The organism is Flavobacterium sp. CYK-55 (assembly GCF_018413465.1).
GTDB lineage: Bacteria > Bacteroidota > Bacteroidia > Flavobacteriales > Flavobacteriaceae > Flavobacterium.
Genome location: NZ_JAHCDK010000004.1, coordinates 115,344 through 173,014, shown reverse-complemented (window position 1 = coordinate 173,014; position 57,671 = coordinate 115,344). Strand labels below are relative to the sequence as shown.

At 40.0% G+C, this 57,671-nt stretch carries 41 protein-coding genes (2 of these 41 cut by a window edge); 24 read left to right on the top strand and 17 right to left on the bottom strand.

The genetic code is table 11. The features are described 5' to 3' along the window. The 3 genes from KIH23_RS07230 to KIH23_RS07220 form a co-directional block, all read right to left on the bottom strand. Positions 1–635: the 5' portion of a DUF4062 domain-containing protein gene (locus tag KIH23_RS07230; protein ID WP_213212511.1), read on the bottom strand. It extends 568 nt beyond the left edge of the window; 635 of the gene's 1,203 nt are visible here — the first part of the coding sequence; the start codon lies at positions 633–635; its stop codon lies off the left edge, out of view. A 799-nt stretch (positions 636–1,434) separates the two neighbouring features. After that, on the bottom strand, positions 1,435–2,055 hold the full coding sequence (locus KIH23_RS07225) for a hypothetical protein (RefSeq protein WP_213212510.1): 621 nt from the start codon (positions 2,053–2,055) through the stop codon (positions 1,435–1,437). A gap of 163 nt (positions 2,056–2,218) precedes the next feature. Then, positions 2,219–3,505 (bottom strand): serine hydrolase, encoded by a 1,287-nt coding sequence (locus tag KIH23_RS07220; protein WP_213212508.1) that lies wholly within the window; start codon positions 3,503–3,505, stop codon positions 2,219–2,221. A 141-nt stretch (positions 3,506–3,646) separates the two neighbouring features. On the opposite strand from KIH23_RS07220, the gene KIH23_RS07215 reads away from it, so the two are divergent. The 11 genes from KIH23_RS07215 to KIH23_RS07165 all read left to right on the top strand — a co-directional run bounded on the left by KIH23_RS07215 (position 3,647) and on the right by KIH23_RS07165 (position 20,343). Next, a complete protein-coding gene (locus tag KIH23_RS07215) occupies positions 3,647–4,966 on the top strand; it encodes an MFS transporter (protein ID WP_213212506.1) in 1,320 nt (439 codons plus the stop codon). A 49-nt stretch (positions 4,967–5,015) separates the two neighbouring features. Beyond that, positions 5,016–6,179 (top strand): fibronectin type III domain-containing protein, encoded by a 1,164-nt coding sequence (locus KIH23_RS07210; protein WP_213212504.1) that lies wholly within the window; start codon positions 5,016–5,018, stop codon positions 6,177–6,179. 148 nt (positions 6,180–6,327) lie between these two features. Continuing rightward, positions 6,328–6,876 (top strand): DUF6252 family protein, encoded by a 549-nt coding sequence (locus tag KIH23_RS07205; RefSeq protein ID WP_213212503.1) that lies wholly within the window; start codon positions 6,328–6,330, stop codon positions 6,874–6,876. 239 nt (positions 6,877–7,115) lie between these two features. Beyond that, positions 7,116–9,566, top strand: coding sequence for an endopeptidase La (lon, locus tag KIH23_RS07200; protein ID WP_213212501.1), 2,451 nt, complete (start codon positions 7,116–7,118; stop codon positions 9,564–9,566). 91 nt (positions 9,567–9,657) lie between these two features. After that, complete coding sequence (gene porQ, locus KIH23_RS07195) at positions 9,658–10,683, top strand: type IX secretion system protein PorQ (RefSeq protein WP_213212498.1); 1,026 nt, start codon at positions 9,658–9,660, stop codon at positions 10,681–10,683. Positions 10,684–10,724: 41 nt separating this feature from the next. Further along, positions 10,725–11,411 (top strand): (d)CMP kinase, encoded by a 687-nt coding sequence (cmk, locus tag KIH23_RS07190; protein ID WP_213212496.1) that lies wholly within the window; start codon positions 10,725–10,727, stop codon positions 11,409–11,411. Between the two features lie 119 nt (positions 11,412–11,530). Continuing rightward, on the top strand, positions 11,531–12,784 hold the full coding sequence (locus KIH23_RS07185; protein WP_213212494.1) for a nucleoside permease: 1,254 nt from the start codon (positions 11,531–11,533) through the stop codon (positions 12,782–12,784). A gap of 53 nt (positions 12,785–12,837) precedes the next feature. Then, complete coding sequence (locus KIH23_RS07180; protein ID WP_213212492.1) at positions 12,838–15,144, top strand: T9SS type A sorting domain-containing protein; 2,307 nt, start codon at positions 12,838–12,840, stop codon at positions 15,142–15,144. Positions 15,145–15,154: 10 nt separating this feature from the next. Continuing rightward, positions 15,155–15,595: a VOC family protein gene (locus tag KIH23_RS07175; protein ID WP_213212490.1), complete on the top strand. Its 441-nt coding sequence runs from the start codon at positions 15,155–15,157 to the stop codon at positions 15,593–15,595. A gap of 486 nt (positions 15,596–16,081) precedes the next feature. Next, positions 16,082–17,854, top strand: coding sequence for a 30S ribosomal protein S1 (rpsA, locus tag KIH23_RS07170; RefSeq protein WP_213212488.1), 1,773 nt, complete (start codon positions 16,082–16,084; stop codon positions 17,852–17,854). A 140-nt stretch (positions 17,855–17,994) separates the two neighbouring features. Further along, positions 17,995–20,343 (top strand): T9SS type A sorting domain-containing protein, encoded by a 2,349-nt coding sequence (locus tag KIH23_RS07165; RefSeq protein WP_213212486.1) that lies wholly within the window; start codon positions 17,995–17,997, stop codon positions 20,341–20,343. A 42-nt stretch (positions 20,344–20,385) separates the two neighbouring features. On the opposite strand, the gene KIH23_RS07160 is transcribed toward KIH23_RS07165, so the two are convergent. After that, entirely contained in the window at positions 20,386–21,090 is a 705-nt protein-coding gene (locus KIH23_RS07160; protein WP_213212484.1) for a LytR/AlgR family response regulator transcription factor, read from the bottom strand. Beyond that, a complete protein-coding gene (locus tag KIH23_RS07155; RefSeq protein ID WP_213212483.1) occupies positions 21,077–22,120 on the bottom strand; it encodes a sensor histidine kinase in 1,044 nt (347 codons plus the stop codon). The genes KIH23_RS07160 and KIH23_RS07155 overlap by 14 nt, the downstream gene beginning before the upstream one ends. A gap of 223 nt (positions 22,121–22,343) precedes the next feature. On the opposite strand from KIH23_RS07155, the gene KIH23_RS07150 reads away from it, so the two are divergent. Beyond that, on the top strand, positions 22,344–24,107 hold the full coding sequence (locus KIH23_RS07150) for an FG-GAP-like repeat-containing protein (protein ID WP_213212481.1): 1,764 nt from the start codon (positions 22,344–22,346) through the stop codon (positions 24,105–24,107). A 47-nt stretch (positions 24,108–24,154) separates the two neighbouring features. Here KIH23_RS07150 and purB read toward each other — a convergent pair whose 3' ends face one another. Both purB and KIH23_RS07140 read right to left on the bottom strand, forming a co-directional pair. Beyond that, the gene (gene purB / locus KIH23_RS07145; protein WP_213212479.1) at positions 24,155–25,501 is read right to left on the bottom strand and encodes an adenylosuccinate lyase; all 1,347 of its coding nucleotides are present in this window, start codon (positions 25,499–25,501) and stop codon (positions 24,155–24,157) included. A 57-nt stretch (positions 25,502–25,558) separates the two neighbouring features. After that, positions 25,559–26,251 carry an SIR2 family NAD-dependent protein deacylase gene (locus KIH23_RS07140; protein ID WP_213212476.1) on the bottom strand — a complete coding sequence of 231 codons (693 nt, stop codon included), beginning with the start codon at positions 26,249–26,251 and terminating at the stop codon, positions 25,559–25,561. A gap of 710 nt (positions 26,252–26,961) precedes the next feature. On the opposite strand from KIH23_RS07140, the gene KIH23_RS07135 reads away from it, so the two are divergent. Further along, positions 26,962–27,630, top strand: a complete 669-nt coding sequence (locus KIH23_RS07135; protein ID WP_213212475.1) for a TrmH family RNA methyltransferase — start codon at positions 26,962–26,964, stop codon at positions 27,628–27,630. A 2-nt stretch (positions 27,631–27,632) separates the two neighbouring features. On the opposite strand, the gene KIH23_RS07130 is transcribed toward KIH23_RS07135, so the two are convergent. The 3 genes from KIH23_RS07130 to KIH23_RS07120 form a co-directional block, all read right to left on the bottom strand. Continuing rightward, positions 27,633–28,403: a carboxypeptidase-like regulatory domain-containing protein gene (locus tag KIH23_RS07130; protein ID WP_213212473.1), complete on the bottom strand. Its 771-nt coding sequence runs from the start codon at positions 28,401–28,403 to the stop codon at positions 27,633–27,635. 88 nt (positions 28,404–28,491) lie between these two features. Next, a complete protein-coding gene (locus KIH23_RS07125) occupies positions 28,492–30,402 on the bottom strand; it encodes a DEAD/DEAH box helicase (RefSeq protein WP_213212471.1) in 1,911 nt (636 codons plus the stop codon). Between the two features lie 85 nt (positions 30,403–30,487). Next, entirely contained in the window at positions 30,488–31,084 is a 597-nt protein-coding gene (locus tag KIH23_RS07120) for a non-canonical purine NTP diphosphatase (protein WP_213212469.1), read from the bottom strand. Positions 31,085–31,237: 153 nt separating this feature from the next. Between KIH23_RS07120 and KIH23_RS07115 the strand changes: the two genes are divergently transcribed. Then, positions 31,238–33,610 carry a hybrid sensor histidine kinase/response regulator gene (locus KIH23_RS07115; RefSeq protein WP_213212467.1) on the top strand — a complete coding sequence of 791 codons (2,373 nt, stop codon included), beginning with the start codon at positions 31,238–31,240 and terminating at the stop codon, positions 33,608–33,610. A gap of 51 nt (positions 33,611–33,661) precedes the next feature. Here the strand turns inward: KIH23_RS07115 and KIH23_RS07110 are convergent, their stop codons facing one another. Then, positions 33,662–34,597, bottom strand: coding sequence for a T9SS type A sorting domain-containing protein (locus KIH23_RS07110; protein ID WP_213212465.1), 936 nt, complete (start codon positions 34,595–34,597; stop codon positions 33,662–33,664). A 360-nt stretch (positions 34,598–34,957) separates the two neighbouring features. On the opposite strand from KIH23_RS07110, the gene KIH23_RS07105 reads away from it, so the two are divergent. Beyond that, positions 34,958–41,569: a beta strand repeat-containing protein gene (locus tag KIH23_RS07105; protein WP_213212464.1), complete on the top strand. Its 6,612-nt coding sequence runs from the start codon at positions 34,958–34,960 to the stop codon at positions 41,567–41,569. A 144-nt stretch (positions 41,570–41,713) separates the two neighbouring features. Then, positions 41,714–42,973: an aminotransferase class I/II-fold pyridoxal phosphate-dependent enzyme gene (locus KIH23_RS07100; protein ID WP_213212462.1), complete on the top strand. Its 1,260-nt coding sequence runs from the start codon at positions 41,714–41,716 to the stop codon at positions 42,971–42,973. 54 nt (positions 42,974–43,027) lie between these two features. On the opposite strand, the gene KIH23_RS07095 is transcribed toward KIH23_RS07100, so the two are convergent. Then, complete coding sequence (locus KIH23_RS07095) at positions 43,028–44,146, bottom strand: GTP cyclohydrolase (protein WP_213212460.1); 1,119 nt, start codon at positions 44,144–44,146, stop codon at positions 43,028–43,030. Positions 44,147–44,148: 2 nt separating this feature from the next. Further along, positions 44,149–45,150, bottom strand: coding sequence for a transporter (locus KIH23_RS07090; protein WP_213212458.1), 1,002 nt, complete (start codon positions 45,148–45,150; stop codon positions 44,149–44,151). A gap of 120 nt (positions 45,151–45,270) precedes the next feature. Between KIH23_RS07090 and KIH23_RS07085 the strand changes: the two genes are divergently transcribed. The 4 genes from KIH23_RS07085 to KIH23_RS07070 all read left to right on the top strand — a co-directional run bounded on the left by KIH23_RS07085 (position 45,271) and on the right by KIH23_RS07070 (position 50,835). Further along, positions 45,271–45,540, top strand: coding sequence for a DUF4834 family protein (locus KIH23_RS07085; RefSeq protein ID WP_213212456.1), 270 nt, complete (start codon positions 45,271–45,273; stop codon positions 45,538–45,540). Between the two features lie 84 nt (positions 45,541–45,624). Beyond that, positions 45,625–48,069, top strand: coding sequence for a YfhO family protein (locus tag KIH23_RS07080; protein WP_213212455.1), 2,445 nt, complete (start codon positions 45,625–45,627; stop codon positions 48,067–48,069). Positions 48,070–48,078: 9 nt separating this feature from the next. Further along, on the top strand, positions 48,079–49,353 hold the full coding sequence (locus KIH23_RS07075) for a glycosyltransferase (RefSeq protein ID WP_213212453.1): 1,275 nt from the start codon (positions 48,079–48,081) through the stop codon (positions 49,351–49,353). Positions 49,354–49,365: 12 nt separating this feature from the next. Continuing rightward, on the top strand, positions 49,366–50,835 hold the full coding sequence (locus KIH23_RS07070; protein WP_213212451.1) for a lipopolysaccharide biosynthesis protein: 1,470 nt from the start codon (positions 49,366–49,368) through the stop codon (positions 50,833–50,835). Between the two features lie 61 nt (positions 50,836–50,896). On the opposite strand, the gene KIH23_RS07065 is transcribed toward KIH23_RS07070, so the two are convergent. Continuing rightward, entirely contained in the window at positions 50,897–51,433 is a 537-nt protein-coding gene (locus tag KIH23_RS07065; RefSeq protein ID WP_213212449.1) for a hypothetical protein, read from the bottom strand. A gap of 221 nt (positions 51,434–51,654) precedes the next feature. On the opposite strand from KIH23_RS07065, the gene KIH23_RS07060 reads away from it, so the two are divergent. Next, positions 51,655–52,125 carry a hypothetical protein gene (locus KIH23_RS07060; protein ID WP_213212447.1) on the top strand — a complete coding sequence of 157 codons (471 nt, stop codon included), beginning with the start codon at positions 51,655–51,657 and terminating at the stop codon, positions 52,123–52,125. Here KIH23_RS07060 and uvrA read toward each other — a convergent pair. Then, positions 52,122–54,911, bottom strand: coding sequence for an excinuclease ABC subunit UvrA (gene uvrA / locus KIH23_RS07055; protein WP_213212445.1), 2,790 nt, complete (start codon positions 54,909–54,911; stop codon positions 52,122–52,124). The genes KIH23_RS07060 and uvrA overlap by 4 nt on opposite strands. A 297-nt stretch (positions 54,912–55,208) precedes the next feature. Here uvrA and KIH23_RS07050 point away from each other — a divergent pair, with 297 nt between their 5' ends. Continuing rightward, positions 55,209–55,793, top strand: coding sequence for an RNA polymerase sigma factor (locus tag KIH23_RS07050; protein ID WP_213212443.1), 585 nt, complete (start codon positions 55,209–55,211; stop codon positions 55,791–55,793). 52 nt (positions 55,794–55,845) lie between these two features. After that, complete coding sequence (locus KIH23_RS07045; protein ID WP_213212442.1) at positions 55,846–55,989, top strand: hypothetical protein; 144 nt, start codon at positions 55,846–55,848, stop codon at positions 55,987–55,989. Between the two features lie 37 nt (positions 55,990–56,026). Here KIH23_RS07045 and KIH23_RS07040 read toward each other — a convergent pair whose 3' ends face one another. After that, positions 56,027–56,662: an endonuclease III domain-containing protein gene (locus tag KIH23_RS07040; RefSeq protein ID WP_213212440.1), complete on the bottom strand. Its 636-nt coding sequence runs from the start codon at positions 56,660–56,662 to the stop codon at positions 56,027–56,029. 97 nt (positions 56,663–56,759) lie between these two features. On the opposite strand from KIH23_RS07040, the gene bcp reads away from it, so the two are divergent. Further along, positions 56,760–57,212 (top strand): thioredoxin-dependent thiol peroxidase, encoded by a 453-nt coding sequence (bcp, locus tag KIH23_RS07035; protein ID WP_213212438.1) that lies wholly within the window; start codon positions 56,760–56,762, stop codon positions 57,210–57,212. A 31-nt stretch (positions 57,213–57,243) separates the two neighbouring features. On the opposite strand, the gene KIH23_RS07030 is transcribed toward bcp, so the two are convergent. After that, a protein-coding gene (locus KIH23_RS07030; RefSeq protein ID WP_213212435.1) for a TonB-dependent receptor crosses the window boundary here: on the bottom strand, positions 57,244–57,671 show its 3' portion. It continues 1,036 nt past the right edge of the window; the window shows 428 of its 1,464 coding nt (coding positions 1,037–1,464); its start codon lies beyond the right edge, outside the window; it ends in the stop codon at positions 57,244–57,246.

Sequence of the window (57,671 nt, the reverse complement as noted above, 5' to 3'; positions counted from 1 at the left end):
TCCGTTTCTAAAACTTCTATTTCAACAATTTGCGATTTTTGCGAGGTGCTCTCCAAGTTTGATTCAATTTGATGTGTAGTTTTTGAAATTTTCGTCGAGAGTTCCCTTAATTGGTCAATTCGTTTTGGGATGTGTAGTCTTAAAAATTTTTCTAATTCTTCTCGCTCCGTGAATTCCCAGTAGTAAGTATTTTTTTCGCCAAGTTTGGTTTTGAAATCTCTAACTTTTGACAGTTGTATTACATCAATATCTTCAAGTGATTTTGGTACAGCATTTTTAAAATAAAATAATATTTGAATAGAATTGTTGTCAGCTTTAAACTTTTCGTAGGCAATATTGAATTCTTCTTCCGTTCCGGAACCAAAACCATTGGTTGGAGTGCCGAATTTCATCCACAGAAAGCCGATAAAAATATCATACACAGGAATATCATTATTAATGATATGTTGAATACTAGTTTCACTAATACCAGGTGCTGAATTATTTTCCCAATTTAAAAGTTCTAGATATAAATTATTTGGATTTCCGTATGTTATATTTAATTCTGATATAACATCATTCATTGCAGCGCGCTCTTCAGCCAGATCAGATGGAGAGGCAATAAAGATTCTATATTTATTAATTAATTGTGGCATTTTGATATGTCAGATGTTTGTTCTAGAGTTAATACTAACTTTAAATAATTAAATTATACAAATACCCCCTCCCCCTCAAAAGTCTCCTCTCAAGCGGCAGTTTTAATACAGTAAATAAAGTGGTGAGTGTTGTAAATGTAGTAAAATTTCTTACAGAGGCAAAAAAAAGTGCCTGAGGCGCTGAGCGGCTGAGTGCCTGAGATGGGGGAGTGAGCTACCTCCTGCGTCGGGAGGATGAGACACGGCTGCGCCTATAGACACGCTGCGCTACAGACCGCTTCGCTGTAAGAATTACGAATTATGAATTATGAATTACGAATGGGGCTTCAAACTCAACTTCTAAACCTTTTACACTTTTTAAACCTGTATTGGGTTGTGTGATACACGGCTGTTTCAACTCAACTTCTAAACCTGTTACACTTTTTAAACCAGTAGCGGGTTGTGGGTTACCCGGCTGTTTCAACTAAACTTCTAAACCTTTTACATTTTTTAAACCAGTATTGGGTTGTGGGTTACACGGCTGTTTCAACTCAACTTCTAAACCTTTTACTCTTTTTAAACCTGTAGTAGGGTCCCGGTTATACCAATGTTTCAAAAATCAAAGTTCGTTAATCTTCATTCGTTAATCATTACAGACCGCTGCGCTGTAAGAATTACGAATTATGAATTACGAATTACGAATGGGGCTTCAACTCAACTTCTAAACCTTTTATACTTTTTAAACCTATAGCGGGTTCTCGTTTACACCAATGTTTCAAAAATCAAAAATCAAAAATCAAAAATCAACAATCGTTAATCATCACAGCTCCTTCCTAAACACCCCCGCAGCTTCTTCAACAAACCCCAACTTTTTTAAATAGGTAAAGTAGTTTTTGTTGTTGCCTTCGGCGATCACGGTTTTATAGCCCGCGGCAATGAATTGTTCGCGCAGTTGCACATATACATATTGCCCGTTTTTGAAGTCTTTGTATTCGGGCAAGACCAGGTCAAGTTGTACTTTGAGGATGGTGTCTTGTTCGCGCTGCGCAATAAAGAGTCCGGCTACGGCCATGTTGCGCAGAATAAAAAAGCACAGGGTGTTTTTGTCGGGGTTGTAGTCAAAGCCCGGGCTATAGCCTTGGATGCGCTGGTTGTGAAAGGCCAGAAAGCGTTTGAGGTAGTCACTTTTGGCTTTGATTTCAAGGATTTCAAATACTTCGGTTTTGCGGTAAATCTGCCACAGATAATAGGCGTCTACCAAAACGATGATGCCGTTGAGCACGCCTACCGGTAGGGCGCCAATGAGAAAACCATAGACTGAAAACAGTAAAGCCCCGATAAGGTTGATCCATCTGAATTTAATAATCGAGCTCATCATCATGGAGAGCACAATCACGCCCGAGGCTAGGTAGCCTATCCAAGCCAAAAGAGTTTCGGTCATAAAACGGTTTTTTGAATTTCAGCGGGCAAAAGTACACTAAATTTTGATGTGCTATAGCCACCGGTGGGTAGAATTGCTTTAGCCCTGATGGACGCGGCAGCTTTGGGTGCTGGGGTTCAGCGCCCAAACTACAGCAGACAGCAGGAATAGCTTCTGCTCAAAATTATTCTTTAATCCATTTGAGGCGGGTAGTCTGGCCGTTTTGGTGAATTTTGACGCAGTATAAACCGCGCGCTAAGCCCGAAACATCTATAGTTGAAGCGGTCGTAGTCAGGATTTTTTGCCCAAGGGCTGAATAGATTTCAATGTGGGCATCAGCCGCCAAGTGTGTGATGTTGAGCTCGTTTTGCGCCGGATTCGGATAAAGTGAAGGCTGGGCTTGTTCAGGGTTTTGCAAGGCCAAATTACAATCGAGTAAGTTGATGCGCTGCCAGATTTCATTGCACAACAAAAACGGGACTTCGAGGTCATTTGAGGCGTTACCCATACGCACCACCACCAATCCTTGGCTTGGGGCAATGCTCAAGATTTGTCCGTTTTTGCCAATGGCGGCATACATATCAGCGGGGGCATCGGGGGCATACGAACCCGGGAATACGATTTGCGAAGTGGGCACCATAAAGCTCGATTTTCCGTTGAGCCACCACAAATAACCATACGATAAGTTGAGGTTTTGCGAGGTGTTGATCATTTGGTTGTAGTAGGTGGGGTTGATGAGTTGGGTGCCGTTCCAAGCGCCGCCGCCTTGTATGAGTAGCCCAAAGCGTGCCATACTGCGCACCCGGCTAAAGTAAACATTGTCATAGTCAACTGTGGTCCAAAGGCCGGTCATGCCCGTGGGCGTTTTGAGTTTTTGTTGGGTGTATAGGTTGATGTTGACTCCGGTGGCGTTTTCAAGCACGCTTTCGAGCAAGGTATACGGAGCATTGTGGTAGGCCCAGCGCGTGCCTGCATTGGCCAGATAGTTCAAGCAGGCCGGAGTGGTGCAGTGGTTGTCGGTTACGCCATCATCAAGCCCCGTGGTCATGGTGAGTTGGTGGCGTATGGTGATGTTGTTTTCTTGGGCCAGAGTGCAAGATGTCCAGCCTGTGCCGAGATAGTCAGAGGTTTTGTCTGTAAGGTTGAGGAGGTTTTCTTCTTGGGCTTTGCCTACTAAAAACGAGGTGATGGTTTTGCCGGCCGAGGCCCAATACCACAAGCTGTCTTGGGTAAAGGTTCCGAAGTAGCGTTCGAGCACGATTTTTCCGTCTTTCAAAATCATGAATCCTTTGGTGTTTTGCTGCTCGAGATAATTGTATAAGTTGTCAATGCGCGCTGGGCACCAGCCCAAAGTGGCCGGATCTGTAGTCTGCCAAGCTTGGTTGTTGTCGGTGGGCGGAAAGTATAAAGTTTGAGCTTTGGTGGTGAGCGCAAATGATAGCCAGAACAGTAAAAGGAATATTTTTTTCATGAGGTATTTTTTATCGAGCCTTAAGACGCATGAGTACTCGCTTGGTTTAATACGTTGGGTAAATTTACGGTGAATTTGTTTTGACGCAGATTGAAAGCTATCAAAAAATGAATAAATTCGTCTCGAACTAAAACACTTCTTATGGCGCAATTACCTAAAGGGGATCAAAAACTCCTCAATGCCTGGGCCTTTTATGATTGGGCCAATTCAGTGTATCCGCTGGTGATTTCATCGGCTATTTTTCCGATTTTTTATGAGGCTTTGTTTTCTGACCGAAGCCATTATATTCATGTTTTTGGCACCGAAATCAAAAACTCAGCCTTGATTAGTTTTACCACCGCAGCGGCTTTTATGGTGGTGGCCGTGATGTCGCCTTTGCTGTCGGGCATAGCTGATTATATGGGCAACAAGAAAAACTTTATGCGCTTTTTTTGCTATTTGGGCGCGCTATCGTGTATTGGCTTGAACTGGTTTAGTCTGCAAAATTTATATGTGGGTTTGCTGTTTTATTTTTTGGGGCTCATTGGCTTTTGGGGCAGTTTGGTGTTTTATAATTCGTATTTGCCCGATATTGCTTTTGTAGAACAACAAGACCGCATCAGTGCCAAAGGCTACTCACTGGGTTATGCCGGCAGTGTGCTTTTGCTGATTGTCAATTTGGCCATGGTGATGAAACCTGATTTATTTGGCATTACCGGAACCCCGGGTGAGGCCGCCATGAAGGCCATGCGCTACTCGTTTATAACCGTGGGTATCTGGTGGATTGTTTTTAGCCAATATACTTACTACTATCTGCCCAAAGGCAATAGTCATGCGGGCGAGGTTACGCGCGATGTGATTTTTAACGGTTTTAAAGAACTCAAAAACGTTTGGAAGCAGTTGGGTCAAAACATTCAGCTCAAACGCTATTTGTCCGGTTTTTTTGTCTACAGTATGGCTGTTCAAACCGTGATGCTCATTGCCACTTATTTTGGGGTGCAAGAAATTCAGTGGGAATCAAAAGAGCAAAGCACCATTGGGCTCATTATTTGTATTTTACTGATTCAACTCGTAGCGGTTTTGGGGGCGGTGCTCACCTCACGCGCTTCGGCTAAGTATGGCAATATTCCGACGTTGATTTTCATCAATGGAATTTGGATTTTGTTGTGTATTGGGGCTTATTTTATCACGCTTCCGATGCATTTTTACGTCATGGCCGCTTTGGTGGGTTTGGTTATGGGCGGTATTCAGGCTTTGTCGCGCTCTACCTATTCAAAGCTATTGCCTGAAACCGAAGATACCGCCTCATTTTTTAGTTTTTACGACGTGGCTGAGAAAATCGGCATTGTGATTGGCATGTGTGTGTATGGCATTATTGACCAAATTACCGGTAGCCCGCGTTTTGCGATTGTTTTTCTGTGTGTGTTTTTTATCGTTGGAGTAATTTTGTTGCGCCGTGTTGAATCAGAAACAGATAAATAAGCGTTGTTTGGCTTAAAGAATTATATTTGAAAAATTTTAAAACTCATTCATGAAACGATTTAGTTTATTACTGATTTTAACCCTGTGTTTGGGTGCTTTTTTTAGCGCTTGTGTTACTGAAGATGATACGACCGATCCGGGTTCGCTTAATTTGCAACCAACTGCTTGTGATACGCCTTCATATCTGATTGTGGGCAACATGAACGGAACTTCGGTAACCCTGCAATGGGATGAAACCACCGGAAGTATTTGGGAAGTTCAATTTGGTCCGCAGGGCTTTACGGTGGGTGCCGGAACTTCGGTGTTTTTAAATTTGACCAACCACCAAATCAATGGTCTTGATCCAACGGTTGATTATGAATTTTACATCAGAACCCGTTGCAATAGTGTGCAAAACAGTGAATGGCTGGGGCCTGTGGCTCTGGGCGGACAAGCTGAGTTTTGCACTGAGCCGACCAATGTACAAGTTGAGCGCAATGCGGCTGACAATACTAAAGCGTTTATCAATTGGTCAACTATGGGGGCTTCAAATTGGGATATTCAATACGGAGCTGAAGGATTTGTTTTGGGAACCGGTACCAATTTGAGTTCAAGTGCACCTGAGAAGGTAATCACCGGACTTACCGATGCGGCCTATGACTTTTATGTACGGGCGCATTGCACAGCTACCCAAACCAGTGATTGGGTAGGGCCTATCAATTTATTGGCCGTAGGCGCTTTTGACAACACCACGCTGATGACCGCTAATATTGGCGGGGTTCAGTACAACCAAATGCAGCCTTATATGTATCCGAGTACTCCGGCGGTTATGGTGATTAATCCTGATGCCGGAGCCGGTGAACACCGATATTTGCAAATTCAAGGCGATACCAGTAATGATTTGCTAACCTCGATAGAGTTTAACTTTTACTTGCCTGATAATTTGTGGCAACCGGGTACCTATCCGCTCAATAATTTTAGCGATTGGGTGAGTACCAGCGTAGCGCAACTCACCATTGTTTCTGAACCGCTTGCTTCACCCACAATCATCAAAAGAGTAGTAGAGGGTTCGGGCAATATTGTGGTTTCAGAGTTTAATTTAGAAACCCGCCGCGTTCGCGGTACGTTCTCGTTTAGCTATACCAAGCAAGTACAAGGTTCGGCTGATGTTGAGACCATTCAGGTGGCCAACGGTACTTTTACCTACGCACTAGACGACGATTATTTTGATTAACCACAAACAGGAATAAGTCAAACCTGAATGCGCTTTGTGTTCAGGTTTTTTATTTTTGCTGAGCTGTAGATTTTCGCGAATTAAATTTCGTTTAGTGAATTCAATTAAATACATTTGCTCAGCAGCATTGATAAATAAATTTCAAATTATGAAGGCATTAAAGCTCCTCATCTTAATCGGTTTAATGATACCGTTTGTATTGATTTCATGTGATGACGAACCGGTTGACCCGGCTTTGCTCGTTAAAGACGAAACCAATCAGCCGGTCAATTCAGGAACTATGACTGCTTTGGTAGATGGCGATTTATTTACCGCCGGGTCTATGTCTGGAACCTATAGTGCCTTGCCGGACGGAGCCGGAAACTTGCTTACCATTACCGGTATTAAACCCAACGGACAATATATATTGATACAAATTGCCAACCCGCTTCCGGGCACATACATCGGCAACAACAATACTGCTCCCGAGACCAACATCACCATGTCATACCGCGAGGGACTGAATGCCGATATATTTACCGCTTTTGATTTTATTCAAAACCAGCCCACCGGGATTCTTAAAATTACCAGTTTTAATATGGCTACGCGTAAAGTGTCGGGCACCTTTAATTTTGTAGGACATTTGCCTAGTGCACTTTTTCCGATTGTGCAAGTCAATAGCGGTACTTTTACCGATGTAGGCTTTACACTTCAATAGGGCGTCTGTCATATAACCTGACAAGTTATCCGCCAATTAGGCGGTTTTTTTTTGATAGCACAATTCTTGACGTTGGCTAGTATAAGATTATCGACCAACGACATACGGCCTCAATTTAAGCACGTTTTAATGGTCATACATCGATTTTAATTGAGCAGAAAATAAGCAAGTTATATCTTTGCTCCAGAAATGTTCAACCTATTAGTTTTACCACAGACCACCTACTTTATATCTATTATATGTCACACCACAAATTAGCCAACCTTGACAGTATGTCACTTCAGGAGTTTGATACCGATGCCGAGTTGATTCCGCTTATGACCCCGGAGGATGAAGAAGAGATGTACAACGAAGAACTCCCGAAAACCCTTCCGATACTTCCGCTCAGAAATATGGTTTTGTTTCCGGGTGTTGTGATTCCGATTTCGGCCGGCCGCGATAAATCCATCAAACTCATCAACGATGCCAATGCCGGTGATAAAATTATTGGCGTGGTAGCACAAAAGAATGAAGCCGATGAAGATCCGACCAAAAATGACATTCATAAAATTGGAACCGTAGCAAGAATTCTCAGAGTTTTAAAAATGCCCGATGGTAATGTAACGGTTATTTTGCAAGGCAAGAAGCGCTTTGAGATTGATGCCGTTAATTCTGAGCGTCCGTATATTAATGCCTATGTAAAAGAGGTAGAAGAAAAGCGCCCGAGCGTACACGATACTGAGTTTACCGCCATTATGGATTCAATCAAAGATATGGCCATTCAAATCATCAAAGAAAGCCCAAACATTCCGTCTGAGGCTACCTTTGCGATTAAAAATATTGAGAGCCAATCATTTTTGATCAATTTCGTGTCATCAAACATGAATCTCTCGGTGACTGAAAAGCAAACGCTTTTGGCCATCAATGCGCTTAAAGAACGCGCCCTTGAAACCCTGCGCTACATGAATGTTGAGTTGCAAAAACTCGAACTCAAAAACGATATTCAATCTAAAGTTCGTTTTGATTTAGACCAACAACAACGCGAATATTTCTTGCACCAACAAATGAAAACCATTCAAGAAGAATTGGGTGGAGCCTCGCACGAGCAAGAAATTGAAGAAATGCGCCAGAAAGCCAAGACCAAAAATTGGGATGATAAAACCGCCAAACACTTTGAGAAAGAATTGCTCAAAATGCAGCGTATGAATCCGCAGGCTCCTGATTTTGGCATTCAACGAAATTACTTAGAACTCATTTTAGACTTGCCTTGGGGCAGTTATTCTAAAGACAACTTTGATTTGAAGCGCGCTCAGAAAATTCTTGATCGCGATCATTTTGGTTTAGAAGATGTCAAAAAACGCATCATCGAACATTTGGCTGTGCTCAAGTTGCGCAACGATATGAAATCGCCGATTATTTGTTTGACCGGGCCTCCGGGTGTAGGTAAAACCTCTATCGGACGTTCAATTGCCGAAGCTTTGGGCAGAGAGTATGTACGCATTTCACTGGGTGGTTTGCGCGATGAGGCTGAAATTCGCGGACACCGCAAAACCTATATTGGCGCTATGCCGGGCCGCATCATTCAAAGTTTGAAAAAGGCCGGAACTTCTAATCCGGTGTTTGTTTTGGATGAGATTGACAAACTCTCAAACAGCCACCAAGGCGATCCGTCATCGGCTTTGCTTGAGGTTTTAGATCCGGAGCAAAACAATGCTTTTTATGATAACTTCTTAGAGATGGGGTATGATTTGTCTAAAGTGATGTTTATTGCCACTTCCAACAATATGCAGACCATTCAGCCGGCACTTAAAGACCGTATGGAAGTGATCAAAATGACGGGTTATACCATTGAAGAAAAGGTTGAAATTGCGCGTCAGCATTTGTTGCCCAAACAACTCAAAGAACACGGGCTTACCCCGGCACACATGACTTTGGCTAAAAAGCAATTAGAGAAAATTGTAGAAGGTTATACCCGCGAATCAGGTGTTCGTGGCTTAGAAACCAAGGTGGCTCAAGTGGTGCGCAACATTGCCAAATCAGTGGCCATGGAAGAAGAATACAACAAGAAAGTCACCGACCAAGACATTGTGCGTATTTTGGGTGCCGCCCGATTAGAGCGCGATAAATCTGAAGGTAACGAAGTAGCCGGTGTGGTTACCGGATTGGCTTGGACATCAGTAGGCGGTGATATTTTGTTTATTGAATCATTGCTTTCACCGGGTAAAGGCAGTATGACCCTGACCGGAAACTTAGGTACTGTGATGAAAGAATCGGCTACGATTGCTTTAGAATATATCAAAGCCAACGCTGAATTACTCGGTTTGAGCTCTGAAATGATTGGTAAATACAATGTGCATTTGCATGTACCCGAAGGGGCAACACCCAAAGACGGTCCGAGTGCAGGTATTGCCATGTTGACCTCGTTGGTGTCTTTATACACACAAAAGCGCGTGAAGAAAAATTTAGCCATGACCGGCGAGATTACTTTGCGCGGTAAAGTTTTGCCGGTGGGCGGAATCAAAGAAAAAATCTTGGCGGCCAAACGAGCCAACATCAAAGAAATCATCATGTGTCATGAAAATAAACAAGATGTTGATGAAATCAAAGCCGATTACATTGAAGGTTTGACGTTTCACTATGTGCGTGAAATGAGTGAAGTGCTCAAGTATGCTTTGACCGATCAGAAGGTTAAAAACGCCAAAAAATTATAATCAAAAAACGGCTCACACATCGAGCCGTTTTTTTATGAAAAATAATATCTTCGCAATTGCGTTATCAATACCGCATCAGCAAATTTCCCAGATGATTGGACGTTTACTTTTCTTGGCCTTATTTTTATGCGGTACTGTGGGTTATGCCCAAGTGGGAGGCCAATCAGTATATCAGTTTCTGAATATGGTAACCTCGCCCAGGCAGGCTGCTTTAGGCGGTAAAACCATAACCATTTACGATGCTGATGTCAATCAAGGACACTTTAATCCGGCGGCCATCAATCCGGATATGGACAATCGATTTGCCATTAACTACGGAAGTTATTACGGTGAGGTAACCTACGGAACGGCTGCCTATGCTTATACCTATGACCGACATGTACAGACGTTGCATGCCGGAGTGAATTATGTGAATTACGGCCAGTTTGACGGATACGACGAAACCGGCACACCTACCTCAAGTTTTACCGGAAGCGAGATTGCTTTGTCTATGGGTTATGCATTGAATATTCCGAGCAGTAATTGGCATATAGGAGCCAATGCCAAACTCATCAATTCAACGCTGGAAAGCTACAACTCATTCGGAGCCGCGCTTGATATAGGAAGTATTTATGTTGATGATCAAAACGATATCAATTGGGCTGTTGTTGTGCGCAACCTTGGTACACAAATCAGCACTTATGCCGGAACAAAAGAAAAGTTGCCTACTGAGTTGATGGTTGGGGTTTCGCAAAAGCTGCAAAATGTTCCGCTTAGATGGCATCTCACTTTAGAGAATTTGCAGCAATGGGAGGTTAGTTTCTCCAATCCGGCGCGGGCCAAAAACTCTATAGACGGAAGCTCAGAGCCCGAAAAAGTATCTTTTTTTAACAATGCTTTGCGTCACGTGATTATTGGTGCCGAGTTGTTTCCGGATAGAGGTTTTAATGTGCGCGTGAGTTATAACTTTCGTCGTGGAGAAGAACTCAGATTGCTTGAGCAACGCAATTTTTCGGGTATATCGGTTGGGCTCGGACTCAAAATGGGCCGTCTTAAATTTGATTATTCGTATTCGCGATATACCTTGGCGGCCAATACTAGTTTGTTTGGTTTGACTATAGATTTTAACGAACAATAGATAGAATTTTAATGAATCAGGCGCAGGCTTGAAATATTGATATGAAAAAAATGACCATTGCCATTGACGGATTTTCATCTACCGGTAAAAGCACTTTAGCCAAACAAATTGCCCGCGCCTTGGGTTATGTGTATGTGGATACCGGAGCGATGTATCGCGCGGTGACTTATTACGCTATGCAAAATGGGTTTATTGATGCCCAGCATTTTGACCAAGCCGGTTTGATGGCTCGTTTGCCAGAAGTTCAGTTGGGTTTTGAGTTCAACGCTGATCTGGGTTTTGCCGAGATGTATTTGAACGGTGTAAATGTTGAAACTGAAATCCGTACGCTTGAAGTTTCAGGTTTTGTGAGCAAAATTGCTGAGGTTTCGGCCGTTCGCGCCAAATTGGTCGAGCAACAACAGGCCATGGGTAAAGACAAAGGTATTGTGATGGATGGTCGCGATATAGGCACGGTGGTTTTTCCGGAGGCCGAACTTAAAATATTCATGACCGCCAGCCCTGAGACCCGAGCACAACGCCGCTATGATGAGCTCAAAGGCAAAGGGCAAAGTGTATCTTATGACGAAGTGCTCAAAAACGTACAAGAGCGAGATTATATCGACACACATCGTGAGGATTCGCCTTTAGTGAAGGCTGATGACGCGGTAGAGATTGATAATTCACACCTGACGCGTGAGGAGCAATTTGACGCCGTGATGGATTTGGTGAATCACTACCTTAATTAACCCAACCCACACAGGAGCAACTTTGTTTGTGCCCTCGATTCCGAAATCGTTGTAAATTTTGGTATATGTCAATTAAAATGTTAGTTTTACCCAACTATCAATAACCAAAACTATTATTTATGAATATTAAGTTCAAGCTCACCATCATGAGTTTCCTGCAATTTTTTGTGTGGGGCGCATGGCTCATTACGGTGGCCAATTATTGGTTCGGAACCAAACAATGGAGCGGCGCTGAATTTGGCGCTATTTTTTCGACTTTAGGTATTTCTTCGATTGTCATGCCGGCGCTTACGGGCATCATTGCCGATAAGTGGATCAATGCCGAAAAACTCTACGGTTTACTGCATATTTTGAGTGGTTTGGCTTTGTTGTATATTCCGCAGGTGAATGATCCGATTACTTTTTACTGGGTGATTTTTGCGGCCATGTTGTGCTATATGCCCACCATTTCGCTATCTAACTCGGTAGCTTATAATATTTTGAAGAACAACAATTTTGATGTGGTCAAGGTGTTTCCGCCCATTCGCGTTTGGGGAACTGTTGGTTTTATCGTGGCTATGTGGATCACCAATTTGTCGGGCAATAAGGCTTCGGCCAATATGTTTTACTTTTCAGCGATTGCCGCATTTGTGTTGGGTATTTATTCATTTACCTTACCTAAATGTCCGCCGCAAAAACTCATTTCAGAAAACGCTTCGCTATCAGAAAAACTCGGGCTTACGGCTTTTAAACTGTTCGGAACTTACAAAATGGCTTTGTTCTTTTTGTTCTCGATGTTTCTCGGAGCGGCTTTGCAACTCACCAATATGTATGGCGATGTGTATTTGTCTGAGTTTGCCAGCGTGCCTGAATATGCCGATTCATTCGTGGTGAAATATTCAACGATCATCATGTCGATTTCACAAATTTCAGAGACATTGTTCATCTTGGCGATTCCGTTTTTCTTGAAAAAATTCGGGATCAAACAAGTGATGCTTATATCGATGTTGGCGTGGGTATTGCGTTTTGGTTTGTTCGCGTTCGGAAACCCTGAAGGTGGTTTGTGGATGATTATTATGTCTTGCATTGTGTATGGAATGGCGTTTGATTTCTTTAATATTTCAGGTTCATTATTCGTTGAAACAACTACTGATTCAAAAATTCGTTCCTCAGCACAAGGTTTGTTTATGATGATGTCCAACGGATTTGGTGCGTTCTTTGGCGGATTGGTGAGCGGAATCATCATTGATACGTTCTTTACCCACGACGGAAAACGCGATTGGCACAACATCTGGCTCACTTTTGCCGCTTATGCGCTGGTGATTGCCGTATTGTTTGCGGTGATGTTTAAACACAAACACGAGCCTGAAGAAATAGGCGAGGTAAGTCATTAAAATACAAGCCCTTTCTGTTGAGAGGGCTTTTTCAATAAAAAAATGAAAAAGAAATGAATCAAAAATTGCTGATTGCTTTATTGTTTTTGTCTGTATTGGGGATCAAGGCACAAACAGTTAATTTTTCTGATCCTGTATTTAAAAATAAAATTAAAGCTTGGGGCACTGTTCGAGATAGTAATGGCAGTCCTTTTGTTTTAGACGCTGATGGTGATGGTGAAGTACAAGTTTCAGAAGCTTTGAATGTGTATGAAATTTTTGCCGACGGTGCTTCGGGAGGAAACATTTTTGCCAGCGCTCAAGGTATTGAATATTTTACCAATCTGAAGAGGCTTACCATTAAGTACAACAATCAGATTACGGGTCTTGATTTATCGGCTTTGATCCAATTGGAATATTTGAATACTTATTTGTGTAGTAACCTTTCAACACTGAATGTTTCAGGGTTAAGCCAACTAAAAACCCTTGATTGCAGTTCTTGTGCTTTGACACAATTTGCAGTGAATGATTTGACCGCGCTTGAAACTTTAAATTGTGCTACCAATAAGCTGGTTAATTTTAATATTTCAGGGTTGCAACATCTAACAACCATTACTGGTGCTGGTTTGTCTAATGGAGCACCGGCGCCCCGAACACTTACTTTGAGCAATTTGCCTGCGCTGACCAGTTTGACATGTAACGCCAGCGGGCTTAATGAACTCAATCTATCAGGTGTTGACAACCTGACAACTGTTGATTGTAGGTTTAATAATTTTACCGTTTTAGACTTTTCGATGTTGTATAGTGCTGATTTTATTCAGGCGCAGAACAACTATTTATTAGAGTATTTGTTTGTTAAAAACGGACGCAACGAAACCGTTTATTTTGGCAATAATCAATTTGCCAATGCCATGAGGTATGTATGTGCTGATGAAGATCAGCTTAGTGATATACAGTACTCTATCAACATTGGCGGATATAACCAATGTCATACGAGTTCGTATTGTTCTTTTACACCCGGTGGATTAACTTATCATACGATTACCGGGAGTCATGCATATGATACCAACAACAACGGTTGTGACTCGTCAGATACAGCTGTTTTTCCGAATTTTAAAGTTAAATTACAAAGCGGATCAGCATCGAGTTATTATGTGGCAGACAATTCGGGGGCCTATAGTTTTTATCCGCAAGACGGAAGCTATAATTTGATTCCGGTTATTGAACACCCCGGGTATTTTAATATAAGCCCGAACTCTGTAGCCATACAATTTCCGCAACAAAACAGTCCGTTCCATCAAAATTTTTGTGTAACACCCAACGGAATTCATCACGATGTAGAAGCTCAGATTATTCCGCTCAATCCGGCCCGTCCGGGTTTTGATGTTCGGTATGTGATTGTATACCAAAACAAAGGCAATCAGATTGAATCAGGTTCTATTAGTTATGCTTTTAATGATGCGGTTTTAGATTTGCTCAGTGCGAATCCGCCGGTGAACAACCAAGTGATTAATTATCTGAATTGGACTTTTGTTGATTTGCAACCTTTTGAGACCCGACGAATTTTGGTGAATTTTAATTTGAATTCTCCGCTTGAAACGCCGCCGGTGAATTCGGGATTTATACTTGATGCAACTCTAGCAGTCAACACAACACAAAATGATGATACACCTCAAGACAATACTTTTGTTTTGCACCAAACCGTAGTGAATTCATTTGACCCGAATGATAAAACCTGCTTGGAAGGAAACACCATTCCGTTGACTAAAGTGGGTGATTATGTGCATTATTTGATTCGTTTTGAAAACACCGGAACTGCACCGGCCCAGAATATAGTGGTAAAAGATGTCATTGATACCACTAAGTTTGATGTTTCATCTTTGGTTCCGACTACGGGTAGTCATCCGTTTTTTACCAAAATCAGCAACGGCAATCAGGTTGAATTTATTTTTGAGAACATCCAACTTCCGTTTGACGATGCGAATAATGACGGTTATGTAGCATTTAAAATCAAGACCAAGCCGAATTTGGTTTTGGGCAGTACATTCAGCAATAGCGCGAATATCTATTTTGATTACAACTGGCCAATTATAACCAATACAGCCACAACAACCGTATCAAACGCTTTGGCGAACAATGCTTTTGAGGCAAATACTTGGGTTTCGGTTGTGCCCAATCCGGTGCAAGATGTTTTTGAAATTCAAATGAATGAAAATATTCAACTTCAATCTTGGAAGATCTACAACACACTTGGGCAATTGATGAGATCTGATGATTCTGCGCAAAAAAGCATGGATGTTTCTGCTTTAAATACCGGAAATTATTTGATTAAAATAACAACTGATGCCGGAACCATAACCAAAACTTTTATAAAACAATAAACCAATAGCTATGAACTCAATTCATCCTTATTTAATTTTTAACGGAACTTGCGAAAAAGCATTCTTGTTCTATCAATCAGTTTTTGGCGGGGAAATTCCGTACATGGGCAAGTTTAAAGATATGCCGCCCTCAGATGATCCGAATTGTCCGCCGGCTGAAGGTGATGATGCTGAGCGCGTAATGCACGTTTCACTTCCGATTGGTCCGCACACGATTTTGATGGGCAGCGACAGCACGAGTCAAAGCGGTGATGTGGCGTTTGGCAATAATTTTTCGGTGTCGATTAATACCGAAAGCAGGGCAGAAGCCGACCGTCTTTTTAATGGACTTTCAGCCGGAGGAAATGTTATTATGCCCATGACCAACACTTTCTGGGGTGCTTATTTTGGGATGTTTACCGATCAATTTGGCATTGGCTGGATGGTGAATTTTGATGAGCAGCCGAAATAGTACTTTTAAGATTTAAACCGGAAGCCGATATGTTTTAGGATGTATTGGTTTTTTTTGGATTGTAAGATTTTAAGACTATAAGATTTTAGGACTGCCGGATTTCATGATTTAGTCTTACAATCTTACAGTCTTACAGTCTTGTTTCTTTTTACACTGTTCCTATGGGGCTTCAGGTATCTTAAAAAGCTTCATTTTAAACAATTGCCTCAGTTTACACTTCACGCCTAGCCCCGATAGAGCCGATATCCTCGTAGCGCAGCGAAGAGATTAAGGCGAAAGTGGGAAAAGCTTCTAAAAACACACTTCAATAGCAGGCAAATTTCTCTAGCTAAAAGTTTGCATTTCAAAAAAATAGCCTTACTTTTGCGCACCTTTTTGGCGGAGAAGAGTTTACAAAAAGGAATCACGTAAAAAATCATAACAACTTCTGTTGGGTTACTCGCGGTAAAAAACTCAAAGACAGCAGAATACAAATTTATTATCAGCATGGCTGACATTTTAAAATCACAAGCGGAATTTTTGGAAAATTTCAACTGGCACAACTTCCAGGAAGGAATCGATGCAGTAGACGAGAAAAACCTTAAAGAATTTGAAGAATTAGTATCAAAAACTTTTATTGATACGGATCAAGAAGAAGTAGTAGTTGGTGTAGTAGTTCGTATTACGGACCGCGATGTTATCGTGGATATCAACGCTAAATCTGAAGGAGTTATTTCTTTGAATGAGTTCCGTTACAACCCGAACTTGAAAGTTGGGGACAAAGTTGAAGTACTCATCGACGTTCGCGAAGACAAAACCGGACAATTGGTACTTTCACACAGAAAAGCTAGAACCATCAAATCATGGGATCGCGTTATTGCTGCTCATGAAACGGGCGAAATCGTAAACGGTTTTGTAAAATGCAGAACTAAAGGGGGTATGATTGTGGACGTTTTCGGAATTGAGGCGTTCTTACCAGGTTCACAAATTGATGTGAAACCAATCCGCGATTACGATGTGTATGTTAACAAAATGATGGAATTCAAAGTGGTAAAAATCAACCACGAATTCAAAAACGTTGTGGTTTCGCACAAAGCGCTTATTGAAGCTGATATTGAAGTTCAGAAAAAAGAAATCATCGGTCAATTACAAAAAGGTCAAGTACTCGAAGGTGTGGTTAAAAACATCACTTCATACGGAGTATTCATTGATCTTGGTGGCGTAGACGGATTGATCCACATTACAGACTTGTCATGGTCTAGAATTAACCACCCAAGTGAAGTTCTTGAATTAGATCAAAAACTCAATGTGGTAATCCTTGATTTTGATGATGAGAAAACAAGAATCCAATTAGGATTGAAACAACTCAACGCGCACCCTTGGGATGCCTTAGATGCTAACTTGGCGGTGGGTGACAAAGTAAAAGGTAAAGTAGTGGTTATTGCTGACTACGGTGCGTTTATCGAAGTTGCTGAAGGTGTTGAAGGATTGATCCACGTTTCTGAAATGTCATGGTCAACACACTTGCGTTCGGCTCAAGATTTCGTAAAAGTAGGAGATGTTGTTGAAGCTGTTATCTTGACTTTGGACCGTGATGATCGTAAAATGTCATTGGGTATCAAACAATTGACGCAAGATCCTTGGACAGACATTACGGCTAAATATCCTGTAGGTTCTAAACATACAGGTATTGTGCGTAACTTTACCAACTTTGGTGTATTTGTTGAATTAGAAGAAGGAATCGACGGATTGATCTACATTTCTGACCTTTCTTGGACTAAGAAAATCAAACACCCATCTGAGTTTGTAAACGTAGGTGATAAATTGGATGTAGTAGTTCTTGAATTAGACGTTGATGGCCGTAAATTGTCATTGGGTCACAAACAAACTACTGCTAACCCATGGGATAAATATGAAGATTCATTTGCTGTTGGAACCGTTCACAACGGAACTATTGCTGAAATGGTAGACAAAGGTGCTACTGTTGAATTCGGTGATGATATCGTAGCCTTTATTCCTGCGCGTCACCTAGAGAAAGAAGACGGTAAAAAATTGAAAAAAGGTGATGCTGCTGAGTTCAAAGTAATTGAGTTCAACAAAGAATTCAAACGCGTTGTAGCTTCGCACACAGCTATTTTCAGAGAAGAAGAAGAAAAAGCAGTAAAAGCTGCTGCTGAATCAAACAGCTCTTCTAACAATGCTCCGGCTTCAACCCTTGGAGATAACAACGACATTTTGGCTGGTTTGAAAGCCCAAATGGAAGAGAAAGAGAAAAAATAATATTTCCCTTTTTAGATATGAAAGCCTCGCTAGTAGCGGGGCTTTTTTTATGCGAATTCTAGTTGGGCTCAATCAAATTCTAGATGAAGATGGTTTTTAATCATTTTAGTTTAGATTTACAGTAATTAAGTCAGTTTGATATGAAAAAACTTTGCGCACTTTTGATGTTCTTGTTGGCGGTAAGCTCATTTGGACAGATTATTAATATTCCGGATGCACGACTTAAAGCCAAGTTGTTGCAAGCTACTACATGGAATGCAACCGCTTATGATGTAAATGGTCAACCATTGATTATTGATGCCAACGGTAACGGAGAAATAGAGGTTAGTGAAGTGCAAAACATTGACTATTTATCGGTGGGGTCTAATCCTACCGATGTTCAAGATTACATCAGTGACGCAACAGGTTTGGAGATGTTTACAAGTTTGACTTACTTATACATCTCGTACACCAATTTAACAACGCTGAACCTTTCTGGGTTGCCTTTGCTGACAACCTTAATTTGTACTCAATCAAATCTTAGCTCGGTTCATTTGTCTCAAATGCCCAATTTAAAGTCTGTTAGTTTGAATTATAATAGCCTGACGTCATTAAGTGCTGTTGATTTTCAAGGAACCGACCACATTGAATCATTGGGTATTTCAAATAATTTACTCACCGGTACAATTGATTTAACCGGTTTTTCAGCGCTCAAAAATTGTGGTGTTAACACAAATCAAATTGACGGATTAATTGTAAATGGATTGACCCAACTTGAAGAAATCGGCATTGGATACACACAGATTACTTCAATAGATTTAACCACGCTACCCAACTTTAAAAAGTTAAGTGCGAGTCATAGTATGCTCACGAGTTTGGATGTTTCAAACAATCCTTTGTTGACCCATTTGTATCTTGACTTTAATCAAATTACCACACTCGATTTAAGTCACAATCCGGTTTTCTTTTATTTGAATATCAAAAACAATAACCTAACCTCGTTGTTCATCAAGAACGGCCACAATGACACGATTGAATTGAACAACAACCCTTCATTGGCTTATATCTGTGCTGACGAAAGTGAGTTGTTTAATGGAATGTTGTATCATAACGCGCTAACCCAAGTTAATTCGTATTGTTCGTTTGTGCCCGGAGGTACTTATTATGAAATAGCCGGAACTACCCGTTTTGATTTTGACGGAAATGGTTGTGATCAAAGCGATATTGCTTATCCGAATATGAACTTCTCAATTTCAAACGGAACAGTAAGCGGAAACATCATATCAAATACGTTTGGCAATTATAATCTTCCGGTAGTGGCTGGTTCGCATTTGGTTACACCCACATTAGAGAACCCAGCTTATTTTAATATTAATCCTACGAGTGTAACGGTTGGTTTTCCGAGTTCGGCAAGCCCTTTTGAACAAAATTTTTGCCTTACACCCAACGGAGTGCATCCTGACCTCGAAGTACTCATTATTCCGATGATGCTTCCTCGTCCGGGTTTTGATGCGATTTATAAAATCATCTACAAAAACAAAGGCACCCACCCACAATCAGGAACCATTAGTTTTGCGTTTAATGATGCGGTTTTGGATTATGTGATGTCTACTCCGGTTGTATCATTACAAATCATCAATTATCTCAATTGGGATTTCACTGATTTGTTGCCTTTTGAAACCAGAGAGATTTTGGTTTTTTTGAATGCAAACTCACCAACAGAAACTCCGCCGCTCAATGGTGGTGATCATTTGACTTTTACTGCTTCAGCAAGTAGTTTGGCCACTGATGAAACCCCAGTTGACAATACTTTTATCCTAAATCAGACATTAGTAAATTCATTTGACCCGAACGACAAAACCTGTCTTGAAGGCAATACGATTACTCCGGGAATGGTGGGCAAAGAAGTGCATTACCTGATTCGTTTTGAGAATACCGGAACGGCCAATGCGCAAAACATCGTGGTTAAAGATATGATTGATACCGCGAAGTTTGACATCAATTCACTGATTCCACTTAGTGGCAGTCATTCGTTTGTAACCAAAATTTCAGGCGGTAATAAAGTAGAATTTATCTTTGAGAACATCAACCTTCCGTTTGACGATGCCAATAATGACGGTTATGTAGCTTTTAAAATCAAAACCAAACCAACACTGGTTTTAGGAAACACTTTTAGTAATACGGCCAGTATTTATTTTGACTACAACTTTCCGATCATTACCAATACAGCCACTACAACAGTAGCACTTTTAGCGAATGCTGATTTTGCTTTTGAAGATTATTTCAAAATCTATCCCGTTCCTGTGAAAGATGTTCTGAATATTGAAATCAAGAAATCCATTCAAGTTTCATCAATTCAAATCTACAATACGCTCGGCCAATTGGTTTTGACCATTCCGAGCGCGCAGCAAACCAAAACAGTGGATGTTTCAAGTTTGAAAACCGGAAATTATGTGGTGAAGGTGAATTCTGAAAAGGGAAGCTCGAGTGCGAAGCTTGTCAAGCTATAAATCGTTTTTTAATATCATAAAGCCTCGTTTGTTTCGGGGCTTTTATTTTTCTATCAAATGCATCACGAGTTCTTTATAGCTTCGACCAATTGGGATTTGTTTTTGTTTGATTTCAACATCGGTGGCAGTAAAAGCTTCAATTTTGTCTTTGGCCACAATAAATGATCGATGAATGCGAATAAACCGGTCTTTAGGCACTGAATCTTCTATTTGTGTGAGTTGCCACTTCACTTTGACAACTTTATTTTCAGTATAAATTTGACAGTATTCTTTTATACTTTCGATGTGCAAAATCTCATCTAAATAAACCTTTACTTTTTTCTTGCCCACATTTAAAAACAAATAAGCCTTTTCATTTTCCTGAATCAGTGTGGGCGTTGTGATGATTTCATTTAAAGGTTTGAGTTTGTTGACAGCGACCAAAAAACGATTAAATTCTATGGGTTTGAGCAGATAATCAACTACGTTAAACTCATAGCTTTGCACTGCATATTGATGATAAGCGGTTGTAATGATGATTCTCGGTGGGTTTTGAAGTGTTTTGATAAAATCTAAGCCTTTGAGTTTGGGCAAGTGCAGATCTAAAAAAATTAAATCGATTTTCTCTTTTTGCAAAATGTTGAGCGCAAAAAGAGCGTCCGGGCAAACCGCGACCAAATTCAAAAATGCAACTTGCTCCAAATAATCTTTCAAGATTTCGGCTGCCAAAGGCTCGTCTTCCACAATTAAGCAATTATATTTTTTCATCGGCAAGATTAATTTTTAGGGTAACTCGAAACGAGTTGGGTTGTTTGTCTATATCTAATTGATGATTTGGGTACAGAAGCTCTAATTGACGTTTAACATTCTTGAGCCCAATTTTTGATTCATTGTCTGATGCTGATTGATGCTCCATTGAATTTTTGATTTCAAAAAAAAGCAAATCATTTTTTAGTGTCAAACGAATGTCGATGTAGCTTTCAAATCTTGATTCACTGGCTCCGTGTTTAAAAGCGTTCTCTACAAACGGAAGTAATAGCAAGGGTGTAATCCGTTTTTTTGATTGATCTATTTCATGATGAAAAATCACTTGAAGTTTGCTCGAATAGCGCAATTTTTCAAGTTCGATATAATCGTAAATCATTTGGATTTCTTTTTCAATTTCTATTGACGGATGGGTTGTTTCATAGAGCATAAACCGCAAAAGATTTGAAAGTTTCATCACCGCATCAGCCGTTGCGTCAGAATTTTTTCGGGCTAATCCATAAATATTGTTCAGCGTATTGAACAAAAAATGCGGATTGGATTGCGCTTTCAGAAATTGCAATTCAAGCTCGAGTTTCTTTTTGAGTAATTCTTGTTCGGATATTTTTTGACGGAAGCTGTATCTGATGAGTTTAATTGAAACCGCAACACCACTCACAAAAGCCAATATAAAAAACCAATAACCGATACTTTGCAATGAAGTGATGTTTTCTAAAAGGTTGGTTTTTTGTCCTTGAATCCAACCGATGACGATCCATTGATTGAGTGTCATGATGCCCAAAATGGAAGCTATAAATAATACAAATACGCTCAAAGTTGTTTTTAAAACGGACCATCGCTTGAGCAAATATTGGTCGGTGACATAAAATAAAGTATAAACGAGCAAAACTTTGATGGATACAAATACCAATTGAATTTTGACCAATAATAAAAACTGATCCATCATCAAAAGATCTGAATCAATATTCAAAAAACTTTTGTATAGTACATACAAAGTCCAAAAGGCAAAGTGGTTAAGGAATCTTTGGCTCATATTTCAAAAGTATTGAATATTATTTTGTTGAGGCCTCACAACTCGTGAATGACTGTTTCCATATTACGAATAGCACTTTGTTACGCACCAACGGCAATATGGCACATATTCGGGTTGTGTATTCGATGTAAAGGGCTGTCAGTAGTTAGTCGAAAAAACCAAACAAGAATTCAGATAATTTTAATCAATCATCTATTGGTTTAACTTCAAAAACAACTTGGCTATGAAAAAAAAGGATTGCATTTTTAAAATGATAAGCTACTTGATAGTCCTATTGATGGGGCCGTTTTTAGGTATAGGGCAAATATTTACCAAAGTCACCAACGGGGCAATAGTTAGCTCACCAGCTGATTCCAGAAGTGTCAATTGGGTTGATGTGAATAATGATGGTTGGCTTGATCTTTTTATTTCAAACGGTAAGGCTGGCGGACAAAACAACATGCTTTACCTCAATCAGGGCAACGGTAACTTTTTAGCCGTTGATAATGATCCGATAGTTCTTGACAGCAAACCCAGCGATGGAGCCACCTTTGCTGACTGCGATAACGATGGTGACCTCGATGCTTATGTGGTGAATTGGTACAATGAGGACAATCTTTTTTATTTAAACGATGGGTCGGGACATTTTACAGAAGTTATCGGAACTGTTTCAGATACAAATGGCTACTGTGAAACAGCAGCTTGGGGCGATTACGACAATGATGGTCAGCTTGATTTGTATGTCACCAAAAGCGGGCCTTCGGTCGGCACCAGAAGAAATCAATTGTATCACAATGATGGCGGAGCAACGTTCACGAAGATTTTAACGGGCGATATGGTAACCAATTCCTATACATCACGCTGTATCAACTGGACCGATATTGATCTAGATGGTTTGCCGGATATTTTTGTTACCAATGAAGGCACTTCAAACACCAATGAGAACCTATATCACAACGATGGAGCTGGTAATTTCACACGAATTACCACGGGCGATTTGCTCAACGATGGCGGTAAAACCATGAGCAGTAGTTGGGCTGATTATGACAATGACGGAGATCTTGATGTTTATTTAACCAATGACGGCAGCAATAATGTGCTTTTTCGCAATGATGGAAACTTGATTTTTACCAAGATGGCTTCCGATCCGGTTTCGAACACGAATTCCCATTCATTTAGTTCGGCTTGGAGCGATATTGATAATGATGGCGATTTGGATTTGTTTGTGACCAATAGTTACAATCCTACTCCAGAGCTGCTGCACAATTTCCTGTATCTGAACAATGGCGACGGAACTTTTACCCAGAATTTTTCAGAATTACCTGCCACCGATGCTTCGTGGTCGTACGGTTGTGCTTTTGGCGATTACGACAATGACGGATTCGAAGATTTGGCAGTAGCTACTGTAGCTTTTAATGGAGTTGATGCGCCTGATTTTTTATACCACAATACGCCCAACAACAATCATTGGATTACGATAAAGCTTGTCGGAAGGTTCACCAACAAATCAGCTATTGGCACCAGAATCCACATCAAAGCAACCATCAATGGTGTTTCAGTTTGGCAAATGCGCGAAATTTCGGCTCAATCGTCATATTGCGGGCAAAATGATTTACGGGCGCATTTTGGTTTAGGTGATGCCACAACCATTGATGAAATCAAAATTGAATGGCCTTCGAGCATTGAAGAAACCATCTTAAGTGTTGCTGGAAATCAATTCATTACCATCGTTGAAGGGCAGGGAATTTTGGGAGTCAATCAGACAAAACATTCAGATGATTTTTTTCTCTATCCCAATCCGGTTAAATCTGTTTTAAACATCATCTGGGCAGACAAAAGCCCCATTGTTTCCACAGATATTTACAACACTTTAGGCCAATTGGTTTTGACCATTCCGAGCGCGCAGCAAACCAAAACAGTGGATGTTTCAAGTTTGAAAACCGGAAATTATGTAGTGAAAATCAATTCTGAAAAGGGAAGTTCGAGTGCGAAGTTTGTGAAGATCTAAATAAAAAGCCCCGAATCATCGGGGCTTTTTTATTGATATAAGTCTGATTAAATCCCTAAATAATTACTCGGCGTAATGGCCAACAATTCATTTTTAACAGCCGCACTTACTTCAAGTGTTTCAATAAAAGCGTGGATGCTTTCGCGGTTCATGACTTGATGCGTGCGCGTTAAGGCTTTGAGCGCCTCATACGGATTCGGATAACCCTCGCGGCGCAAAATGGTTTGAATGGCCTCAGCTACCACGGCCCAGTTTTTTTCGAGATCGGCTTCGAGTTGCGCTGAGTTTAAAACCAGTTTGTTCAAACCTTTGAGTGTAGCATCAAAAGCAATGAGCGTATGCGCCATCGGAACACCGATGTTTCTGAGCACGGTGCTGTCGGTCAAATCGCGTTGCAAGCGCGAAATGGGCAACTTGGCCGATAAATGTTCGAACAAAGCATTGGCCATGCCCAAATTGCCTTCTGAGTTTTCAAAATCAATCGGATTGACTTTGTGCGGCATAGCCGATGAGCCCACTTCGCCTTCTTTGATTTTTTGTTTGAAATAATCCATCGACACATAGGTCCAAATATCGCGGTCAAGGTCAATGATGATGTTGTTGATTCTTTTGAGCGCATCAAAAAAAGCAGCCAAATGATCGTAATGCTCAATTTGAGTGGTCGGAAATGAATGTTGCAAGCCCAAAGTGGTTTCGACAAAATCACTGCCGAATTTTTTCCAGTTAATGGCCGGATAAGCTACGTGATGCGCATTGAAATTTCCGGTAGCGCCGCCAAATTTAGCCGCAAACGGAACTTCAAACAACAAGCGCAATTGTTCTTCAAGGCGTTCTATAAAAACAGCAATCTCTTTGCCCAAACGCGTGGGCGAAGCCGGTTGCCCGTGGGTTCTGGCCAACATCGGGATGTCGTTCCACTCATCGCTGAGGTCTTTGAGTTTGCCCAAAAGCGCAATGAGCGATTTCATATAGACTTCTTGAAAAGCTTCTTTGACCGATAGCGGAATGGCGGTATTATTGATGTCTTGTGAGGTCAACCCAAAATGAATAAACTCTTTGTACTGGCTTAGCCCGATTTCATCAAATTTAGCTTTGATAAAATACTCCACGGCTTTGACATCGTGGTTGGTGGTTTTCTCGGTTTCTTTGATTTGCAAAGCATCTTGGTCAGAAAAGTTTTCATACCATGAGCGCAAAGTGTCAAACAATTCAGTATTGACTGATACGAGTTGCGGCAAAGGCAAGTTGCAAAGCGAAATAAAATATTCTACTTCTACCAAAACGCGATAACGCATTAGGGCAGCTTCAGAAAAATAAGGTGCTAGTGATTGTGTTTTACCGCGATATCTACCATCAATAGGTGATAAGGCGCTGAGTTCATTGAGCGAGTTCATGTGTGTTGTTTTCAAGGCACAAAGATAAATCTTTACACCCAAACCCCAAACCTAAAATTACGCTAGCAAATGCAAGATTTCAGTCTTCATTTTGGCAACGCCTGTCGTGGCCGGTTCTGAAATCACGGTTACCGGATTGCCCAAATACGGAAGCCGGGCCGGATGCGGATCAATATAATATATCGGAATGTTGCCCCGTGTGTATTCAACCAAGCCAGCCGCCGGATACACTTGTAGCGAGGTGCCAATCACTGCAAAAAAATCGGCTTGTTGGGTGAGCGCTAAAGCTTGTTCTAACGCCGGAACCGCCTCACCAAACCAAACAATATTCGGGCGTAACTGATGTCCGTTGGGGTCGGTATCACCCAGGTTTAAATCGCCGGGCCAAGTCAAAATGTAGTTGGGGTTGCGCACACTGCGCACTTGCAAAAGTTCACCGTGCAAATGCAACACGCGGCTGGAACCGCCCCGTTCGTGTAAATCATCCACATTTTGGGTAATGATGTGCACGTCGAGTTGTTGTTCGAGCTCGGCCAACACCAAATGTCCGGCATTGGGCGATACTTCATGCAATTGCCTACGCCGCTGATTGTAAAAATCTAAAACCAATTCAGGATTGCGCTGCCAACCCTCGGGCGAGGCAACATCCATCACATTGTGGCCTTCCCACAAGCCGTTGCTGTCTCTGAAAGTTTTGAGTCCGCTTTCGGCCGAAATGCCAGCTCCGGTGAGTACGACGAGTTTTTTCATGCCCGAAAATTAAACATTTAATTCATTCCTCTGAAATAGGTTTTGGGCGTGCCCCTGCGGGTCGCGCTTTTCGCAGTGCGCGGCACTTGCTTCAATCGCTCACGCGGCCGTTACCATGAGTGAGCAGTTTTATAAATTAAAGATTTGAATTCAAATAAAATAATCAAACCAGTCACCGCATCTTAAGCCAGTGCGCTAGTCTAACGAAGCAACTCTCAAATCTTATCATCTCTTTTGTCCTAAAGCGCAGCGGTCTGTAGCGAAGCGTGTCTCAAGGCGCAGCCGTGTCTGTAATGATTAACGATTGAAGATTAACGATTAACGACCCGAGCTGTGGGCGAATTGTATGGAGCGCAGCGGAATAAATTTTGAAGTTTTGAATCGTGTCATCGCCTAACAATCACTTCAAAGTTCGTTGTTCGTTGTTGAATATTCGTTGTTTAAAAGTTTTAAGATGTTTAGTTTGAAACACTCTTTTGTCCTAAAGCGCAGCGGTCTGTAGCACAGCGTGTCTCAAGGCGCAGCCGTGTCTGTAGCGCAGCGTGTCTGATTTGCGTGAGGGATGGCAGCAAAAAGCCCGCAGCCGCGGAGCGCAGCGCAGCGGCGAGGACTTGCCGCGAACAGCCCGACGGCGCCGCGCATGATTCGGTTTTGATGTATTTGATTTGCGCCGGCACGCCCAAAAATGTATTTTTACCCAAAATTACCGTATGACCGATACTGATTTTTTGGCGTATTTAGAAGGCTTTCTCACCCAGGAACGCAAGGCGAAGTTTGTGGATGTGCTCACGCGCCGCACGAATCATTTTACGGTAGCCATTCAAGATGTGTATCAGTTGCACAATACCAGCGCGGTGATGCGTAGTTGCGAGGTTTTTGGCGTGCAGCAATTGCATGTGGTTGAAGAAAAATTCGGCAAAAGCATTGACAAAGAAATTGCTATGGGCGCGCAGAAATGGGTTGATGTGAACCGTTATGAAAGCATTGACAGTTGTATTGCTTCGCTTAAAAAGAGCGGTTACCGGATTATTGCGACCACACCGCACCAAGACGATTGCGATTTGGACGATTTTGATATTACCCAGCCCAGCGCTTTGTTTTTTGGCACTGAACGCCACGGACTTTCTGAAGAAGTGTTGGCGCAGGCCGATGGTTTTATTAAAATTCCGATGGCGGGTTTTACCGAGAGTTTGAATATATCAGTTTCGGCAGCGATTATTTTGCAGAACCTTACGAGTCGTTTGCGCAAATCAGATATTTCATGGCAACTGACTGAGGAAGAAATAGTGCAGAAAAGATTGGATTGGGCCAAGCAATCGATTAAAGATATTGAGCGTATTGAGGCGCGTTATTACAGCGATTTGAACGCGCAGAAATAAGATTACTTTTTGCGCAGAACTTTGTATTCTTCATAGCAAGCGCTGATGGCGTCCATGATTTGCAAGTCGTTGGCGCTTTTGATAAAAGCTTCAGAATAGTTGCAGTGTTGTAAAATTTCAGGAATATCTTTTTTGTCAATGCCGAGTAAAGTGGCCACCGTTTCGCGGTCGTATTTTGATTCAAGCAAATTGCGGACGGTTTCGTCTTTTTTGACTTGTTTGAGCCGTTTGAGTTCGTTTGATTTTTTTCCGAACGTATTGTAGAGCAAATCGGCCGGATTCATGACTGAACTAATGACGCGTCCAAAAGCACTGGGTGATTTATCGCCGGCTTCATAGCCTTGTTGCAAGCCCGAAATGCTGTAGCGGTAATTTTCGAGCGATGGAATCAGTTTAGAATCGACTTCAAGATAACCTGTTAAATAATAGGGTTGGATGATGACTTCTTCAAGCGCGATGGCTTTTTCGGTCATTTGAATTTTGGTGGTTTTGTTTTTGATCCAATCGTTGGTGACGCGCACTTTAAGCGATTGAAACCCGATGTATGAAAGCAGTAAAGTGTCGTTGACTGTGGCGTTGATTTCAAAATAACCTTTGGCGTTTGAAACCGTTCCGATGACTTTGTTGAGATTGATGATGTTGACGTTGGCAATCGGAAGTTGGGTGTTGTCATTGGTAATCGTTCCGTTGATGAGGTCATCTTGGGTGAGGCTTTGTGCCCATACGCCAGCGGTTGAAAACCATATAAAAATAAAGACTACAAAATATCTCATAGGTGATTTTGAAAGCCTAAAAGTAGTAAAACCACTAGTGATATTTTGTAGCCTCTTGGACAATTATCAGAAAATTAACAAATGCTGATTAGCTTCTGCGCGATTTCTTTTCGTTGAATTTATTCATAAAGTCATCAGAGCGGCGTGGCTTTTTATCGCTAAAACTGCTTTTGCCCGCTGCTGGTTTGCTGTCTCTTGAACTAGAGAATTTTCCGTCTTTGGCAGACGAGAATTTGCCTTCTTTGCTCGATGAGAATTTCCCGTCACGGCGCTCTGTGCGACGTTCTGGTTTTCCTGAGAAGCTTCCTCTATCGCTTCTATCGCCTCTGTCAAAACGTTTCGGACCGCCAGAGTTGCGTCCGTTGTGGTCGCGTCGGCTTCCACCATCGTTTTTAGAAATCTCTACATTGATGCGACGTCCTTCTAAGGTAATGTTGTTGAGGGTTTCCATGACCAAATCAGTGTGTTCCGGGTTGGTATTGAAAAACGCAAAACCTTCTTTCACATCTACTTTGAATACATCATCACGGCCAACATCAAGCGTGTCGCGCAAGAAATCTTTAAGTGACATCCAATCAAAGTTGTCGCGTGAACCAATGTTGATAAAGTAACGAACGGCACTTCCGCTGTTGCTGAATTCTCTTGGTTCGCGTTCGCCGCGTTTTCCGTCGGCTGCTGCCACAGAAATATCACGTGTTTTTTTGTAGTAATTGATGAATCTGTTGAACTCAACCGATACCATTTTTTTGATCAATTCTTCTTTGCTCAAACCTTCTAAAACGGTATTGATGGCCGGAAGATAGTTGTCAATTTCGTGATCAACCTCGGTGTCTTTGATTTTATTGGCTAAGTGCAAAAGTTGGATTTCGCAAATTTCAATGCCTGATGGAATGGGTTTTTCTTCAAATTTTTGTTTGATGATTTTTTCAATCGCATGAATTTTACGAATCTCAGATTTGGTTACAATCACCATGGATGTTCCCAGTTTTCCGGCGCGTCCGGTTCTTCCGGAGCGGTGGTTGTAGGTTTCGATTTCATCGGGCAATTGATAGTTTACCACGTGGGTAATGTTGTCTACGTCAATACCGCGAGCAGCTACATCGGTGGCTACCAACATCTGAATTTGACGTCCGCGGAACGATTTCATCACTGAATCACGTTGTGCTTGCGATAAATCGCCGTGCAAAGCCGCAGCGTTGTATCCGTCTTCAATGAGTTTTTCAGCTACGGCTTGTGTATCGCGTTTGGTGCGGCAAAACACTACCGAAAAAATATCCGGATTGGCATCGGCCAAACGTTTTAATGCTTCGTAACGATCGCGGGCATTGACCATATAAAATTCGTGTGATACGGTGGCAGTTCCCGAGTTCTTGGCGCCCACGGTGATTTCTTGCGGATCGTGCATGAATTTTTTGGCGATGCGCGCTACTTCTGAAGGCATGGTGGCCGAAAATAACCAAGTTGATTTGTCATCAGGCGTATCAGATAAAATCGAGCAAATGTCTTCATAGAAACCCATGTTGAGCATTTCATCAGCTTCATCTAGTATGCAGTAATTAATGTTTTTGATGTTGACCAATCCGCGATTGATCATGTCTTGCATACGACCCGGGGTCGCTACAATGATTTGTGCACCGCGTTTTACCTCGCGCGCTTGCTCGGTAATGCTGGCTCCACCGTATACAGCCACGGTGTGTAATCCTTTGAGGTATTTTGAATAAAGCTTAATTTCGTTGGTGATTTGCAGACAAAGTTCACGCGTTGGGGACAAGATCAAAGCTTGTGTGTTGCGGTTGTCTGGGTCAATCTTTTGAATAAGCGGAAAACCAAATGCTGCGGTTTTTCCGGTTCCGGTTTGTGCTAAGGCTACCAAATCAGTATCCTGTTCTAAAAGCACCGGAATGGCTTTGTCCTGAACCTCCGACGGAGTTTTAAAGCCTAAGTCGTTAATTGCCTGTAAGATAGGCTCGCTTAGGCCTAGTTGTTCAAATGTATTCATTCTGTGTATTTAAATTGGGCGCAAAGGTAGGCTTTATAATTCAGAATAACTACATAAGGTATGCGTTAATTTCAGTATAAAATTTTTAGGTTGTTGGTTGATTTTCAGTTGTAGTAGATAAAAAGTCAACCAATTGTTGTACGGCTTTTCCTCGGTGGCTCATGGTGGCTTTTTCCTCAAGACTCATTTGGGCAAAAGTGCAATCGCATCCTTCGGGTACAAAAATAGGGTCATAGCCAAAGCCATGTGTTCCTCTTTTTTCATCAATGATTAGTCCGCGTACAATGCCGGTAAACAAATGCTGTTGACCGTTTAGATTTAGGGCAATCACGGTTTTGAATTGAGCACTTCTGTTGGTGTAATGCTTAAGTTCTGAAAGAAGTTTGTTCATATTGTCTTGGGCATTTTTTTGTTCACCGGCATAACGAGCCGAATAAACTCCGGGCGCACCGTCAAGGGCAAAAACCTCAAGTCCGGTATCATCTGAAAAGCAATTAACTTCAAATTTGCGGGCAATATAATCAGATTTGATTTTTGCATTGCCTTCAATGGTGTTGGCAGTTTCGTCGATTTCATCGTGAAAATCAAGGTCGTGTAAACCTAAAAGCTCAATGCTCTTGGGTAGTAAAGCCCGAACTTCTTCGAGTTTGTTGGGATTGTGGGTTGCAAAAACAAGTTTCATCAGAAAAATTTTATAAATAGATTAGATTTTGACAACAAATTTATAATCATTAAAAATAGTACAATATAATTAGGGTTTTAAAAAAAAAAAATGTTCTTGATTCGATGTGTTTTTTATATTCGCATCACCTAAACCCAACAACATCCAATCCAAATGAAATTCATCCACCACCTCAAGAGGTATGTGCTTTTGCTATGTATATTACTCAGTAGTAAAACGTATGCTCAATATCAATTCCGAGACGGAAATCTTCCTAAAAACATTTCGCTCTATCATTACACCACTATTGCCGATGTTGGGCAGCAAGAACTCAAAATTGCGGATGTAGTCAAAAAGTACACGGCACTTTATCCGTCAAAACTCAAAACAGACAATGATGATTTAGGTTTTACCGACCATCATTTTTGGGCAAAGTTTTCATTAGCCAATACAACAAATCGTCCGCTGGAATATTATCTTGAAACTGCACGTCCGATTATTGATTTGGCCGAAATGTATAAGGTGAATTCAGCTACAGGTCAAATTTCAAAATCAATCAGTGGCGATGGGTTACCCTTTTTTGAACGTAGTTTTCAAGATCGAAAAACCATTTTTAAGGTTGAACTTTTACCTCAAGAAAAAGCAGATTTTTACCTGCATTTTAAAAGTGATGGGGAAACTATTAAAATGCCGGTAACCCTCAGAGATGCACAAAGTTTTGTTGAAGAGACAACTATTGAGGAGTGGGTGTTTGGTGTTTTTTACGGAATTCTTTTAACTGCCGCCATTCTCTACCTGTTTTTCTTTGTGGCTATGCGTGAGAAGACCTTCTTTTATTACAGCTTATATGTTATTTTTATTGGGTTGATGCAATTTGCGCTTGATGGTTATTTCTTTAAAGTAATTACACCACAAGGGGGCTGGCTTTCAATGCATGCAGTATTGATTTTTGCTATGACCGCAGGAATTTTATTGGGCAAATACAGTGAGGTGTTTTTAAAAGTAAAAGAGCACAATCGTTTTTTGTATCGCGCTTTTAATGTGGTCTACTCAATGGCCGGATTGCTTATTCTGGTAATTGTTTTTGTTCCTCCTGCTTTTGCTGTTTGTTATCCGTTGGCGAATGTTTTAGGATTATTTGTACTCATCTTGATCATCAGTGCAGTAGCGCATATGTATTGGAACAGTAAACCGGTTGATCCATTTTTTAGTATTGGTATTTTGTTTTTAATCATGGGGTTTGGGGTTTTTATTTTAAATAATTTTGGCCAGCTTCCTAATAATTTCTTTACACAAAATAGTTCAAAATTTGGCACTGGGCTCGAGATTATCTTTCTCTCACTCTCAATGGGGAATTTGATCAGAGAACTCAAAAATGACAAAGATGAGTTCAACCGTTTGGCTTTGATAAGACTTGAAGAGATGAACGATTTGAAATCTTATTTTTTATCCAATATTAGCCACGAATTGCGCACACCGCTAAATGCTATTTTGAATTTGACAGATTCAATTCTAAAAGATTCGGCCGATGAAAAAATCAAACAAAACTGTCAGGTAATCAAATATTCTTCACATAGTTTGTTGAGTTCAGTAAATGATATTCTTGATTTCTCTAAGATTGAAAAAGGAGAGCTTAAATTAGAACGTGTGTTATTTGAGCCGGTAAAAGTTTTAGAACATTTAAAGAATAATGCCGCTATCAGAGCTAAAGATCAAGGCTTAGAATTTGACTTCATTAAAGGCGAAAATATACCCGATCATCTTTTGGGAGATGTTACTCGTTTGGTTCAGATTGTGAACAATGTTTTAAGCAATGCCATCAAATTTACCTCGCATGGTTTTGTTAAATTTGAGCTGGATGCTGAAATAAAATCCAAAAACATAGCTAGTTTGATAATTACAATTTCAGATTCAGGTATTGGTATTTCAAAAGAAAAATTGCATAGTATTTATGAGTCATTTTCGCAGAGTACTATTGACAACAAACGAAAATTTGGTGGCTTAGGGTTGGGGCTTTTTATTGTTAAAAATTTGGTTGATTTAAAGGGCGGAACCATTAAAATTGACAGCTTAGAAAATGTAGGAACACATTGTAAAATAGTTGTAGACTATGACATTGCTGTGGTTGAAAAAGCAACACCGAAAGTTGAGGAAAACCAAATATTTGACTTAGGCGGAAAGAAAATACTCGTAGTTGAAGACAATGCTATAAATCAAATGGTCATTAAAATGATCGTCAAAAAATGGCTCAATACTGAAGTAAAATATGCCAATCATGGCCAGGAAGGTATAGAAATGTTACAAAAGGAATCCTTTGATTTAATTTTAATGGATTTGCAAATGCCGGTTATGGATGGTTACGAAGCAACTATTGCTATTAGAGCTGGGGAAGCTGGTGAAAAATATAAAGACATTCCAATCGTGGCAGTAACAGCAGATGTCATGGAAACCACTAAAATGCGTGTCAAAGAAATCGGGATGAACCATTATTTGTCAAAACCGGTAAAAAATGATATTCTTTACGAGACAGTTGCGGGTTTGGTATAAAAAAAAGGCATCCGTTTGTGGGATGCCTTTTTTTGTATTTAGTTGTTCAAATTATTTTACAATGAGTTTTTGTGTTTGACCATTGGCTGTTTTGATCATGTAAACACCACTGTTAAAATTAGTTGTGTCAAGGCTAGAAGTGTTGTTTGATTTTACAATCATTTTGCCCAGAATATCATACACCTCAATATCAACGGTCTTGTTGAATAAGACAATTTCTTTGTTGGATGGATTTGGAGCTACAGTAAAACTATTGTTATTGGCCTCAAAAACTGTAGTTGCTAAATTGGTTTCGGCAGTAACCGTTACCATATCAAAACGAACTACACCAGTGCCATCATAGGTTGAGGTTGAGGTTGAAGCTAAATAATTCCCGGCAATCGGGTCAAAGGCAGCAACGATTCTTATGGCAGGCATATCGCTGTTGTTCAGGCCAGTTACGCCAGTTAAGTCAACTGTTCTACTGTTGTACCATACATCTCCGGTTCCAGTAGCGGCAGGCGTAAAACTAAAAGTTTGCGCATCAACCCAAACCGGCGAAGCGGCTAGTCGATCAGCAGTGTATTGAACCACATATGTGTTGGCGGCTTTGTTGCTTAAGCGTTGGTCAAATTTAACTTTTATTCCGGCATAATTAGCTGAAACAAAGTTAATCTGAATACCACTGGTTTTGTTACCAGCACCTAATGCAGGAAAATTAGTAATGGCCCAAGCCAAGTTTGGTGGATTAGTGGTTACCGGGTCTGAGCTACCAACTCCGGTTGAGTTTACACCCGCAGCAAAAGGCGTTGCCGAAGTTGTTGCAGTTCCTACCAATCCGATAGTTCCTGAACCTTCTGAAGGTAGCGGATTTGAGCCTCCGCCCGGAACCGAAGCAGCATCTGCTCCGTTAAAATTCCATTTGGCTAAAGTGGTTTGACCCCAAGAATTACAAGTAAACATTAATGCTAGGGCAATCATTTTAAATACAGTGTAATTTGTCTTCATATATTCTATATTAGATTTTTTCTGAAGCAAAATTAGAATTAATATTTGAATCATGGTTGGCTAATCGATGTAATGCAAGAATAATTGTATAAACTACAAAATCATGGTTTTCAAATTGATAAAACCCTTCTTTTTTGTTGAAAAAATCATTTTTCTGTAAAGCAATAATTGTTAATAACACACTGATTTAATAGTAGTCAATTCAATCTGATGCTGCTGTTTTTAATAATTAAATCGATTAAGTGTTTGAAAAAAACGATTAAAGTTTTATTGTGAAATTAGTTAACAATTACTTCACACAAATAGCCAAAAATCAGCTAAATAATATATATTTTTGCTTCAACTCAATTTTAATTTTTTATGAAAAATATGCTACTTTTTAAGAAAGTAAACACCTTAGTGTTTTGGTGTTTTGCTCTTCTGTTGTTGTGTTTGCCTGGTAAAGGTTTTGCACAGTTGCTGTTTTCGGATAATTTTAATTATACGACACCAGGAAATCTGCAGACCACAGCAACACCAAACTGGGCAGTCCACAGCGGAACCAGTAATTATGTTCAATATTCCAATACCGGATTGACTTTTTCTGGTCATGCTGGGTCTGGAGTTGGTGGTTGTGCGACTATCGCTTCTACTGGGGTTGGTGACCACAACACAACCTTTACCTCACAAAATTCTGGGACGGTTTACATGAGTTGCTTGGTTCGTTTTACAGCTGCAGCAGCCGGAAGTGATTATTTTATTCATTTTAATAATGCCACGTTCAATGCTAGAGTTGCTGTTCAGCTCAGTGGAGCTAATATTCGTTTTGGTATCAGTAAAGCCGGAACACCAACGATGGCCGCTACGAACTACAACTTAAACACTACCTATATGTTGGTGGTTAAATATACTTTTATTGCAGGTGCTACTAACGATACTTGTGATTTGTGGGTATTGCCCGCTTTTGCAGGGTCTGAAGCTACAGCTGGTGCGGCTTTACAAAGCACATCAGCAGGAACCGATGCAACTGCTTTGAGTGCTATTGCTATTCGTCAAGGAACTCCTCCGACGGGTTCAATTGATGCTATTCGCGTTGGTAAAACATGGGAAGATGTTGCGCCACCTGCTTCGGTGATTAACGGAGGAACAACTTCAACAGTTGCATTTTCAACTACTTATGGGACAGCTTCTGCGCATCAAACGTTTGCAGTTTCAGGTACATTGTTAACCAACCCTTTGGTAGCAACAGCTCAGACTGGTTTTGAAGTTTCTAGAAATGATGTTGTTTCATACGGATCTACAGCCTCATACACAGCTACTGAAGCTAATGCCGGTGGAATTTCATTTTTGGTGCGTTTAAAAGACAATGCGTCGGCAGGAAGCTATAATGCGCAAAATGCTGTAGTGCTTTCAAGTAGTCCGGCAAACAATGCCAACATTGTAACTTCAAGTTCTGGCAATACAGTTGCACCTTTTGGGTTGACTATTACGGGGCTCACGGCGCAAGACAAAACTTTTGATGGTAATAATATTGCTACTTTAACCGGTACAGCTGTTTTAAACGGAGTTTTGTTTTCAGATGATGTTGTTTTGGGTGGGACCCCTACAGCTACTTTTTCATCAGCAGCCGTAGGTACATGGCCGGTTGCGGTAACAGGTTACAGTATTAGTGGTACTAAAGCTGCAAACTATACCGTAAGTCAGCCAACAGTAGCCAATGCAACTATTAATCCTTCATCATTGGCTGATCAGGTGATAACTTTTCCTGCTCTAGGCAGTGTTCCCTACGGAACGGCAACAGTAGATTTATTGGCAACCTCAGACAATCCCGGAGGTAATCCAATTACTTATGTAAGTTCTAATCCGGCTGTAGCCACAATTTCAGGAAGTACTGCTGTAATTGTTGGTGCAGGTTCAACCACTATAACAGCTTCACAAGCGGGTGATTCAACCCATAATCCTGCTATTGATCAATTGCAAACATTAACAGTAACTCCGTTGGCCATTACCATTACCGGAATATCTGCTTTGGATAAACCCTATGACGGAAATACAACAGCTACTTTAACAGGAACAGCGGTTTTATCTCCTGCTCCGATTAATAGTGATGATGTTACTATTGGAGGGACCCCGGTTGCAAACTTTGCTACAGCCAATGCGGGAACGCAAACGGTAACGGTAACGGGTTATACATTAAATGGTGCACAGGCAGGTAACTATACATTATCTCAACCTGTTATTGCAGATGCAACCATTACGCAGCTTACCCAAACGATAACAACTTTCTTGACGATTCCAACATTGACTAATTTGACCGCTCCGGTTACGTTAACAGGAGTTGCTTCATCAGGTTTAACCGTTACTTTTGAAAGTTCAGATACCAATGTTGCTACTATTTCTGGTAATGTGCTTACGGTTGTTGGGACAGGCATTGTTACCATTACGGCAAAACAAGTAGGTAATACCAATTATGCAGCTGCTCCTGAACTCACCCAAACCAGAACAGTTGAGGCAGCTTTATATTTAAATCAGTTTACAGGAACCACTTCGGCTTGTCCGACACAAGGAAATACACCAGTTGTGGCAGCAAATGTCAATGGCGCAATAGCTGGTCGTTCAACAATGATCTGTTCGGCTTTGAGTAACTTTTTTAGCTCAACAACGTTAAACGTAACCTCTAGTATTAACAATAGTTCTTACGTTGAGTTTTCAGCAACTGCAGCATCAGGTTTTAGTTTTAATTTGACTAAAATGTCATTCATTCGTTCAGGAAGTAATACAGCTCCGAATCAATTAGAAGTACGCTATAGTACTGATGGTTTTGCAACTTCAACTTCCATGAATAATACAGCTTTGACTACCACTTCTGCTACACAATTAACTTGGGATTTTGCAGATTTTAGCACGCCAATTTCTGGAACCATCACCTTTAGAATTTACCCATACGGAACGCAACGCGCTGATTTATCAGCCGGTGCAGCAGCAGCAACAGGAACATTCAGAGTTGATGATTTGACTATCTACGGAGCGGTTGTAATTCCACCACCAACGGTAGTAACAATTACTCCTGCTACGGATATCACTATTGACTCAGCTACTTTGTCAGGTGATGTAACGGCTACAGGTGGGCCGGATGTTTTAGGTAACGGTATTGTTTATTCTTCTACAGACTTTACGCCAACGCTAGGTGAGCCGGGTGTTATTCAATTAGCCAACCCATCACCAAGTATCGGAACCGGAGCTTTCTCAATAGGAACCGGTAGCATTTTATTGCCAGATACTGAGTATTATTACAATGCTTACGCAAACAGCGTTCAAGGCTATGGTTATGGAACACCGTCAAGTTTTTACACTTTGGCTAATGTACCTGTACAACCTAATGCAGCTTCAAATATTACAACCACTACTTTTGATTTTGATTTTGATACGAGTAACAATCCGACATCGACAATGTATGCGATTCAAATCAACAGTCAATATCTTCAGGCCAACGGAACTTTAGGAGCAACTGCTGTATGGCAAACTGCTTTTAATTGGATGCAATCGCCAACGCCTCATTTAATTACGGTAAGCGGATTAAATGCCAATACATTATATACATACTCAGTAAAAGCTAGAAATGGTGCTAACGTTGAAACTGCATTCGGAACTTCTAATTCGGCTACAACATTGCCTATTACAACACCAACTTTAGAAGCTGATCCGCTAGGTGCTTTCGGAAATGTTTGTATCAATGCTTCAGATGTTAAAACATTCGCTGTTTTAGGAACACAACTTACCCATGATATGACAATTGGTCCGTTAGATGGATTTACCTTTTCAATTACCGGAGGTAATGATTATGCTAATGATTTAACTCTTTCGCCTGATGTTAATGGTGATATTTTAGAAACTATTTATGTGAAATTCACACCAACTTTAGTTCAGTCATACAGTACAACACCTATCACAATTGCTAGTGTTGGAGCGACCAGTATTTTTGTAACTGTATCTGGTTCAGGTATCAATACCCCGGCTTCTGCAACTACCGGAACAGCTAGTTCAATTGTTTCAAACGGAGCTTCGGTTTCTGGGGCATATACTTTAGGTTGTTCAGCTTTAACTGAGTTCGGAATTCAATACAGCACTGACAGTGCTTTTTCAAGTATTGTATTTGTACATGGTTTACCAGCTACTTTAACCGGTTTAACACCTAATACTCTATATTATTTCAGAACGTATGTGTCAGATGCAACAGGTGATATTGTAAGTAGCCCGGCAGGTCAGTTTACTACAGCCAATATTGATGCTCCAATAGCCACTGCTGCAACCACAGTAACCAATAATAGTTTTGTTGCCAATTGGGATGCCGTTATCGGAGCAACTAGCTATCAATTGGATGTGAGTACTACAGCTGATTTTTACGGGCCTTCATCAACATTAGCGGCTTGGACTTTTCCGAATAATCCTGATAATAATATAGTTGATGTTGCTATAACTGCCAATAACGCACAAACCTTGACTACTCAAGGAGGTGTAGGAACTGTTACGTATGTTCCGGTTGTGTCAAGTGCAACCAGTGCGGCTTCAGCAGGGACATGGAATGCAGGAAACGGAGCCAAATGGTGGCAAGTTGATTTTTCAACATTAGGTTATACAAATACCAAAGTGTCATCGTCTCAACGTTCTTCTAACACAGGTCCGAAAGACTTTAAAGTTCAATACAGAATCGGAACAGCTGGTGCTTGGACTGATGTTCCGGGCGCGGTAATTACAGTTGGAAATGATTGGACTACCGGAGTTTTGGCGACAACTTCGCTGCCTGCTGCTTGTGATAATCAATCTTCTGTTTATTTGCGTTGGATTATGACCAGTAATACTGCAGTTAATAATACTACGGTAGCTGCTGGAGGGACTTCGGCTATTGACAATATTACGATAACCGGAAGAGCGCCTATGTTCTTATCAGGATATGAAAATCTTACCGTTAACGGAACTTCACAATTAGTTGATGGACCTCAGGTTACTGAAAATACTACTTATTATTACAGAGTTAGATCGTTTAGTCCAAATAGTACATCAGATAATTCTAATGTAATCTCTGTTACAACTGCTTATGAAACACAAACATTTACTTCTGTTGCTCAGTCAGCTGGTGTTGTTTGTAGCGGTAGCAACGGAACTTTTGAAGTAACCGGTTTGTTGCCTAATAAAGTGGCAAAAATCAATTATACTTTGGGTGCCACTTCATCAAATGTGTTGACTACTACCGCTGATGGCTCAGGTAATGCAACTTTCCAATTGGCTTTGACAACAGCTGATAACGGCAGTACATTGACTGTTGATTCAGTTGAAAGAGCTGATGCCACAACTACTCCGTATGTTCCAACATCTGGAAATCAAATTACGATTGCTGATGTTGCTGATGTAATCACCTATTATGCTGATTCTGACAATGACGGTTATGGAAATGCAGCTATGAGCACAACTTCATGTGTTGGGGCTCCGTTTGGATATGTTTTAGACAATACTGATTGTAATGATGCGGACGGTTCTGTTTTCCAATTAGCAACTTTCTATATTGATGCTGATTTTGACGGTTACACCAACGGAACCGCTACTGTTTGTTCAGGATTTGGAGCTCCTGTAGGCTACTCTGAAACAACTGCCGGAGATGATTGTAATGACAATAATTCATCAATTTTCCAACTAGCCACATTCTTTATAGATGCCGATGCCGATGGATATACCAACGGAACTGCTACTGTTTGTTCAGGATTTGGTGCTCCGGTAGGTTATTCTGAAACTACTGCCGGTGATGATTGTAACGATGCTGATGCAACTAAATACCAATTGGGCATGTTCTATGTTGATGCCGATAACGATACGTATACGGTTGGTTCTGCAGTTGAGGTTTGTTATGGATTAGATACCCCATCAGGTTATGCCAATTCAGCTTCTATGCTAGATGATTGTAACGATAACAATGCGGCTATCTATCAATTGGCTTCTTATTATATTGATGCCGATGGTGATAACTTCTCAGTAGGTGTTGAAACGGTTTGTTCAGGTGCGGGTGCTCCTGCGGGTTATTCAGCGACTACTTCTGGTGCAGATTGTGATGACAACAATGCATCGATTACTTTTGCTCCTACATTCTATGAAGATGCTGACGGTGATGGTTACGGAAATGCTGCTGTAACTACTTCAGTTTGTAGCCAGCCATCAGGATATGTTTCAAACAACACTGATTGTGACGATACCAATATGTCAATCTATCAATTGGCTACTTATTATGTAGATGCTGATGGTGACGGATGGGACAACGGAACGGCTTCAGTTTGTTCAGGAACTTCAGCTCCAGCTGGATATTCAGCTACTACAAGCGGAACAGATTGCGACGACACCAACCCATTGTTGACAGACAACTGTGGTGGAGGTTCAGTAGTTAATTTGACCATGTTTATCCAAGGATATTATATGGGTGGCAGCACAATGAACTCGGTTAAATTCAACCAAGATTTCGTATCACCGGCAACTGATGTTGAGGATATGACTATTGAGTTACACGATGCTACTACTTATGCTTTGGTTGACACCGCAGTGGCTACATTGCATACTGATGGTACTTTGTCTGCTACGTTTAATACAGCTGCAGCCGGGGATTACTATATTGCAGTAAAAGGTGCAAATATTACACAAACATGGTCTGCTATGCCGCAAACCATTGGTACAACACCATTGACTTATGATTTTACTACATCAGCATCACAAGCTTATGGAGATAACATGATTGAGGTGGAGCCAGGTGTATTTGCTATTTATTCAGGAGATATTACGCATGACGATCTAGTAGACGGCTCAGATTATGTAATCTGGGAAGAGGACTCAAACAATTTTGCGTTTGGAGTTTTTGCTACAGATTTGAACGGAGATGGATTAGTTGATAGCTCAGATTATGTAATCTGGGAGGCCAACTCAAACAACTTCATCTTTGCGTTCTATCCGTTTTAATAATATTATTCAAAATGAAATAAAAAACCCGCTCAATAGAGTGGGTTTTTTTATGCTTCATAAATATTTATAACTAATTCAGAATATCCCGTCAAAATCGCTAATTTTGCGGCATTATTTTAAGAATTGTATTAGTTGATAATCATGGTCAAAGATTTATTCGAAAGAATTCAAAACAACAAAGGCCCGCTCGGAAAATGGGCTTCACAAGCCGAAGGATATTATGTGTTCCCTAAACTCGAAGGAGATTTGGGCCCGCGCATGCAATTTCACGGAAAGGAAATATTAAACTGGAGTATTAACGATTATTTGGGCTTAGCCAATCATCCTGAAGTGCGCAAAGCCGATGCTGATGCTGCTCAGAATTACGGTGCTGCATATCCGATGGGTGCGCGAATGATGTCTGGTCATACAAGCATTCATGAACAATTAGAAAATGAATTGGCAGCATTTGTACAAAAAGAGTCAGCCTATTTGTTGAATTTCGGATACCAAGGAATGGTTTCAACCATTGATGCTTTGGTTACTAAAAATGACATCATTGTTTATGATGTTGATGCACATGCATGTATTATTGACGGTGTTCGTCTACATATGGGCAAGCGTTTTACCTACAAACACAACGATATTGAGAGCATGGAGAAAAACCTTCAGCGAGCTACTAAAATGGCGCTTGAAACAGGGGGTGGAATCTTGTTTATCACCGAGGGTGTTTTCGGAATGCGCGGTCAGCAAGGAAAACTTAAAGAGATTGTGGCTATGAAAGAAAAGTACAATTTCAGATTGTTGGTTGATGACGCACATGGTTTTGGTACTTTAGGAAAAACAGGTGCCGGAGCAGGTGAGGAGCAAGGTTGTCAAGACGGAATTGATGTTTATTTCTCCACTTTTGCCAAATCTATGGCTTCTATCGGAGCTTTTATTGCTGCTGACAAAGACATTATAGATTATTTGAAATATAATTTGCGCTCACAAATGTTTGCCAAAGCTTTGCCGATGATTCAGACCGTTGGGGCTTTGAAACGTTTGCAAATGTTGCGCAACATGCCTGAGCTTAAAGACAAACTTTGGGAAAATGTAAATGCGCTTCAGAACGGCTTGAAATCTCGTGGGTTTAATATTGGTGATACCAATACTTGCGTTACTCCGGTTTATCTTGAAGGAAGCATTCCAGAAGCTATGGTCATGGTGAACGATTTGCGCGAGAATTATGGAATTTTCTTGTCTATCGTGGTATATCCGGTGATTCCAAAAGGAATTATCTTGTTGCGAATGATTCCAACAGCTTCGCATACATTGCGTGATATTGAAGAAACTTTAGCCGCTTTTGAAGCCATTCGCGAAAAGTTGACCAACGGAACTTATAAAGCTATTGCTGAGCAAACAACCGTTGATGTCAGTTAATTGCTAAACTTTGTTTTATAAAAAAAAGCGCTTCAATACGAGGCGCTTTTTTTATTACTGAATTGATTTGAGGTAAGTTCGTCTTCGGCGTGTTACCCGCGCATCAATGTTTTTCCAAAGATTGTGGATGGAGTGATTTTCTTCAAGTTCCGGAGTTCTGATGCATTTGGTGATACCGTTGGCTTTGAATGTCTTGAAAAAATCATCAAATATAATGGCGGTGACTCCTTTGTTTTGATATTCGGGCGCAATGCCAATCAAATAGAACAAAACTTCTTTACTGTTTTTTTTAGCTTTCAAAAGATGATAAAATCCAAACGGGAATAATTTGCCATTGGCTTTTTGCAGGGCTTCAGAAAATGAAGGCATGACAATCGTAAAGGCAATCATTCGGTTGTCTTTGTCAAAAACAAATTTGATATATTCAGGATTGATAAACGGGATATATTTTTTCTTAAAATATGCACGCTGTATGTCTGTAATGGCTACAAAAGATGCCAAATGGGCATAAGTTGTATTGAACAAATCGAACATTTCATCAACATAAGGCATAATATCTTGTGTTCGGGTGAAATTCATAGAACTCAGTTCATATCTTTTACGTACAAATTCTTGTGCTCTTGCAAAGACAGTCGGATCAACTTGACTCAACAAAAAACTGCTTTCATGATATTCTTTTTCTTTTACATAGCCCAACTGCTCTAAGTGCTGCGCATAATACGGAAAGTTGTACCAAGTAATCATAGAACCTATATAGTCAAAACCCTCAGTCAAAACCCCTACTTTATCAAGGTTTGAAAAACCCATGGGGCCTTCAATATGTTCTAGGTTGTTTTTAAGACCAATTTCACGCACTTTTTCGAGCAAAGCTTTGGTCACTTCAACATCATCAATAACATCCCACCAACCAAAGCGCATCTTTTTTTTATGTTGATTATTGACTTCATTCCAGTTGATAATGGCTGCAATTCTACCAACTATCTTGTTGTTTTGATAGGCCAAAAACAAATGGGCTTCAGCAGATTCGAATGCCGGATTTTTAGTTATATCAAAATTTTCTATTTCATCAGCTATAAGCGGCGGAACCCAATAAGGATGATTTTTGTATAAATCAAACGGAAAAGTGACAAAATCTTTGAGCTGTTTTTTGTTGTTGACTTGAATAATTTCCATCGTTAATTAGCTTTTTCTCCTGATTCAACAGCATCCATGCGTTTTTTCTTTTTCTCTTTTTGTTTGTCTTTTTCCTTCTCAAACTTTTTATCCATTTTTGATTTTCCTTCTTTTTTATCTTTTGGAATACGCAACATAAAATCGCTGTATTGGCCTTCGAATCTCCAGGAGAAACCTACATTGGCATACATTATTTTGGGTGCATACTGCAAGTTTGAACCAACTGAGGCGTCAATTTGTATATTTTTCTTGAGCAAATACGCAGCTCCAATGCGCATGTAATTTTCTCTGAAGTTTTCGCCATTGATGCCCTGAATTTCAAACATTCCCGACATACGCATATTAAAACCACGCGTTACCGTTAATATGTAATCAAACGAATTTCGCTGTGACGGAAATTGATCTAAAATAAAGTTCGTTACAAAGCTGTATTTGCCAAATTGATGTTGTGTGATGAGCATTCCTTTGGTAGCGATGCCGTTTTCTTTCCACATTCCGGTACGCAAGAATTTTTCTTTGGCCAGATTAAAATGCAATCCACCGTAAATGCCAACTGCCGGGATGAATTGGCGCCAATTAAATTTGTGGTTGGCTTTCCAGCTATACAAATTAGGTTTGGGTTCGTAATTCATCTCAGGATCATAAATCATATACTTTAACCCCAAAGTTACTCGTCTAAGTGCTGCTTGATGACCATCACCACCCGGAAAACTGTAGCTCTCGTTGTAGTAGTTCACGTTGGCATTGAGTTCGAGTTGTTCAAAAAAAGCACCGTATCTCATTTCTAAGTCGCTGGACCAAGCTTGCGCATTAAAGTCATTGTCGTGATTTTTTTCGTCAATATAGCTCAAACCCCATTCAGTTTGAAAAATGGTTTGCCCAACAGCAAAAGCTCCCATAGATTTTCCGGGGCGATTCGAGTTGATTTCGTCAGTATATTGACCATATTGAGCCGTAGAATACAGCAAAAAAAGCAAGGCTAAAAGGAATTGGTTTTTGAACATAAAATGGTTGTTGTGGTTGATAAATCCACCGTTTCAAAAGTAATATAAAAAGCCACAATTTATGAATCTGTTATCATTTTTGCATCATGGATTATGTACATTTGTCAAAAATTTATGCACATGCAAACGGCATCTTTGAGCGGTCTTTTAGAAACGCTTTTATACATCATCGCTTTTTATTACTTACTAAAATTTGTTGCACGCTTGCTCTTGCCAATTATGGTTCAGAAGGTTGTGCAGAAAGCAGGTCAAAGCTTTCAGCAACAATACCAGCAACAATCAAGAACGAATCAGAATCAAGACGAAATTATTCGGGATCATGCCAAACAAGACAAGCCGCGTGAAACCAAGATTGTAGGCGAGTACGTTGACTTTGAAGAAATAGAATAAAACTCATCAAAACACGGTTAAAGGTTGTGAGTTTTTGATTATTTTTGACTCTTTAAACTGCCAACCTCACGGGTTTTCAAAACTATGACAAACTATTTCAAAAAAATCTACGCACATATCTTGGTTGTTTTAGGATTTGTGTTGGTTTCGTGTCTTTACTTTTATCCAATTCTTCAGGGCAAAAAAATATTCCAATCTGACATAGTTCAGTATACCGGAATGGCCAAAGAACAAAACGATTTTCGCAATACTTATCACACCGAACCTTACTGGACAGACAGTGCTTTTGGCGGTATGCCAACGTATCAGTTGGGAGCCGAGTATCCGCACGAATACATCAGTAAACTAGATCATATCTTGCGTTTTCTGCCCCGGCCTGCAGACTATTTGTTTCTGTATTTCTTGGGCTTTTATGTGCTTTTACGCGTACTCAAAGCTGATGTTTTACAGGCTTTTTTCGGAGCATTAGCTTTTGGTTTTTCAACTTATTTGATTGTTATTTTGGGGGTAGGGCACAATGCCAAGGCTCATGCAATTGCTTATATGCCTATGGTGGTTGCCGGTGTTTTGTTGGTCTTTCGCAAAAGGTACATAATCGGAGGCATTGTTACAATGTTGGTAGCTGCGCTTGAAATCAATGCCAACCACTTTCAGATGACCTATTATTTGTTGTTGTTTTTATTGGTAATTGGCACTTATTATTTGGTACAATTGATCAAAGAAAAACAGTTCAAAGAATTGGCTCAAGTATTCTTGGTTTTTGGGGTTTCGGCTGTAGTTGCCATTGGTGTTAATGCTACTAATTTGATGGCTACTTCTGAATATGCCAAATTCAGTACCCGCAGTAAAAGCGAACTCACTTTTAATCCCGATGGGAGCGAGGCTACAACCCAGAATGCTATGAGTAACGAATATATTACTGAATATAGTTACGGATTAGCCGAAAGCCTTGATTTGTTTGTACCGCGTTTGTTTGGTGGTTCCAACAGTGAAAACCTTGGCACTGATAGTGCTGTTTATGAATTTGCGGTTAATCAAGGTGTGCCAGAATCACAAGCCAAAGAATTTTCTGAAGGCTTGCCAACGTATTGGGGCGATCAGCCTATAGTAGCTGCCCCGGCCTATATTGGAGCGGTAGTTTTCTTTCTGAGTTTATTGGCCTTTTATGCGGGCGGGCGTAGATTGCGTTTTGCTTTTCTCACGGCAGCACTGATTTCATTGGCTTTGTCTTGGGGTAAAAACTTCTCGGTCTTGACCGATTTTTGCATTGCATATTTACCGATGTACGATAAATTCAGAGCGGTTTCATCCATTCAGGTTATCCTTGAAGTATGTGCGCCGGTAATTGCTATATTAGGTTTACAACAATTTTTCAGGTTACCTAAAGAGAAACAATGGTCGGTTTTGTGGAAAACTGCCGCGACAGCTTTGGGAATTTTAGCGGTCTTATTTTTAGCCAAAGGCATGTTTGAATATGCAGGCCCAATGGATGCTTACTACCGACAAAACTACGGACCGGACTTTGTAGAAGCACTCAGATCAGACAGAAAATCATTGTATATGGCTGATTTATTGCGCAGTGGGTTTTTCATGATGGTTGTTTCGGTTTTACTTTGGCTGTTTCAAAAAGAGCGCATACAAAAAAACAGCGCGATTATTTTGATTGGTATTTTTATGGTGGGTGATTTGTTTTTTATCGACCGAAATTATGTGAGTAGCTCTGACTTTTTGAGCGCCCACGAAGTTGATGCTCCGTTTGCACCAAATGCTGCCGATCAAATGATTCAAAACGATAAATCTCATTTTAGGGTTTTTGACATTGACGGAAACATGAGTAGTGCAAGAGCGTCGTATTTTCATAGTTCAATTGGTGGATATCACGCTGCAAAACCCAGAAGAATGCAGCAACTTTTTGATTATCAAATTGCCAAAAATAATATGGGTGTCTTGGATATGCTCAATGTAAAGTACATCATTCAAACCGATTCAACCGGAGCGGCTGTTCCGATGCTTAACGATATGGCCAATGGCAACGCTTGGTTTGTTCAAAAGCTTCACCTTGTAAGCACAGCCAATGAAGAAATGCGTATTTTAAATAAACTCGATACCAAAAATATTGCGGCAGTAAACAAGAATGATTTTGCACATTTGAACATCACCGAACAAGAGTTTGTCAAAGACAGTCTGGCTTCAATCAAACTCACGCAATATTTGCCTAATCATTTAACTTACGTTTCTAATAATACAAATGCAGGCTTGGCTGTTTTTTCTGAGATGTATTATGCCGAAGGATGGAACGCTTATCTTGACGGAAAATTAGTACCTCATTTTAGGGTTGATTATGTTTTGCGTGCAATGCAAGTTCCGGCGGGTCATCATAAAATTGAATTTAAGTTTGAACCTGAAGTAGTAAAAACCGGTAGTTCAATAGCTTTAGGAAGTTCAGCCTTAATGTTGATGCTCATTGTTGGCGGATTGTATTTTGAAAGAAAAAAACTTTGGTTTACCCACAAAGATCAAAACAACTAAATTTTAACCATGAAAAAAGTGCTGATCATCACTTATTACTTTCCTCCGGCAGGCGGACCCGGTGTTCAGCGTTGGTTAAAATTTGTGAAATATTTACCTGATTTTGGGTTTCAACCCATTGTTTACGTGCCTGAAAATCCTTCTTATCCCATTATTGATGAGCACCTTTTAGATGAAGTTTCTGAAAAAACGACGGTTTTAAAACAGAGAATTTTTGAGCCTTATGCCTTGGCCTCTTTTTTTTCAAAGGATAAAACTAAAAAAATCAGTGCTGGTATTATTCCTAACGAGCGTAAGCAAACCCAAATTGATCGTTTTTTATTGTGGGTTCGCGGTAATTTATTTATCCCTGATGCACGGGTTTTATGGGTAAAACCTTCAGTTCGTTATCTCAAAAAATATATTCAAGAACATCAAATTGATACGGTTATTACCACTGGTCCGCCACATAGCTTACATTTGATTGGTTTAAAATTAAAAGAACAACTCTCAGTGCGTTGGTTGGCTGATTTTCGAGATCCGTGGACTACTATTGGGTATCACGATAAACTTCATTTATCAGAAAATGCTGCTTACAAACATAAAATGCTAGAAAAAAGAGTGCTCAACCTAGCAGATGAGATTATTGTGACCAGCCCGAGTACAAAAGTTGAGTTTGAGAAAAAAACCGTTCAACCGATTACCGTAATTACAAATGGTTTTGATATGGAAAAGGTGGCAAAGCAAACTTTAGATGAAAAATTTAGTTTGGCACATATCGGCTCTTTTTTATCTGAGCGAAACCCTGTGCATCTTTGGCAAGCCATTTCAGATTTGGTTAAAGAGATTCCCGGTTTTGCACAAAATTTAGAACTTAAGCTTATAGGTACAGTAAGTAAAGAAGTTTTAGATACTATAGGTAGTTATAATTTGGGTGAATTTGTAAATAATCTGGGATATGTTTCGCATCAGCAAGCAATAGTTCACCAGAGAAAGTCACAAGTTCTGTTGCTTATTGAAATAAATTCAGCCAATACCATTAGTATTATTCCGGGTAAATTATTTGAATATATGATATCCAATAGGCCTATTCTTGCGATTGGACCCAGAGGTTCGGATTTTTCTAATATAATACAACAAACCAACACCGGTGTTTTTTATGATTATGCCGCTAAAGAGGAGATCAAACAAACTCTGAAACAATGGTATACAAAGTATCTTGAAAAAAACTTGAGTGTACATGCCGTGGGCGTTGATCAATATTCTCGTCAGAGTCTTACCAAAAAACTATCCAGTTTACTCTAATAATCGATTTGTATGGGCATCGTTCAAAGTCAATCGATAAAAAATACCATTATTACTTTTCTGGGTTTTGGCATTGGAGCGGTCAATGCACTTTTTTTCTACACTCATTTTTTAGGAAAAACACATTATGGTATGGTGGCCTTTTTACTGTCGGCTTCCAACATTATGATGCCGCTTATGGCTTTTGGGGTTCATAGTACTTTGATTCGGTTTTATTCTAATTGCCGTGATGAGCAACAGCGGGAGACTTTTTTAAGCTTCATGCTTTGGATGCCGCTCTTGCTGATAATTCCACTGCTGATTGCTTTTTATTCTTTTTATGATCAAATTGCTTATTGGGTCATCAGCGAGAACCCCGGTATAAAACCCTTTTTTTGGTTGATTCCGATTATTGGTATTTGCATGGGCTATTTTGAGATTTATTATGCTTGGGTCAAAGTTCACATGCAGTCTGTTTTAGGAAATTTTATTAGTGAAGTTTTGGTTCGACTGTTGGTGATGGGAATGCTGTTTTCGGTTCATTTTGACTGGATGACCAAAGATGGATTCATTTATGGCTTGTTGGGGGCATATATTATACAATTTTTGGTGATGAAAGCCTATGCGATGTATGTCAAAACTCCGCGTTTACATTTTAAATTACCACACAACAGTAAAGAGATTTTTGGTTACTCGTTTTTTATTATTCTGTCGGGTGGAGTAGCTGTATTACTCATGGATTTTGATAAAGTTATGATTCCGGCCTACAGAGATATCAGCAGTAATGCGCTTTATTCAGTAGCTATTTTTATCGCGACGGTTATTGCTGTTCCGAGCCGGGCTATGTTGCAAATTATTTATCCGATTACAGCCAAACTTATCGGCGAGAACAAACATAGAGAATTACAGGATTTATATCAAAAAAGTGCTATTACTCTTCAGGTGATCGGAGGTATGGTGATGTTGGGTATTTTTGTCAACATCCGACAAATATATGAGCTAATACCTTCTGATTACAGCGGTGGAATCACTGTGGTTTTTGTTATTGGATTGTCAAAATTTTACGATGTGATTCTCGGGAACAACAATGCTATTATTCTCAATACAAAGTATTATCGTTGGGTATTGATGTTTGGTTTGTTGCTTGTTTTTATGATGATTGGTCTCAACATGCTTTTGATTCCTCCTTATGGAATTGAAGGCGCTGCGTGGGCAACACTCATTTCAGTTTGTATTTATAATACAATTAAGCTTTGGTTTGTTGTGCGTAAGATGAATTTGTTTCCGTTTACAATCAATACGCTTAAGTCATTTGTTATTATGGCCTTGGTGTTTTTGATGTTTTATTTTTGGGATTTTAATTTTCACCCTTTGGTTAATATTATAGCTAAGTCAGCATTGATTGTACCGATTTATGTTTTTCTAAATTATCGTTGGCAAGTTTCGAGCGAAATCAATGATTTAATAGATCACAAAACCATGAAGTTTTTTAAAAAGACATAAAAAAATCCCGCCAATGCTCTGATTAGCGGGATTTAATCAATAACCCAATTTTTAACTATTATCATCTTTCTTTACCGGTTCTGTAATAAGTTCCAGTGTGCGTAGAATACTCTTCAAAATGACTAGAATCATCGTTACAACTATTATACCAAGTTTGACAACTTTTTACAGAACCTAGTATTTTTGTGATTTCACCTCTACAGTTATAGATAATTCTCAAACCACCCACTTCTGATAAAGCAAATCGGTTGTAATTCATAAATACACTACCAATTCTTTTGATTCTGTTTTGTTCATCGTAGTTCATATAAACTTTTCCAATACTTCTGATACGACCTTGTGTATCTCGAGTGATGCGAACACCTTTTGGTTCTGAATGGCGTCGACCATTGCGGTATACTACTTCTGAACTTGCTTCAGTATTTGTACTGAAATCAAAACCACCGTCGGTAAAAATGTAAAACTTAATTCCTCGTTCGGTAAATGTGATTGGCTCATCAAAATAATTGTTTTTGTTTGTCAAAGAACGAAGGGTTGATGCTGAGGCTGCTGCTCCGGTTAACCAAACAACAGCGGTCAAAAGAGTAATTGTTTTCATAAGGCATCGTGTTTAAAGTGAAGGCCAAACTCATTTCGGCCGTTGCTAACCCAATTGCAAGTGGTATGCCAAAAAAGATGATTTAAACCACAAAATAAAACGGGAGGTTTTTATGTTTCAGATTATCAGAAAGATAGATTTTTACGTAGGTAGGTATTTTTTTCTCAAACTCATTTCTATTCAATCAATTTTCATATTTTTGGCGAAAATTTTTCAACCCCATGAAGTATATCCTCAGTACTGTTTTCTTATTTGTAGTTTTTTTCTCAAATGCCCAAACTACTCCTGTAAAGGTCAATGAACAGCGTCGTTTTAGTTCAGATAGCCGTTTGTTTTATGTTTGGAATCAAGAGCGTGAAGCTTATGATTTGAAAGATACAGAGTATGAAAGTTCTGTTATCGATATACGTGAAATCAACACCAAAAGCAATGGGTATATTGCTATAGCGCTAACTGATGATGGAAAAACCCGTTTATACCACGGTTCAATAGTCAATTATTCGTTAGATGAAGAAGGGGTCGCAACTTGGATTTTGCGTTCTAAAAGTGCGCGCGGAAAATTGTCACTTGACCCTAAAGCAAAAAAAATTACTTATTCATTTGAAAGCAATGAAACGCGCTATGTAAAGATTTTTGTTTTCAATCTTTTCTTTGCTGATGATGCGCCTGATATGCCTTCACAAGAAAACTAGAGCTTTTCCTTAAGGTATTTTCCGGTAATTGATTTTTTATTTTGAACAATTTCTTCTGGTGTTCCAACAGCTAATAAGTTTCCGCCGTTTTCACCGCCTTCAGGGCCTAAATCAATGATATAATCGGCACATTTAATCAAATCAATGTTGTGCTCAATTACTATAATCGAATGCCCTTTTTCAATCAGGGCATCAAATGAAGCCAATAGTTTTTTGATATCGTGAAAATGAAGCCCAGTTGTGGGTTCGTCAAAGATGAATAGGGCTTTTTCTTTGGTATTTCCTTTAACCAAAAAAGAGGCAAGCTTAATGCGCTGTGCTTCGCCTCCTGATAAAGTTGAAGATGACTGACCGAGTTGTACATAACCCAATCCTACATCACGCAAAGGTTGAAGTTTTTGAACAATTTTCGTTTGCTTATGCGTTTCAAAAAAATCAACAGCGTCATCAATAGTCATCGAGAGTATGTCATCAATGTTTTTACCCTCAAAATTTACTTCGAGGATTTCTTTCTTAAAACGTTTTCCGCCACAAGTATCGCAGGGCAATTGCACGTCGGCCATAAATACCATTTCTACATTGATGCTACCTTCTCCGCTACAAGTTTCACATCTGCCGCCATCAACATTAAACGAAAAATGTTTGGGCTGATAACCGCGAATTTTAGACAGTTTTTCTTTTGAAAACAAATCGCGAATGTCATCATAAGCTTTGATATACGTCACCGGATTTGAACGTGAGCTTCGACCAATGGGGTTTTGATCCACATATTCAATGTGATGTATTTTGTGATAATAGCCTTGCATATCGCTAAACTGTCCGGCTTTTTCGCCTACACCTTCGAGTTTTCGCTGAATAGCAGGATAGAGAATTTTTTTGACCAAAGTACTTTTCCCGCTGCCTGAAACACCTGTAATTACCGTGAGCATTTCTAACGGGAAACGCACATCAATGTTCTGTAGATTGTTCTCGCGTGCGCCTAAAATATCAATATAACTGTTTGATTTGCGGCGACTTCTCGGAACAGAAATTTTCATCTGTCCACTGAGGTATTGCGATGTAAGGGAATCTGATTTTAATATTTCGGCATAAGTGCCTTGAGCTACTAATTTTCCACCAAAAGTGCCGGCTTCTGGGCCAATATCAATAATCATATCAGCAGCTTTCATAATGTCTTCGTCGTGTTCAACCACCAAAACCGTGTTGCCCAAATCGCGCAATGAAAGCAAAACATTGATGAGCCTTTCCGTATCTTTTGGATGAAGACCAATACTCGGTTCATCTAAAATATACATCGAGCCCACCAAACTACTACCCAATGAAGTTGCCAAGTTGATCCGTTGCGATTCTCCGCCTGAAAGCGTGGCTGAATTTCGGTTGAGTGTCAAATATTCAAGGCCTACTTCAGACAAAAACTTCAATCGGTTGTTGATTTCAATCAGTAATCGTTTAGCCACTTTTTGGTCGTAATCGGATAATTCTAGATTTTTAAAAAACGCTACCAATTGTTTGATGGGTAAATCTACCAAATTTGAGATGGTTTGCCCTCCTACTTTTACATATGATGTTTCGGGTCTTAATCTTCGGCCTTTACAACTGTGGCAGGTGGTTTTTCCGCGGTAGCGCGAAAGCATCACGCGGTTTTGAATTTTGTAATTTTTCTCTTCAAGTTCCTGAAAAAAATCATTCAAACCTTGAAAATAGCTGTTGCCTGTCCAGAGTAACTCTTTTTGTGCTGTACTGAGTTCAAAATAAGGTTTGTGAATCGGGAAATCAAATTTATAAGCGGAGTTCACCAATTGATCGCGATACCAACTCATGCTTTCTCCGCGCCAAGGGTAAATTGCGTTTTCATAGATAGATAAAGAAGTATTGGGCACCACCAGATCAGGATCAATCCCAATGATATTGCCATAACCTTCGCAAACAGGGCAGGCTCCATAAGGATTGTTGAAGCTGAATAGATGAATATTCGGTTCGAGAAAACTCATACCATCCAACTCAAAATTATGGCTGAAAGATATTTTTTCGGGTGAATCTAAAGCGTTTAGTTGACAGAAACCTTTTCCTTCAAAAAAAGCAGTTTGAACAGCATCTGAAAGCCTGTTGTAGAACTCTTCATCGTCTTTAACAATAATACGATCAACAACTAAATAAAGATTTTTATTGTCAACCGAAGCCAAATCAATTTCGTCTAGACGAAGCATTTCACCTTTAGATAATATCCTAGCAAAACCTTGTTGCAACAATACTTTGAGCTTGTCATCGAGTTTTCGGTCTTTTTCTAATTGAATCGGAGCCAAAAGCAACCATTTGCTGCCCATCTCCATATTTTTGACGGCATCAACTACATCTGAGACTGAGTTTTTCTTGACTTCTTGTCCTGAAATAGGAGAGTAGGTTTTGCCAATTCTGGCGAACAAAAGTTTGAGATAATCGTAAATTTCAGTGGTAGTGCCCACCGTTGAACGCGCATTGGTAGTGTTGACTTTTTGTTCAATGGCAATGGCCGGAGCGATCCCTTTGATGTATTCAACTTTGGGTTTGTCTAATCTGCCCAAAAACTGACGCGCATACGATGATAAACTCTCCACATAACGTCTTTGCCCTTCAGCATAAAGTGTATCAAAAGCCAAAGATGATTTTCCGGAACCTGAAAGTCCGGTAATTACTACGAGTTTATTGCGCGGAATGGCCACATCCAGATTTTTGAGGTTGTGCATTTGCGCACCTTTGATCAAGATGTTTTTTTGGGGTTCGAGCTTCGAAAAATCAACAGTTTTCATGGCAAAATAAATGTGCGCAAAGATATATAATTCAGCCGTGAAATTCTATGGAAGTCAATCTGTACATTCGTTAAAATTGCATCAACAACAATTATTTAAATTGGATAAAATGCATTTAATATTCATTGAATTATTGCATTAAAATTGTTAAAGTTTCAATCTTCATTTGTTTTTGAGAAAAACTTTATGCTATATTTGGATTATAATTAATCATTCTTTAACACTATTGCCTATTACGTAAAACTACTTTTTAGAGACATTTCTCCAAATTTATTATTAAAACTAAAAGGTAATTTTATGGCTAGTGTTCAAATCCCAGATGCTTTATTGGTTAAGAATTATATAGCCGGCGACGAGTCTGCTTTGGCTACATTAATTCAACGTCATCAGTCTAAGGTGTACGGTTTTATTTACTCAAAAATAGCCGATCGCGACTTGGCAGATGATTTATTCCAAGATACTTTTATCAAAGTCATCAAAACGTTAAAATCAAATTCGTACAACGAAGAAGGAAAGTTTTTGCCTTGGGTCATGAGAATTGCCCACAATTTAATCATCGATCATTTCAGAAGAAACAAAAAAATGCCGATGTTTCGTGAAACAGAAGAGTTTTCTATCTTCTCCATCATGAGCGATAACAATCCAACTATTGAAAACAAAATGATCGTTGAGCAAGTTGAAAGCGATTTGCGCAAACTCATTGAAGAATTGCCACAAGATCAGAAAGATGTGCTCATGATGCGCATGTATCAAGATTTGAGTTTTAAAGAAATCTCAGAAATTACGGGTGTTAGCATTAATACGGCCTTGGGTCGTATGCGATACGCGCTCATGAATTTGAGAAAAGTAATTGATAAGCATCAAATTATTTTAACCAATTAACAATAATGTAAAAGTTGCTGCGTTGTAAGGTTGTAAACACAAAAACAGCTTTATGGCAAAACTCTACACTAAGAAAACATTAGCAACTTCAAACATGTTACCCAAAAAAGAAACCATCTCTTTTTTACTCAATTATTCAAAAGCACTCCACTTTATCAAAGTGGGAAACTTAAAAATAGAAAGCATTGCTAATTAAAAGACATCCCGGTTTAGGCCGGGATTTTTTATGCTGATTATTTCACGAATTCTTTTCTTCCAATGGTGCGCGTAATGACGTCTTTTTCAAGATTCCAGCCGCGTGCCGGCGAATATTCTCGTCCGTACCATATAATCTGCAAATGGAGTTTGTTCCAAAGTTCTTTCGGAAACAGTCGTTTGGCGTCTTTTTCAGTTTGAACTATGTTTTTTCCGTTGGATAAATTCCAGCGATGCATCAGTCGGTGAATATGCGTATCCACCGGAAAAGCCGGAACGCCAAAAGCCTGGCTCATCACTACACTGGCCGTTTTGTGCCCGACAGCCGGAAGCGCTTCTAAGTCTTCAAAACTCTGCGGAACTTCACCGTTGTGTTTTTCGATTAAAATTTGCGACAAGCCGTAAATTCCTTTTGATTTCATCGGTGATAAACCACAAGGACGAATAATATCTTGAATTTCTTGAACAGAAAGTTTCACCATATCATACGGATTATCAGCTTTGGCAAATAATAAAGGCGTAATTTGGTTCACGCGAACATCAGTGCATTGAGCTGAAAGCAAGACAGCAATCAACAAAGTATAAGCATCTTTGTGATCGAGCGGCACCGGAACATCCGGATAGAGTTCATTTAACGTATTTATAACAAATGTTACACGTTCTTTCTGAGTCATTGTCTTTAATTTTAACCTTACAAGTATACACAAATAGATGTTTTTAGCCAATATTCTACATTCATTCACCCGATTAAAATTTATAACCGAATTTCCTATGACAACATTAAAACCGGGCGATGCCGCTCCGCAATTTTCAGCATTAGATCAAGACGGAAAACAACATAGTTTGTCTGATTATCAAGGCAAAAAAATGGTCGTTTATTTTTACCCAAAAGCCAATACTCCCACTTGCACCGTCGAAGCATGTAATCTTCGCGATAATTATAATCAGTTTTTGGCGCAGGGTTATGCTATTTTAGGTGTAAGTGCAGATTCAGCCAAGGTTCAAGCTAATTTTAAGAAAAAATACGATTTACCTTTCCCGCTTTTGGCCGATGAAGATCGCTCAGTCATTAATGCGTTTGGCGTTTGGGGGCCGAAGAAATTTATGGGAAAAGTTTTTGATGGTATTCACCGCATCACTTTTGTCATTGATGAACACTCAAAAATTGCAGAAGTCATCACCGATGTGAAATCAAAAGAGCATACCGCTCAGATTCTCAAATAAATAAAAAGGCCGCTTGAATAAGCGGCCTTTTTTATGAGTTACTTTCTTCAAGAACTTTATTCGGATCATAACCAAAAAGCTGGTCTTTTTTGATGAGTTCAGCAATACCCGCCGGAAGCATACTCTCCCAGCCGGTTTTTCCTTGGCTGATCATTTTGAGTACTTCACGAGAGAATACTTGTAAGTTGTGCAAATCAAACCCTTCAATATCGACTACTTTTCCGTTGAATTTAAAGAACTTATACAGTTCTTTCATACGCGGATGAACTTTGAGGTTTTCAGAATTGATTACTTCGCCATCATCTCCTAACATAGGATATAGGAATACTTTTAAATCGCGATAAAACAATTTTCCAAATGCTTCGAGAATGCCACCGCTCAAATGGCGATAGTACTTTTCGTCAAAAATATCCACCAAGTTGTTCACGCCCATGGCCAATCCCATACGAGCTTTGGTGT

What these genes read in the sequence shown, in the direction of transcription:
- KIH23_RS07115 (WP_213212467.1), top strand. Translation starts at nt 31,238, where the DNA reads ATGAAATTCATCCACCACCTCAAGAGGTATGTGCTTTTGCTATGTATA.
- KIH23_RS07105 (WP_213212464.1), top strand. Translation starts at nt 34,958, where the DNA reads ATGAAAAATATGCTACTTTTTAAGAAAGTAAACACCTTAGTGTTTTGG.
- bcp (WP_213212438.1), top strand. Translation starts at nt 56,760, where the DNA reads ATGACAACATTAAAACCGGGCGATGCCGCTCCGCAATTTTCAGCATTA.
- KIH23_RS07155 (WP_213212483.1), bottom strand. Translation starts at nt 22,120, where the DNA reads ATGAGCCAAAGATTCCTTAACCACTTTGCCTTTTGGACTTTGTATGTA.
- KIH23_RS07215 (WP_213212506.1), top strand. Translation starts at nt 3,647, where the DNA reads ATGGCGCAATTACCTAAAGGGGATCAAAAACTCCTCAATGCCTGGGCC.
- rpsA (WP_213212488.1), top strand. Translation starts at nt 16,082, where the DNA reads ATGGCTGACATTTTAAAATCACAAGCGGAATTTTTGGAAAATTTCAAC.
- KIH23_RS07050 (WP_213212443.1), top strand. Translation starts at nt 55,209, where the DNA reads ATGGCTAGTGTTCAAATCCCAGATGCTTTATTGGTTAAGAATTATATA.
- KIH23_RS07220 (WP_213212508.1), bottom strand. Translation starts at nt 3,505, where the DNA reads ATGAAAAAAATATTCCTTTTACTGTTCTGGCTATCATTTGCGCTCACC.
- porQ (WP_213212498.1), top strand. Translation starts at nt 9,658, where the DNA reads ATGATTGGACGTTTACTTTTCTTGGCCTTATTTTTATGCGGTACTGTG.
- KIH23_RS07040 (WP_213212440.1), bottom strand. Translation starts at nt 56,662, where the DNA reads ATGACTCAGAAAGAACGTGTAACATTTGTTATAAATACGTTAAATGAA.
- KIH23_RS07110 (WP_213212465.1), bottom strand. Translation starts at nt 34,597, where the DNA reads ATGAAGACAAATTACACTGTATTTAAAATGATTGCCCTAGCATTAATG.
- lon (WP_213212501.1), top strand. Translation starts at nt 7,116, where the DNA reads ATGTCACACCACAAATTAGCCAACCTTGACAGTATGTCACTTCAGGAG.
- KIH23_RS07130 (WP_213212473.1), bottom strand. Translation starts at nt 28,403, where the DNA reads ATGAGATATTTTGTAGTCTTTATTTTTATATGGTTTTCAACCGCTGGC.
- KIH23_RS07165 (WP_213212486.1), top strand. Translation starts at nt 17,995, where the DNA reads ATGAAAAAACTTTGCGCACTTTTGATGTTCTTGTTGGCGGTAAGCTCA.
- KIH23_RS07120 (WP_213212469.1), bottom strand. Translation starts at nt 31,084, where the DNA reads ATGAAACTTGTTTTTGCAACCCACAATCCCAACAAACTCGAAGAAGTT.
- KIH23_RS07225 (WP_213212510.1), bottom strand. Translation starts at nt 2,055, where the DNA reads ATGACCGAAACTCTTTTGGCTTGGATAGGCTACCTAGCCTCGGGCGTG.
- KIH23_RS07140 (WP_213212476.1), bottom strand. Translation starts at nt 26,251, where the DNA reads ATGAAAAAACTCGTCGTACTCACCGGAGCTGGCATTTCGGCCGAAAGC.
- KIH23_RS07175 (WP_213212490.1), top strand. Translation starts at nt 15,155, where the DNA reads ATGAACTCAATTCATCCTTATTTAATTTTTAACGGAACTTGCGAAAAA.
- KIH23_RS07150 (WP_213212481.1), top strand. Translation starts at nt 22,344, where the DNA reads ATGAAAAAAAAGGATTGCATTTTTAAAATGATAAGCTACTTGATAGTC.
- KIH23_RS07065 (WP_213212449.1), bottom strand. Translation starts at nt 51,433, where the DNA reads ATGAAAACAATTACTCTTTTGACCGCTGTTGTTTGGTTAACCGGAGCA.
- KIH23_RS07160 (WP_213212484.1), bottom strand. Translation starts at nt 21,090, where the DNA reads ATGAAAAAATATAATTGCTTAATTGTGGAAGACGAGCCTTTGGCAGCC.
- KIH23_RS07085 (WP_213212456.1), top strand. Translation starts at nt 45,271, where the DNA reads ATGCAAACGGCATCTTTGAGCGGTCTTTTAGAAACGCTTTTATACATC.
- cmk (WP_213212496.1), top strand. Translation starts at nt 10,725, where the DNA reads ATGAAAAAAATGACCATTGCCATTGACGGATTTTCATCTACCGGTAAA.
- KIH23_RS07075 (WP_213212453.1), top strand. Translation starts at nt 48,079, where the DNA reads ATGAAAAAAGTGCTGATCATCACTTATTACTTTCCTCCGGCAGGCGGA.
- KIH23_RS07100 (WP_213212462.1), top strand. Translation starts at nt 41,714, where the DNA reads ATGGTCAAAGATTTATTCGAAAGAATTCAAAACAACAAAGGCCCGCTC.
- KIH23_RS07180 (WP_213212492.1), top strand. Translation starts at nt 12,838, where the DNA reads ATGAATCAAAAATTGCTGATTGCTTTATTGTTTTTGTCTGTATTGGGG.
- KIH23_RS07045 (WP_213212442.1), top strand. Translation starts at nt 55,846, where the DNA reads ATGGCAAAACTCTACACTAAGAAAACATTAGCAACTTCAAACATGTTA.
- KIH23_RS07070 (WP_213212451.1), top strand. Translation starts at nt 49,366, where the DNA reads ATGGGCATCGTTCAAAGTCAATCGATAAAAAATACCATTATTACTTTT.
- KIH23_RS07060 (WP_213212447.1), top strand. Translation starts at nt 51,655, where the DNA reads ATGAAGTATATCCTCAGTACTGTTTTCTTATTTGTAGTTTTTTTCTCA.
- KIH23_RS07135 (WP_213212475.1), top strand. Translation starts at nt 26,962, where the DNA reads ATGACCGATACTGATTTTTTGGCGTATTTAGAAGGCTTTCTCACCCAG.
- KIH23_RS07210 (WP_213212504.1), top strand. Translation starts at nt 5,016, where the DNA reads ATGAAACGATTTAGTTTATTACTGATTTTAACCCTGTGTTTGGGTGCT.
- KIH23_RS07090 (WP_213212458.1), bottom strand. Translation starts at nt 45,150, where the DNA reads ATGTTCAAAAACCAATTCCTTTTAGCCTTGCTTTTTTTGCTGTATTCT.
- KIH23_RS07080 (WP_213212455.1), top strand. Translation starts at nt 45,625, where the DNA reads ATGACAAACTATTTCAAAAAAATCTACGCACATATCTTGGTTGTTTTA.
- purB (WP_213212479.1), bottom strand. Translation starts at nt 25,501, where the DNA reads ATGAACTCGCTCAATGAACTCAGCGCCTTATCACCTATTGATGGTAGA.
- KIH23_RS07205 (WP_213212503.1), top strand. Translation starts at nt 6,328, where the DNA reads ATGAAGGCATTAAAGCTCCTCATCTTAATCGGTTTAATGATACCGTTT.
- KIH23_RS07095 (WP_213212460.1), bottom strand. Translation starts at nt 44,146, where the DNA reads ATGGAAATTATTCAAGTCAACAACAAAAAACAGCTCAAAGATTTTGTC.
- KIH23_RS07125 (WP_213212471.1), bottom strand. Translation starts at nt 30,402, where the DNA reads ATGAATACATTTGAACAACTAGGCCTAAGCGAGCCTATCTTACAGGCA.
- KIH23_RS07185 (WP_213212494.1), top strand. Translation starts at nt 11,531, where the DNA reads ATGAATATTAAGTTCAAGCTCACCATCATGAGTTTCCTGCAATTTTTT.
- uvrA (WP_213212445.1), bottom strand. Translation starts at nt 54,911, where the DNA reads ATGAAAACTGTTGATTTTTCGAAGCTCGAACCCCAAAAAAACATCTTG.